Source organism: Paenibacillus sp. HGF5 (genome assembly GCF_000204455.1).
Lineage (GTDB): Bacteria > Bacillota > Bacilli > Paenibacillales > Paenibacillaceae > Paenibacillus_AQ > Paenibacillus_AQ lautus_A.
This window is the reverse complement of sequence record NZ_AEXS01000052.1, coordinates 1-57671: the sequence shown is the minus strand read 5'-3', so window position 1 is coordinate 57671 and position 57671 is coordinate 1. Positions and strand designations below refer to the sequence as shown.

At 52.0% G+C, this 57671-nt stretch carries 50 protein-coding genes and 1 other annotated feature (1 of these 51 running past the window's edge); of the genes, 38 read left to right on the top strand and 12 right to left on the bottom strand.

The genetic code is table 11. From position 1 onward, the window contains the following. From HMPREF9412_RS08525 to HMPREF9412_RS08515, 3 genes are all read left to right on the top strand, one after another. A protein-coding gene (locus HMPREF9412_RS08525) for an NAD-dependent epimerase/dehydratase family protein (RefSeq protein WP_009591025.1) crosses the window boundary here: on the top strand, positions 1-413 show its end. It extends 442 nt beyond the left edge of the window; 413 of the gene's 855 nt are visible here — the last part of the coding sequence; its start codon lies beyond the left edge, outside the window; the stop codon is at positions 411-413. A gap of 579 nt (positions 414-992) precedes the next feature. Next, positions 993-2294 (top strand): hypothetical protein, encoded by a 1302-nt coding sequence (locus HMPREF9412_RS08520; RefSeq protein ID WP_009591031.1) that lies wholly within the window; start codon positions 993-995, stop codon positions 2292-2294. 123 nt (positions 2295-2417) lie between these two features. After that, positions 2418-3899, top strand: coding sequence for a stalk domain-containing protein (locus tag HMPREF9412_RS08515; protein WP_009590985.1), 1482 nt, complete (start codon positions 2418-2420; stop codon positions 3897-3899). A gap of 197 nt (positions 3900-4096) precedes the next feature. Here the strand turns inward: HMPREF9412_RS08515 and HMPREF9412_RS08510 are convergent, their stop codons facing one another. Further along, on the bottom strand, positions 4097-5263 hold the full coding sequence (locus HMPREF9412_RS08510) for an MFS transporter (RefSeq protein ID WP_050802802.1): 1167 nt from the start codon (positions 5261-5263) through the stop codon (positions 4097-4099). A 385-nt stretch (positions 5264-5648) separates the two neighbouring features. Between HMPREF9412_RS08510 and HMPREF9412_RS08505 the strand changes: the two genes are divergently transcribed. From HMPREF9412_RS08505 to HMPREF9412_RS08490, 4 genes are all read left to right on the top strand, one after another. After that, positions 5649-6230 (top strand): TetR/AcrR family transcriptional regulator, encoded by a 582-nt coding sequence (locus HMPREF9412_RS08505; protein ID WP_009591005.1) that lies wholly within the window; start codon positions 5649-5651, stop codon positions 6228-6230. 91 nt (positions 6231-6321) lie between these two features. Next, on the top strand, positions 6322-6825 hold the full coding sequence (locus HMPREF9412_RS08500) for a GNAT family N-acetyltransferase (RefSeq protein ID WP_036671705.1): 504 nt from the start codon (positions 6322-6324) through the stop codon (positions 6823-6825). 227 nt (positions 6826-7052) lie between these two features. Then, entirely contained in the window at positions 7053-7337 is a 285-nt protein-coding gene (locus tag HMPREF9412_RS08495; RefSeq protein ID WP_009591002.1) for an autorepressor SdpR family transcription factor, read from the top strand. Then, positions 7321-7959: an SdpI family protein gene (locus HMPREF9412_RS08490; protein ID WP_036671690.1), complete on the top strand. Its 639-nt coding sequence runs from the start codon at positions 7321-7323 to the stop codon at positions 7957-7959. The genes HMPREF9412_RS08495 and HMPREF9412_RS08490 overlap by 17 nt, the downstream gene beginning before the upstream one ends. Positions 7960-8060: 101 nt before the next feature. Here the strand turns inward: HMPREF9412_RS08490 and HMPREF9412_RS08485 are convergent, their stop codons facing one another. Then, complete coding sequence (locus tag HMPREF9412_RS08485; RefSeq protein WP_009591027.1) at positions 8061-9044, bottom strand: glycoside hydrolase family 43 protein; 984 nt, start codon at positions 9042-9044, stop codon at positions 8061-8063. A gap of 168 nt (positions 9045-9212) precedes the next feature. Between HMPREF9412_RS08485 and HMPREF9412_RS08480 the strand changes: the two genes are divergently transcribed. Then, complete coding sequence (locus tag HMPREF9412_RS08480; RefSeq protein WP_009591003.1) at positions 9213-10562, top strand: aminotransferase-like domain-containing protein; 1350 nt, start codon at positions 9213-9215, stop codon at positions 10560-10562. 33 nt (positions 10563-10595) lie between these two features. Further along, a complete protein-coding gene (locus HMPREF9412_RS08475; protein ID WP_009591019.1) occupies positions 10596-10970 on the top strand; it encodes a winged helix-turn-helix transcriptional regulator in 375 nt (124 codons plus the stop codon). A gap of 66 nt (positions 10971-11036) precedes the next feature. On the opposite strand, the gene HMPREF9412_RS08470 is transcribed toward HMPREF9412_RS08475, so the two are convergent. The 3 genes from HMPREF9412_RS08470 to mgtE all read right to left on the bottom strand — a co-directional run bounded on the left by HMPREF9412_RS08470 (position 11037) and on the right by mgtE (position 14512). After that, the gene (locus HMPREF9412_RS08470) at positions 11037-12113 is read right to left on the bottom strand and encodes an SDR family oxidoreductase (protein ID WP_009591008.1); all 1077 of its coding nucleotides are present in this window, start codon (positions 12111-12113) and stop codon (positions 11037-11039) included. 270 nt (positions 12114-12383) lie between these two features. Continuing rightward, the gene (locus tag HMPREF9412_RS08465) at positions 12384-12980 is read right to left on the bottom strand and encodes a DUF1349 domain-containing protein (protein WP_009591020.1); all 597 of its coding nucleotides are present in this window, start codon (positions 12978-12980) and stop codon (positions 12384-12386) included. 176 nt (positions 12981-13156) lie between these two features. Then, the gene (gene mgtE / locus HMPREF9412_RS08460) at positions 13157-14512 is read right to left on the bottom strand and encodes a magnesium transporter (RefSeq protein ID WP_009590984.1); all 1356 of its coding nucleotides are present in this window, start codon (positions 14510-14512) and stop codon (positions 13157-13159) included. A gap of 211 nt (positions 14513-14723) precedes the next feature. On the opposite strand from mgtE, the gene HMPREF9412_RS08455 reads away from it, so the two are divergent. Continuing rightward, positions 14724-15644, top strand: a complete 921-nt coding sequence (locus HMPREF9412_RS08455) for an aldo/keto reductase (RefSeq protein WP_009590994.1) — start codon at positions 14724-14726, stop codon at positions 15642-15644. 211 nt (positions 15645-15855) lie between these two features. Then, positions 15856-16812, top strand: coding sequence for a 3'-5' exoribonuclease YhaM family protein (locus HMPREF9412_RS08450; RefSeq protein WP_009591032.1), 957 nt, complete (start codon positions 15856-15858; stop codon positions 16810-16812). A gap of 105 nt (positions 16813-16917) precedes the next feature. On the opposite strand, the gene HMPREF9412_RS08445 is transcribed toward HMPREF9412_RS08450, so the two are convergent. Further along, positions 16918-18771 carry an alpha/beta fold hydrolase gene (locus tag HMPREF9412_RS08445; RefSeq protein WP_254664018.1) on the bottom strand — a complete coding sequence of 618 codons (1854 nt, stop codon included), beginning with the start codon at positions 18769-18771 and terminating at the stop codon, positions 16918-16920. Between the two features lie 75 nt (positions 18772-18846). Beyond that, positions 18847-19425 (bottom strand): TetR/AcrR family transcriptional regulator, encoded by a 579-nt coding sequence (locus HMPREF9412_RS08440; RefSeq protein ID WP_009591001.1) that lies wholly within the window; start codon positions 19423-19425, stop codon positions 18847-18849. Positions 19426-19966: 541 nt separating this feature from the next. Here HMPREF9412_RS08440 and HMPREF9412_RS08435 point away from each other — a divergent pair. The 11 genes from HMPREF9412_RS08435 to HMPREF9412_RS08385 all read left to right on the top strand — a co-directional run bounded on the left by HMPREF9412_RS08435 (position 19967) and on the right by HMPREF9412_RS08385 (position 34842). Next, on the top strand, positions 19967-21037 hold the full coding sequence (locus tag HMPREF9412_RS08435; RefSeq protein WP_009590992.1) for a bifunctional 3-deoxy-7-phosphoheptulonate synthase/chorismate mutase: 1071 nt from the start codon (positions 19967-19969) through the stop codon (positions 21035-21037). 80 nt (positions 21038-21117) lie between these two features. After that, positions 21118-21347 (top strand) — a binding site (T-box leader). A gap of 103 nt (positions 21348-21450) precedes the next feature. Beyond that, positions 21451-23019 carry a 2-isopropylmalate synthase gene (locus HMPREF9412_RS08430; protein WP_009591029.1) on the top strand — a complete coding sequence of 523 codons (1569 nt, stop codon included), beginning with the start codon at positions 21451-21453 and terminating at the stop codon, positions 23017-23019. Between the two features lie 393 nt (positions 23020-23412). Beyond that, a complete protein-coding gene (locus tag HMPREF9412_RS08425) occupies positions 23413-24984 on the top strand; it encodes an extracellular solute-binding protein (RefSeq protein ID WP_009590982.1) in 1572 nt (523 codons plus the stop codon). Between the two features lie 29 nt (positions 24985-25013). Next, positions 25014-26225 carry a hypothetical protein gene (locus tag HMPREF9412_RS08420; protein ID WP_009590987.1) on the top strand — a complete coding sequence of 404 codons (1212 nt, stop codon included), beginning with the start codon at positions 25014-25016 and terminating at the stop codon, positions 26223-26225. Positions 26226-26342: 117 nt separating this feature from the next. Continuing rightward, positions 26343-26645, top strand: a complete 303-nt coding sequence (locus HMPREF9412_RS08415; RefSeq protein ID WP_009591021.1) for an ArsR/SmtB family transcription factor — start codon at positions 26343-26345, stop codon at positions 26643-26645. Positions 26646-26787: 142 nt separating this feature from the next. Then, positions 26788-27972: an MFS transporter gene (locus HMPREF9412_RS08410; RefSeq protein WP_009590988.1), complete on the top strand. Its 1185-nt coding sequence runs from the start codon at positions 26788-26790 to the stop codon at positions 27970-27972. Between the two features lie 265 nt (positions 27973-28237). Then, the gene (locus tag HMPREF9412_RS08405) at positions 28238-29278 is read left to right on the top strand and encodes a LacI family DNA-binding transcriptional regulator (RefSeq protein WP_009591038.1); all 1041 of its coding nucleotides are present in this window, start codon (positions 28238-28240) and stop codon (positions 29276-29278) included. Between the two features lie 731 nt (positions 29279-30009). Then, positions 30010-30969 (top strand): ABC transporter permease, encoded by a 960-nt coding sequence (locus HMPREF9412_RS08400; RefSeq protein WP_009591040.1) that lies wholly within the window; start codon positions 30010-30012, stop codon positions 30967-30969. 18 nt (positions 30970-30987) lie between these two features. After that, the gene (locus HMPREF9412_RS08395; protein WP_009590996.1) at positions 30988-31872 is read left to right on the top strand and encodes a carbohydrate ABC transporter permease; all 885 of its coding nucleotides are present in this window, start codon (positions 30988-30990) and stop codon (positions 31870-31872) included. Between the two features lie 50 nt (positions 31873-31922). Continuing rightward, positions 31923-33536: an extracellular solute-binding protein gene (locus HMPREF9412_RS08390; protein ID WP_009590986.1), complete on the top strand. Its 1614-nt coding sequence runs from the start codon at positions 31923-31925 to the stop codon at positions 33534-33536. Between the two features lie 34 nt (positions 33537-33570). Further along, entirely contained in the window at positions 33571-34842 is a 1272-nt protein-coding gene (locus tag HMPREF9412_RS08385) for a Gfo/Idh/MocA family protein (RefSeq protein ID WP_009590995.1), read from the top strand. A gap of 92 nt (positions 34843-34934) precedes the next feature. Here the strand turns inward: HMPREF9412_RS08385 and HMPREF9412_RS08380 are convergent, their stop codons facing one another. After that, on the bottom strand, positions 34935-35366 hold the full coding sequence (locus tag HMPREF9412_RS08380; RefSeq protein ID WP_009590993.1) for an Lrp/AsnC family transcriptional regulator: 432 nt from the start codon (positions 35364-35366) through the stop codon (positions 34935-34937). A 125-nt stretch (positions 35367-35491) separates the two neighbouring features. Between HMPREF9412_RS08380 and HMPREF9412_RS08375 the strand changes: the two genes are divergently transcribed. The 8 genes from HMPREF9412_RS08375 (at position 35492) to HMPREF9412_RS08340 (ending at position 46274) form a co-directional block, all read left to right on the top strand. Beyond that, on the top strand, positions 35492-36250 hold the full coding sequence (locus tag HMPREF9412_RS08375; RefSeq protein WP_036671686.1) for an MBL fold metallo-hydrolase: 759 nt from the start codon (positions 35492-35494) through the stop codon (positions 36248-36250). Between the two features lie 274 nt (positions 36251-36524). Next, positions 36525-37418 carry a helix-turn-helix transcriptional regulator gene (locus HMPREF9412_RS08370; protein WP_009590989.1) on the top strand — a complete coding sequence of 298 codons (894 nt, stop codon included), beginning with the start codon at positions 36525-36527 and terminating at the stop codon, positions 37416-37418. 50 nt (positions 37419-37468) lie between these two features. Beyond that, entirely contained in the window at positions 37469-38287 is an 819-nt protein-coding gene (locus HMPREF9412_RS08365) for an NAD(P)H-binding protein (RefSeq protein WP_009591009.1), read from the top strand. 62 nt (positions 38288-38349) lie between these two features. Further along, entirely contained in the window at positions 38350-39300 is a 951-nt protein-coding gene (locus HMPREF9412_RS08360) for a daunorubicin resistance protein DrrA family ABC transporter ATP-binding protein (protein ID WP_009591016.1), read from the top strand. Continuing rightward, the gene (locus tag HMPREF9412_RS08355) at positions 39297-40130 is read left to right on the top strand and encodes an ABC transporter permease (RefSeq protein ID WP_009591015.1); all 834 of its coding nucleotides are present in this window, start codon (positions 39297-39299) and stop codon (positions 40128-40130) included. Before HMPREF9412_RS08360 ends, HMPREF9412_RS08355 begins: the two co-directional genes overlap by 4 nt. Positions 40131-40331: 201 nt before the next feature. After that, positions 40332-42398 carry a HelD family protein gene (locus HMPREF9412_RS08350; protein WP_009591012.1) on the top strand — a complete coding sequence of 689 codons (2067 nt, stop codon included), beginning with the start codon at positions 40332-40334 and terminating at the stop codon, positions 42396-42398. A 263-nt stretch (positions 42399-42661) separates the two neighbouring features. Beyond that, positions 42662-44437 (top strand): ABC transporter ATP-binding protein, encoded by a 1776-nt coding sequence (locus tag HMPREF9412_RS08345; protein ID WP_009591000.1) that lies wholly within the window; start codon positions 42662-42664, stop codon positions 44435-44437. Beyond that, positions 44421-46274, top strand: coding sequence for an ABC transporter ATP-binding protein (locus tag HMPREF9412_RS08340; RefSeq protein ID WP_009590990.1), 1854 nt, complete (start codon positions 44421-44423; stop codon positions 46272-46274). Before HMPREF9412_RS08345 ends, HMPREF9412_RS08340 begins: the two co-directional genes overlap by 17 nt. Positions 46275-46353: 79 nt before the next feature. Here HMPREF9412_RS08340 and HMPREF9412_RS08335 read toward each other — a convergent pair whose 3' ends face one another. Next, positions 46354-47223 (bottom strand): LysR family transcriptional regulator, encoded by an 870-nt coding sequence (locus HMPREF9412_RS08335; protein ID WP_009590997.1) that lies wholly within the window; start codon positions 47221-47223, stop codon positions 46354-46356. A gap of 142 nt (positions 47224-47365) precedes the next feature. On the opposite strand from HMPREF9412_RS08335, the gene HMPREF9412_RS08330 reads away from it, so the two are divergent. After that, entirely contained in the window at positions 47366-48022 is a 657-nt protein-coding gene (locus HMPREF9412_RS08330; RefSeq protein WP_050802801.1) for an ankyrin repeat domain-containing protein, read from the top strand. Positions 48023-48071: 49 nt separating this feature from the next. After that, positions 48072-49298 carry an amidohydrolase gene (locus HMPREF9412_RS08325; protein ID WP_009591011.1) on the top strand — a complete coding sequence of 409 codons (1227 nt, stop codon included), beginning with the start codon at positions 48072-48074 and terminating at the stop codon, positions 49296-49298. 82 nt (positions 49299-49380) lie between these two features. Here the strand turns inward: HMPREF9412_RS08325 and HMPREF9412_RS08320 are convergent, their stop codons facing one another. Beyond that, positions 49381-50067 (bottom strand): G1 family glutamic endopeptidase, encoded by a 687-nt coding sequence (locus HMPREF9412_RS08320; RefSeq protein WP_036671683.1) that lies wholly within the window; start codon positions 50065-50067, stop codon positions 49381-49383. Between the two features lie 123 nt (positions 50068-50190). Further along, the gene (locus HMPREF9412_RS08315; RefSeq protein WP_009591007.1) at positions 50191-50676 is read right to left on the bottom strand and encodes an anthrone oxygenase family protein; all 486 of its coding nucleotides are present in this window, start codon (positions 50674-50676) and stop codon (positions 50191-50193) included. A gap of 282 nt (positions 50677-50958) precedes the next feature. Between HMPREF9412_RS08315 and HMPREF9412_RS08310 the strand changes: the two genes are divergently transcribed. The 3 genes from HMPREF9412_RS08310 to HMPREF9412_RS08300 all read left to right on the top strand — a co-directional run bounded on the left by HMPREF9412_RS08310 (position 50959) and on the right by HMPREF9412_RS08300 (position 54198). Beyond that, complete coding sequence (locus HMPREF9412_RS08310; protein WP_009591030.1) at positions 50959-52359, top strand: ABC transporter substrate-binding protein; 1401 nt, start codon at positions 50959-50961, stop codon at positions 52357-52359. A gap of 98 nt (positions 52360-52457) precedes the next feature. Next, complete coding sequence (locus HMPREF9412_RS08305) at positions 52458-53348, top strand: carbohydrate ABC transporter permease (RefSeq protein ID WP_009591023.1); 891 nt, start codon at positions 52458-52460, stop codon at positions 53346-53348. A 16-nt stretch (positions 53349-53364) separates the two neighbouring features. Then, a complete protein-coding gene (locus HMPREF9412_RS08300; protein WP_009591022.1) occupies positions 53365-54198 on the top strand; it encodes a carbohydrate ABC transporter permease in 834 nt (277 codons plus the stop codon). Between the two features lie 117 nt (positions 54199-54315). Here HMPREF9412_RS08300 and HMPREF9412_RS08295 read toward each other — a convergent pair whose 3' ends face one another. After that, positions 54316-55239, bottom strand: a complete 924-nt coding sequence (locus HMPREF9412_RS08295; protein ID WP_009591028.1) for an AraC family transcriptional regulator — start codon at positions 55237-55239, stop codon at positions 54316-54318. 197 nt (positions 55240-55436) lie between these two features. Between HMPREF9412_RS08295 and HMPREF9412_RS08290 the strand changes: the two genes are divergently transcribed. The 3 genes from HMPREF9412_RS08290 (at position 55437) to HMPREF9412_RS08280 (ending at position 57614) form a co-directional block, all read left to right on the top strand. Continuing rightward, positions 55437-55700, top strand: a complete 264-nt coding sequence (locus HMPREF9412_RS08290; protein ID WP_009591033.1) for an Atu4866 domain-containing protein — start codon at positions 55437-55439, stop codon at positions 55698-55700. A gap of 70 nt (positions 55701-55770) precedes the next feature. Continuing rightward, positions 55771-56511, top strand: coding sequence for an SDR family oxidoreductase (locus HMPREF9412_RS08285; RefSeq protein ID WP_009591037.1), 741 nt, complete (start codon positions 55771-55773; stop codon positions 56509-56511). A 302-nt stretch (positions 56512-56813) separates the two neighbouring features. After that, the gene (locus HMPREF9412_RS08280) at positions 56814-57614 is read left to right on the top strand and encodes a TetR/AcrR family transcriptional regulator (protein ID WP_036671699.1); all 801 of its coding nucleotides are present in this window, start codon (positions 56814-56816) and stop codon (positions 57612-57614) included. Positions 57615-57671: the final 57 nt, after the last annotated feature.

The following is a 57671-nucleotide window of genomic DNA, read 5'->3' as shown; positions in this document are numbered from 1 at the left end:
TGGAGCATGCCGTTGCCCAAATGCCAAGCCACGTCATTCTAAGGTATGGAATGTTCTACGGTCCCGGCACGTGGTACGACGCTAACGGAATCATGGCGGAAAGAGTACGAAGTCGAGCTCTGCCGGCAACGGATGGCGTTCAGTCCTTTCTCCATGTCGAGGATGCGGCAAATGCCGCTCTGCAGGCATTGGACTGGCCGTCAGGCCCGGTCAACATCGTGGACGATGAGCCTGCTGCGGGAACGGCATGGCTGCCGGTGTATGCCGATGCGCTGCAAGCGCCAGCTCCAGCCTATCAAGCAGGGAGCAAGCGCGGTGAGCGCGGCGCATCCAACGCCAAAGCTCGGAAGGAGTATGGCTGGCAGCCGCTCCATCCCACCTGGCGAACCGGGCTAGCGCAATCGCTGAGGTGAAAGAGCTTAATTGTCCGCCGACCGGCTAGCGTTAAGAGTCTATACGCTCGGAATATGCTATTCCCCTTTCTCGCGTTCATTTATCTGCGTGAGACCCTGATGTAACAGTTTTTTTGTACATCGTGCGCATCTCCCTGTGCGCACGATGCGTGGTTCGGGGCATGCTTGGATGGCTGGTCGGTCATATGCCTATCATGAAGCAACGCTATTTTCAGTAATACGCGTTTCCGTCGAATATGCGTATTCATAAATGCTAACGGATCTCGCCTTCTTTCTTGTAGTGATAGATCCCAAGGAGATAAGAGTGCTCCTTGTTGATATGGGAATGAAAAGAAAGCTATAGTTAATAGAGGAAATTCATGGCCATGAGAAAACAGGCCGGTCTCCAACTGAGGTGGACTTACCATAGAGTAGGGGCCGGTCTCCAGTTGAGTTGGACTTACCATAGAATCGGGACCGGTCTCCAGCTGAGGTGGACTTACCATAGAATAGGGGCCGGTCTCCAGTTGAGGTGGACTTACCATAGAATAGGAGCTAGGCTCCAACTGAGTAGACTTACTAGAATAAGGAGGGGAGCGCATGACAGAACGACTGCCATGCCGAAGCGAAGGATGTTCGGCAACGATATTGCCGGCAACCGCGGCCAAAACCGGCGGTTATTGCATGCCGTGCAAGCAGGAGATGGAGCGCGCAGAACGGCAGCGTTACATAGAACAGCACCGGAGAGATATCGACTTGTACGAGGGGATAACGGACCCGGTAGAGATCCTTAAGATCATGCATGCCCCGGTGAAGCGGGATCCATTCATCCGATATATTCCCTATCCTCTGAAAAGAGAAGAGGTATATTCCGCTTTATCTGCGGGTGATGCCGACCGCATGCTGAATGCAGCCCTTGAACTGCTGGAATCGGGCGATGAGGACACCTGCCAGGAGATTCTTGTGTCCTTGATTTGCTATCGGAACCGCTCGCTTGAAACCTGCATACCGATACTGCTGGAGCGGGGGATCTATTATCCCGGCATTTTGTTCAAAGATGCATCTGCCCATAGCCGCGACGAACTGCTTCAACAAGTGAAACAGGACAAGGATAACCGCAACCATCTGCTGTTGGCCTTGGCTTGGATCGGGGATGATCAGGTCGTGCGCCAATTTCAAGAATGGAGGTCCGATCCTCCATCTTGGGCGAAGGAGCTGTATGTCCCGCCTGAAGCTTATGCGCATGAGGGGGGCTGGGAGCTTGCGGAGAATAGGAGCAAACGCCGACTATTCTACCATGACAGCTACGCCATAGCGAAAATAGTGCCATCAGAAAGCACTTATGCAGCGGAACCCGAGCCCGCACAATTTTTGAAGGAGGATTCCACTTCCTGTCCATGGTGCGGAAACAGCCTGACCACTTTGGCGGATCTGGACATCAGCCATCCGAAGCTTCGATTCCTGGGGTTGTCCGGAGAGAGGCTTCGAGTGACCACCTGCGTGATCTGCAGTTGTTACGATACGATCTATATGGATGTAGATTTCCGCGGAAAATCCGAATGGAGCCAGACTAATATTAAACCGGAATATGTGCCTGAGCCTGATTCCGAGGAGGATGAGCGAAGCTTTGCGTCGGCGGGGCAATCCTTGCGGCTTGCGGACAACCCTCGCAGCAGCTATTATGCCGCCTATTGGGCGCTCGGGCCGGCGGTCTCGCAAATCGGCGGTTACCCGGCTTGGATCCAGGACGCCGTCTACCCTTCCTGCCCTTGCTGTTCCCGAAGCATGACATTCATCGGGCAGCTGGATTGGGAACAGGTCGAGGAGTACGGGGAAGGCATCTATTATATGTTCCTGTGCGCGGACTGCAAGGTCACGGCAACTTTATTCCAACAAACATAGGCTGAATCCAGCCATGTTTGAATAACGGCTTCCAGCTAAAAGCAGCGGGTATACTATTTTTTCCCTACCATCTATTGATATGGTATTATATACCATTATAGATCGAGAATGGAGGCCTCATTCGTGAAGAAATTCAATCGCAGGGTAGCTTATATGTTAGTGACGATCCTGTTAGCAGTTAATTGTACGGTGCTGGGCTCTGCAGGAGCAGCGGAAACAACGAATGGAGATTCCCACCCCATACCGGTAAGCGTGGCCGGGGGCAGCGGACATGGTGTTGCGGCATGGAGCGACGGCTCCGTGACCGCCTGGGGTTATAACAAGTCAGGTCAAGTAGGTGACGGGACCAGCATTCATCAATGGGTGCCCAAGCAAGTCGCGGGTCTGACTGATATTGTTCAGGTGGCGGCAGGCGATAATTCTTCAATTGCCTTGGACAAGAACGGGGACGTGTGGGCCTGGGGCGATTATTACTCGCCTTATATTAACGAGGATCCGTTGTTGCCTTTCCAAAAAAGGGGAGGGCTGATCAAGCTGGAAGGTCTTAAGGATGTAGCCAGCTTGTCTATTTCAAACCATGGTTCTGTCGCATTGCATAAGGATGGGTCTGCGACGATATGGAGTCCGACGTTTGGTCCGAATGATCATTTAAAGATGACGGTAAAATATTTCCCTATCAAGGGAGTCACGAATGCAAAAACAATAGTGGTCGCCGGACACGAGGCCCTGATTCTCGGTAAAGACGGCAGCGTCGATATGTTAACGGTATATAATAGCTTCTACGACCGGTTCCGCCTGGAACGCGAGTTTCGCGAAGTTAAACCGCTGGTTGCTTCCTCCATTACCGGAATCGCCGCGCATTGGTATGACGTGTTTCTGCTGCATGAGAACGGAACGGTGCTGCGGTGGAATGTGAATACGAAGCAGCAAGCGCCTGCTGCGGTGAAGGGATTAAACGATATCCAAGAGATAAGGACGGGGGCCAACCGTTTATTTATGCTTAAAAACGACGGCACGGTCTGGCAGTGGAATTACAACGATCCGACGGCAAAGCCTTTTCGAGTGAAAGGTCTGACAGGTATAACGGCACTTTGGGGAAGCAAGGGATATACCGGTTATGCAACCAATCAGGACGGCAAGGTGCTGGCTTGGGGAGAAGAGAAATATCAAGGCAGCGGCTCGCCTAACGAGAACGATGGGAATCCGGTCATGGTACAGCCTCCTTTATCTTGGACGGTAAACGGACAAACGGTTAGCTTCTACGGTTCTTCCGCCATGGTGAAAGGCAAGCTGTATGTACCGTATACTAGCGTATTTGAAGCCCTGGGGATCAAAGTGAAGCGCGGACAGTCCAATCCGGATCCGAAACACGGAAATCAGCGGTTTCCGGTATGGTCTTTCTCTTATGGCGGAAATACCGTATCCATTAAATCCAGTGATCCCGCCGTTGTATTGGTGAACGGGAAGGTGACGCGAGATGATGCAAGCGTTCCATTCCTGGCGAATTCGACCATGTTTCCGTTGGAGTTGATCACATCAAAGCTTAGCATTCCGATGTCCTGGAATAAGACGACAGGCGAAGTGATCCTGGGGAAAACGCCATAAGAATAGGATGAAGGCACGCCCAAACGGCGTGTCTTTCGTTATTTTGAGGAACTGCATCCATAGGAACTGTATCCATAACAATAAATAGAGAATTTTATATTGACGTATGGGCTGGAAGCTCGCCGCTGTTCGTGGATATTCTAAAAGATCGCCACCCCGTTTCCGAGGGAAGCGATCTTTAGTAGTTTGAATTACTATCAGTGGGCAGCACCTTTAGCGCCTTTGGTCACAGCCCAAAAAATGAGAGCAACAGTGCTGACGGAGGCCCCGAGCACGCATACCCCATGCCAGCCGAAGTGTGCGTAAATATGGGTTGAAGAAATGGAACCGGCAGCACTCCCGATGGAATAGAACATCATGTAGCCGCCAACAATCCGACTGCGCGCCTTCGGCCGCAATGCAAAAATCATGCTCTGATTCGTGACATGCACGGCCTGTACCGCCAAGTCCAACAGAATAATGCCAATGACCAAGGCGAACAGGGACCGTTCCGTGTAGCCGATGGGCAGCCATGACAGCAATAGCAGGAACAATGCAATTCCCGTCGTTCGCTGTCCATCACCTCGATCGGCCAGCTTACCGGCCTTTGCTGCAGCCAATGCCCCTACGACGCCCACGAGGCCGAACGCCCCGATAGCCGAGTGCGAAAGGGATAGCGGCGGCGAGCTAAGAGGCAGTACCAATGGGGTCCACAACATGCTGAAAGCCGTAAAAATCAGCATAGCCAACACAGCGCGGATGCGTAATAGCCGTTCTTGCAGGAACAACATCCATACCGATTTAAGCAGTTGAGCATAAGAAAGAGTCTTTACCTTGTGCGCAGCATTTGGCAGCACCTTATATAATGCGTAAACCATGAGCAGCATCAACGCAGCCGAAACCAAATAAACGAAGCGCCATCCTGCAAGATCCTTCAGGATACCGGAAACGGTTCGCGCAAGAAGGATCCCGATCACAATTCCGCTGGTTACCATGCCGACGACACGCCCTCTTTCGGCAGGGGCAGCCATAGCTGCCGCGAATGCCACGATGGTCTGCGTCACAACGGCAAGCAGTCCCACCAAAGCCAAGCCTGCGAAGAGCATCGCACCAGAGGAAGCAGTACCAACGATAACCAGAGCTGCTGCGGAGATCGTCATCTGACCGATAATCAATCGGCGCTGGTTCAGTAAATCTCCCAGAGGCACGAGCAGCAGCAGTCCGAATGCATAGAAAACCTGCGTGACAGTAATTACAATGCCGATGATGGAATAATCCATGTTGAACTCGTTTGACAGCTGATCGAGCAGCGGCTGTGCAAAGTAGATGTTAGCAACCGACATACCGCAGGCAATCGCAAACAATAGCGTCACGTAACGAGTCATTGGAGCAGCATTAACGCATTCAGACGAACTTGGCGCCCCCTGTGACGTAACAGCCCCCGTTTCGTTACGGGCCGCTTTTTTATCCAGCATCCTCTCCATTTTCATGCATCCAATCCTTTCGTTTTTTTGTGTACCGATCGGTATATTAAAATCATCGATAAATATATCCCACAATGACAATTCATGTCAATACGTTTATTGAAATGATTTAAAATTATGCTTAGAGGTGTTGATATAAATGTAAAAATCGGATGTTCGGTGTTTGACAAAAGCATTCGTAGATCTTAAAATTATTTTACTGATTGGTAATGAAATTAAACTATTTGCTTACCACCTGTGATCATCGAGCTTCCTTTAAATCTAAAGTAACGAGAGGTAATTAACGATGGGACGAGTCCGCGAATTTGATGAAGAGAAGGTATTGGATGCCGCCATGCAGCTGTTTTGGGAGAAGGGATATGAGGCTACTTCATTAACCGATTTGACCTCCAGAATGGGTATTCAGCGGCCCAGTATTTACGCTGCGTTCGGAGACAAAAAAGAACTGTTCGAAACCGCGCTGCGCAAATACACGAGAGGGCATGCTTCCGAGGTGCGAACCAGGCTGCAAAATCATCGATCGGTCAGGGAGGCGTTTCGAGCCTTTTTTGAGAATGTAGTGGATGAGGAATACGCCGAAAGCCGCAGCCGCGGATGTTTTTGCATTAATACGATGGTCGAGCTTGCGCCTCATGATGAGAAATTTGAAATTCTGACAAGGGAACATCAGATGTACCTGGCGGTCATCTTCCAGGAAACCATTGAGCGGGGCATACAATCGGGCGAGCTTGCGAAGGGCACGGACGCCAAAGCTTTATCGCAAGCGCTCATCGTATCCTTGATTGGGCTGACCGTGATGTTGAAATCCCGTCCGGAGCGCTCTTTCGTAAACAATACGATAGAGGTGACTCTTACATTGCTTAAATAGGATGCTTTCGAGGGTTATGCTTACGAGTTGTTGCTGCCGTCCAACCATAGTAAACTGTTCTAAAAAAACAATAGTAGGTGTTTCGATGCATATGAACATACGGACAGGACGGACAGAGGACCTTCAGGAAATCATGGCTTTGATTGCACGCTGCGTAACGGTCATGCAGGCTGGAGGCAGCGATCAATGGGATGATCAATATCCGAACCGGGAGGTAATCGGTGAGGATTTACAGCGCGAAACGTTGTTTGCGGCTGAAGGGGAAGGCCGCATTTTAGGGATCGTTGTTCTCGACGAATCGCAGGCAGAACAGTACCAAACCATTAGCTGGAAGCAGGACGAGGGACCGCATCTTATGATGCATCGCCTTGCCGTCGATCCGGAAGCATACGGGCAGGGCATCGCGCGAACATTGGTAGCTTTCTCCGAAGTGTATGGGGCGCGCCAGGGTTACCGAAGCCTACGACTGGACACCTATGCCAAGAATACGGCTGCGCTTAAGCTGTATCAAGGCTTAGGTTATGACCTGCGGGGAGAAGTGAATTTCCCGGATAGAGCGGCAAGCTTTCCGGTATTTGAGAAGGTGCTTGGATAAACAGGCCGTGGAGCAAGCCTGCTATGGATCAGCGCGTAACGCGGGTCCGTGGCGGGCTTTTGTTGTTTATAGGCAAACAATAATTACGTCCATGGCGATGGGGTTTGTCGGGATGCCCATTTTGCATTCTATTTAGAATTTTTTCAAAATAGGTATTGCAATTGGATGCAGGCATAAGCGATAATGTATTTAGATGAAATTCTAAATAGAAATATGGGTGATGCACATTGGGGTTTCCGGAAACATTCAAGGCGTTATCTGATCCGGTGAGACGGGACATCCTGGTTATGCTCAAACGCGGCAAAATGTCAGCCGGAGAGATCGGTCAGCATTTCAATATGACCGGGGCGACCATCTCGTATCATCTGTCGCAGCTGAAGAAGGCCGGACTGATATTTGAAACAAAATATAAAAATTATATTTACTATGAGATCAACGTATCCGTCTTCGAAGAAATCATGCTGTGGTTTTCACAATTTAACGGGGGGAAACAAGATGAGGAAAAAGAATAGTTCGATGCTGGTTATAACAACGCTGATATGCTTGCTGCCGATTATTTTATCGATGACGCTGTACAATCAATTGCCTGATCAGGTGGCGGTTCACTGGGACGCGGCGGGCAACCCGGATAATTATGTGCCTAAGGCGGTTGCGGCGTTTGTGCTTCCGTTGATTACGGCGGTTATTAACGTCATTGTCAATGTGGGGCTTAACAACGATCCTAAGAAAATGAACGCTGCCCCGGTTTTAAGAACAATGGGTCTATGGCTCATCCCCGCACTGTCTCTCATTCTCATGCCAATCACGCTGTTCAAGGCTATGGGGGCCGAGCTGCCGATCCAGACGATTGCACCGGCTCTAGTGGGCATGCTGCTCGTGATCACCGGCAATTATTTGCCGAAGAGCAAACAGAACTATACGGTGGGCATCAAGCTGCCTTGGACGCTGAACAGCCAGGATAATTGGAATAAAACGCATCGTTTTGCCGGGTACCTGTGGATGGCAGGCGGAGCGTTCATGATCCTGACGGCGTTTCTGAAGGTGAACCTTGCCATCGCCATCGTCCCTGTCATTATTCTGATCGCGGCGGCTCCGGCGATTTACTCTTTTTCTTTGTTTAAAAAGGGCGTGTAACGGACAGGGCTGCAACGCATGAATAATATCGCGAACGGCAACAAGCTGACTCCATAATGTGGGTCAGCTTGTTTATTTTACGGGATAGCGCTTGCGACGGCTTATTTGCCGTACGGGTCAATCGTCTGGATGGTGCCGTCCTCGTTGTAGGTCAGCTCGGTGAATTTGACGCTGCGTTTGTTGTCTGCACCGCCGGACAGGGAGCTGTCATGGTAGAAGAGATACCATTTATCCTGGAATTGAACGATGGAGTGATGGGTCGTCCAGCCGATAACGGGTGTCAGAACCGTGCCCTTGAACTCAAAAGGGCCCGTCGGACTTTCACTCGTGGCATAGACGATTTTGTGCGTTGATCCGGTGGAGTACGATAGATAGTAGATGCCTTTGTATTTATGGACCCAAGGACCTTCAAAATATCTTCGCTCCTCATCCCCTGCAACGATCGGGCTGCCCTTCTCATCAACGATGGAAATTTCCCGGGGCGCCTCTTTAAAAGTAAGCATGTCGTCGCTCAGCTCAGCGACCCGCGGTCCGATGGCAGGCGCATCTGCCGCAGGTCCCTCCGCATCCGGAATGTGCGAACCGGTCTGCCATTGTTCCAGCTGTCCGCCCCAGAGACCGCCGAAGTAAATATAAGCCCGGTTATCGTCGTCCACGAATACGGCAGGGTCGATGCTGTAGCTGCCCGGAATGTAATGGGGCTCCGGCTTGAATGGACCGGAAGGCGAAGAGCTTGTAGCTACGCCAAGACGGAAAATATCGTCATGATCCCTGGCGGGGAAATATAAATAGTAAGTGTCGTTCTTGAAGGCAGCATCCGGTGCCCACATTTGCTTCTTCGCCCATGGTACATCCTTCACATGAAGGGCTTCGCCATGGTCCACGCATGGAGCATTCACATCCTCCATCGAGAGAACGTGGTAGTCCTCCATGTCATATTGGTCGCCGTTATCATTGGACGTGTTCTCGTGATCCAGGTCATGGGATGGATAAATATAAATTTTGCCCTCGAATACGTGGGCGGAAGGGTCTGCGGTATAGATATGGGTTACGATCGGTTCGTTAGGCTGTACGGGCTTGGTCATCACATTTCCTCCTTGAATCATTGCATTGTAAGCGCTTGTATTTATTTTATCAGACGCTTTCCACTCAAAAAACCTAATAAAATTAGGTTTTTCACCTAAAAATATTAGATCTTTTGGGATAAAGGGGAGTCGGATATAATCAAGCATAGAAAAGACAGGAGGTGCATGATGCAAAAATACTTGTCCATTCTCTCGGAGCTGGAAACCAAAATTTCGGAAGGAGAGTATCGTCCGGGACAAAAGCTGCCTTCCGTGCGGCGTGCGGCAGCCATGTACGGATGCAGCATCAGCACCGTACTACGGGCATACGCCGAGCTGGAGAAACGGCATGCGATTTATTCCGTATCCCAGAGCGGGTATTATGTGGTGGACCGTCCGAAATCGGAGGAGGACGGGAGCGTATATACGATGATCGATTTTTCTTCGGCCTCCCCTGACGTGAATGTATTCCCGTATTTGGATTTTCAACATTGCCTGAACAAGGCGATTGATACCTATAAATATGAGCTGTTTACGTATGGCGATACGCAAGGGATGGAGAAGCTTCGCCATACCCTGGTCTCTCACCTGGCCGGAAATCAGGTGTTCACTACCGCTGAGAGAACCATGGTCACGGCAGGCGCTCAGCAGGCGCTCGAGATCTTGGCGAAAATGCCGTTCCCTGGCGGAAAGTCCATCATTCTGGTGGAACAGCCCAGCTACAATAACTACCTGAAGTTTCTGGAGAGCGAGGGATTCCCCGTTATCGGAATCGCGCGCACGGCAGCAGGCATCGATCTGCAGGCTTTAGAGGAGCAATTCCGAACCGGACGCATTAAATTTTTCTATACGATGCCGAGATATCATAACCCGCTGGGCACTTCCTACGGCACCGAGCAGAGGAAGGCCATTGCAAACCTGGCGACCCGATATCGCGTTTATATTGTGGAAGACGACTATATGGCCGAATTAGGCGAAGAACGGGGATACGATCCAATCTATGCTTACAACAGATCCTCGCACGTGGTGTATCTGAAGAGCTTCTCGAAGATCATTTTTCCCGGACTGCGATTAGGGGCCGTCGTCCTGCCGGAACGATTGCTCGAAACGTTCCATGCCTACAAAAGTTACGGGGATACGTCCCTGCTGTCCCAAGCGGCACTCGAAATTTATATCAGCAACGGGATGTACGAGCGGCATAAACAGAAAATTTACAGCCAGTACCACACACGTATGCAAGCTCTGAACGCTGCGGTGCGGAAGTTCGAGGGGACCGGGTTCATTGAAGCCGTGCCCGGCGACGGCGGTATATATCAGCTGTTTAAGCTGCCCCAGACCGTAAACCTGGAGCGGTTGATCAGGCGGCTGAAGGAACGGAACGTTCATGTGGTGTCCGGCAAGCTGTTTTATCTGTCCGACTATCTGATGCGCGAGAAGTTTATACGTATCAGCATTTCCAGAGCTCGATTGGACCAGATCGAGGAAGGGGTTCGTGTTATAGTGGAAGAAGTAAAGCGGGAGATCGGAAATCTGTGGTAATGCCATATCGTGTAACGAAGGAGCGAGGCTTGCATGGAGTCTAAAGAAAAAGTGTACAACACGGCGGTCGAAGCTACGCTGGAGGTCATTGGCGGAAAGTGGAAACCGGTCATTCTCTTTCATCTTACTTTCGGTAAAAGGCGAAATAGCGAATTTTTAAGCCTGATTCCCCAGATCACGCAGAAAATGCTGACACAGCATCTGCGGGAGCTGGAAGAGGAGGGCGTTATAGTACGCAAAACGTACAATCAGGTTCCACCCAAGGTGGAGTATGAACTGAGCGAGTATGGCTGGAGCCTGAAGGAGATTCTTCATCTGATGTGCCGATGGGGAGATGCGCATATCGAGCGAAAATACGGCGAGTCCGCAACCGTGCGGGAAAAGCCCGCGCTTGAAGAAACGTATTAACCTGCAGGAGAAGAGCCGGCTATTCCTCTTATAGTCGGCTCTTCGTCATGCAGGTTGCGCGTTCGCTTAGGGAATGACTTTACGCCGCCGGAGTTCGTCAAAGATGTTCATGAACATGGCCTCGGTATCGACATACTCATGAAACCCGAAGCGGCGGGCCTTCGAGCCGTCTGCAAAGAAATCATAATCCCAGGAGAACACGAAATCACCGAACTTCCAGGATGAAACCTCTTCATAATCGTGTTTCGCAAGCCCATGCTTATCAATCATGCGATTCCAAACCGGCTCTTTATCCGCCATGACCGTTTCCAGATTCATCTGCAGGGGCGGCGCGGTTTCCATCTCAAAATACGATGCGATCTTCGGCCACAATTCGTTCCAGCGGAACAGGTCCCCGTTCGTAATATTGAAGGCTTGATTGGCGCAGCGTTCATCGGTCGCTGCCCAAACGGTCGCCTTCGCGAGCAGATCGGCATCGGTCATCTCCAGCAGGCTGTGATAGGCTCCCGGCTTACCTGGAAAACGCAGAGGAATGCCGAGCTCTTTCGAAATCGAGGCATAGACGGCAATGACCATCGCCAGATTCATCGGGTTTCCAAGGGCGAATCCGCTGACAACGGAGGGGCGGAGCGCGGACCAGGTCCAGGCTTTGCCTTGCTGCCGTTCCTCCAGGAAGTTCTGCTGATCCACATTGAATTCCGGCGGCATATGATTCGCATCCGTCTCCCGGGCTGGCGTCTTGAATGGACCGAGATGTGCGCCGTATACCTTATAGCCCTGCATCAGGCTGACATGCTGCAGATTGTCGGCAATGGGCTCGATGGCTTCCACGACATGAACGAGCATGGCCAGATTCGGCGCGACGAGTTCGGCCCATGTTGGCCGGTCCTGATAGGCTGCGTAGAAGATATGCGTTACTTCGGTCAAGGAGCTTAATTTGGCGATCGTATCCTCCCGATCAAGCAGGTCGGCGGAGATATAACGTACGCGGTTCGTGGATTCCCCGCCTCGGCGCGATACGCCGATGATATCCCAGCCTTGAAGCGTCGCAAGGTACTCGATGAGGTTGCGGCCGATCACCCCGTTGGCCCCTACAACCAAAGCCGTTTTTTGCGAATGATGTGAACGTTGATCTGTATTCATATAAGTTCATCTCCTAACGTCATGTTCTTGATTAATGTCATTTTGCACGTTAGGATTCGGCTTGAGAAGTACGCACTTTGAAGTGATGTAATTACTTTTTGGTAACGTTTAAGCAGTACCCGCCCTTTTTAACTAAGGAAATATTCGAACTGCATTTATTGAGGACAAGAACTTGCAACTTGTGTCCTTATCAATAGCCGTATAATCTGCTAAGTGTAGGGCACGATTTACGTCCGTAAACCAAAAAAAGAAGCAGCTCATGAGCTGCTTCTAAAACCTGCTTTCCTCATCGGATTCTGATAATAACAAAGACAGAAATTGGACTCGGCAGCCTGCTCCCATCGGTGATTGAGCGACCACACCCGCAGTAAAAGGAACCGGGGCCTCCATTCCGAAGTATCGAATCAATTTCCAAACTTCACCGTCGGATGAGTAGTAAAAGGAGATCGTTTTGTCTTTCTTCGTCATTTTCAAATAAGGATTGCTGACGAATACACGCTCAGAATTACAGTCATCCGACACGCCGTTCCGAGTAACAACGGACACGATGGTAGCATGCTCACCATTGAATTCATAACATAGCTTGGCCCAATTGTTCTCGTCTGCCATCAACATCAAGCACCCGGAATCATATAAATGGTGCATGTCTACCTGAAGCTGCGTTATTAGCTGGAATGTTGAATCAACCTGAAGATGAAGATAGGGAGCAGAATGAGCAATATGTTTTCCTGCAGGGTCTTTGAAAAAATCAGCTTTCGATGGAGCATCCATGATGAGCCTGTCATCTGTCGTAAACTCCCAATGTCCAGGTTCATGAAGCCACATTAGTTTCTCTCTTGCTTCAGGATGAAATAAATTTTTACTCATCGCCATTTCTCCTCTTTTACGTATATGATAACCCGGATAACATCAATTGCAAACTTTTTCCTCATCATCCCATAAGACCCAGCCGGTTTCTCAACTGGCGGATCCCCAAAAAAAGACCTCCGGGAAATACCCGGAAGTCTTTTCAACGAAAAGGATTGATAATCTCAAGTGCTCCGCTAGATATAGGCAAGAAACAGGGTAGCGATGCCAAAGTAGATAACAAGCGAGAGAATATCGTTAATGGTTGTAATCAGTGGACCGGAAGCCACAGCCGGATCGATCTTGAATTTGAACAGAATGAGGGGGATGATGGTGCCGGCCATCGTGCCCACGATCAGCGTGGCAATCAACGAGCTTCCGACCACAAGCCCTAAATAGAGGTTGCCCTGCCAGAAATATGCGATCAGAGAAATCAGAATGCCGCACGTCACCCCGATCATCAGCCCGACCTTCAGCTCCCTGGCTAACAGCCGGAACACCAGCGATTTGGTCATTTCTTTGGTGGTCAAGCCTCTTACAATGACAGCAAGCGACTGCGTTCCGGTATTTCCGGTCATTCCTGCAATCATGGGCATGAAGAAGGCCAGCGCCACAACCTGTGCCAGCGTCTCTTCAAATCGGGAAATGATCGTTCCCGAGATCAGCCCGATGAATAAGAGGAGGATCAACCACGGCAATCTCCGGTAGGCGGCAACGGTTGCTTTGGTGTTGAAGTCGATGGTTTTGCCACCGGTAGCGTTCATTTTCCGAATGTCCTCATCGGCTTCCTTAATGACGACGTCCAGGATATCGTCAACCGTAATGATCCCTACAAGACGGTTGTCCTGTTCAACGACGGGGATGGCGACCAAATCGTATTTTTGGATCATGTACGCGACTTCCTCCTGATCGGCATCCACGGGCACGGACAGCACCCGGCTGTGCATGATGTCCACGATATATTCCTCCGGCTCGGCCAAGATGAGTCCCCGGTATGACACCACGCCCATCAGTTTCTTGTCATGATCAATGACGTACAGATAGTTGATGGTTTCCGAAATGGAGACGTAGGTTTTCAGCTTCTGGACCACCTCCGAGACGGTGTAATGCTGGGGGATCCACACATAACGGTTCGTCATGATTCGGCCGGCGGTTTCCGGCGGGTATTTCATCAGGTTCAGGACAAATTGGGATTCCTCGTCCCGCATTCCCTTGAGAAATTCGTCCTTCTGCTCGGGTGACAGCTCGTCCAGCAGAATGGCCAGGTCGTCGTTATCCATCAAGTCCAGGATGATGGCCGTTCTTTCTTTGCCCAGCCTGCCCAGAACTTCGATTTGCCGGTCATGCTCCATTTCCTGAATCATGTCGGCCAGTTGTTCCTCGTTCAGAAACTGCAGAAAGCGGGTTTGTTCCGTGTCGGTCAGGTGACTATGTATTTTTGCCAGGTCATAAGGAAGAAATTCGTCGATGATTCGCTGAAAATCATTTGACGTCTTTGCCTTTAGACTCTCTGTAATGTCAGGGATCCATTGCTCCAGTGTCCGGGAATTCACTCGGGGATTCCTCCTTTCTTGTTCCGATCCATTAACGAAATGATTACGTATTATAGGGTTCACCATAACGACTTGTTGTTAAACAGCATGGATACGGCGAGTGCATGAAAAAAGGATGGATGAACGAAAAAAGAATCCTCGGCAAGAGTTGCAAACGCTTGCATTTTACAATAAGATATAGGCGCACAAATTCATGAGTAGGGGTGAGTATATGAAATACAGACGTCTCGGGAAAACTAATCTGAAAGTATCGGTAGTCGGAGTGGGAACCTGGCAGTTTGGCGGTGATTGGGGGAAGGATTTCAACCAAAAGGAAGTCGATGCCATCTTGACGCATGCCAAGGAGCTGGGCATTAATTTGCTGGATACAGCCGAATGTTACGGGCCTCATCATATGTCCGAGAATTTCATCGGTGATTTCTTGGCGCGCGACCAGCGCGAGGATTGGGTCATTGCCTCCAAGTTTGGCCATCGATGGCATGAGCAATGGGAGAATGCTTGGGATGCGAAGCAGATCCGAATTCAGCTGGAGGAATCACTTAAAGCGCTTCGTACCGATTATATCGACCTGTATCAATTCCATTCCGGCTCGGATGACGTGTTCAACAATGATGAGATGTGGACGATGCTGGACAAGCAGGTTCAGGCGGGAACCATCCGAAATCTGGGCATATCCATCGGAAGCAATAGAAATATCTATCAAACCGACAAGGCGGCGGAGGTGAATGCCAAAGCCATCCAAGTCGTGTATAACCGTCTCGATCAGGCGCCGGAGGAAGAGGTTCTCCCTTCATGTTTGAAGCAGGATCTTGGCGTATTGGCGCGAGTTCCGCTTGCGAGCGGCTACTTAAGCGGAAAATACAAGCCTGGAACGGTGTTCAGCGACAATGTGCGCAAGAACCGTGACCAGGATGAGATCAACGCCAAGCTGAAGCTTGTGGAGGAGATCAAGCAGAATGAAGTGCCGGAGGGCGTGAATATGGCCGAGTGGGCCTTGGCCTGGTGCTTGAAGCATCCCGCCGTCAGCTGCGTCATTCCCGGCTGCAAGAGCGTGGAACAGGTGGAGATGAACGCGAAGGCCGTGGAGCTGGATTTGGTGCAGGACGACCATCCGGGAGCCTGGAAATCTTAATACCCGCCATGATTCGAATGCGAATAGGGCGATAGCAGAAAAAGCACCCGCGGGTGCTTTTTCTTGTGTCATCCCTATCCTGCCTGCGAGCCGGCAACCGTCCGCTTCGCAGGCAGGAATCTGCGATTTTACAGAGCTGGTATAGGGTAATAGACTCATTGTACGGGACTTTGTTATAGTAAACGTAACGGGATTTTTTGGGGAGGAACAGATGAAACCTATTAATAAACTCAGCATACAAGATGATTTTGTCGGTTTTTATTTGTTAAAAGAATTGAACATGAGACAGACCAACGGCACGCCGCCGAAAGACTATTTCGATATTGTTCTCGCGGATGCCAGCGGTCAAATATCGGCCAAGTACTGGGATGTGACAATACAGGATAAAGAAACGTTCCTGCCGATGCAATTGGTCAAAATCCAGGGAACCGTACTGAGCTACCGGGACCAGCCTCAAGTCAAGATCAGCCGTATCCGCAAGGCAACCGATGCGGATGGCGTCTCGTTAACGGATTTTGTGAGGGCGGCGCCCATTCGCCCCGTGGATCTGTTACATACGATCAAACTTACGATGAACGAGATTACGGAGCCGCAGGTGCGAAGCATCGTACAGTATTGCGTGTCGAAGGTAGAAGAGAAGCTGATGCATTATCCGGCTGCCAAAACCTATCATCATGCCTATTACGCCGGGCTGGCTTACCATATCGTCCGCATGCTGGAGATTGGCGATTTTATCTGCAAGCAGCGGCCGTTTCTGAATCCGGATTTGATCAGGGCAGGCATTATCCTGCATGATATCGCGAAGCCGGAAGAGATGATCGCACAAATGGGCATCGTAACGGATTACAGCAACCAGGGCAAGCTGATTGGGCATATTGCCCTGGCGTCCAACTGGATCGTGGAGGCGGCAATCGAGAGCGACATCGCGCTTGAATCCGAAGTGGTGTTGGGCTTGCAGCATCTGGTGCTTTCCCATCATAACCTCGGAGAGTGGGGCAGCCCGGTTCAGCCGCAAACCGCCGAGGCCGTCGCGCTGCATCATATCGACCTGCTGGACGCCAAGCTGCAGATGGTAGAGGACGCCCTGGATACGACGCTTGAAACGGAGCCATGGACGCCGATGATCCGCGGCCTGGATAATAAAGCGATTTATCGGTTGAAGGTATGAGTTACTGTGATTAAAAAAGGCAGCCCCAGGATCAGTCGATCTTGGGGTTGCCTTTGCAGCGGTTTTTCAGAGGACTGGGATCTAGGAGCGGCATTTTAGTGAGCCCTAAATGCCCAATTGACGTAGATATTTCGCTGTTTCTTCCGGATGCGAAATCGGGAAGTTGTGGGCGGCCGGAATCTCCAGCGTACGCATGGAGCGAAAAGACTCTGGCAGCCGGTACACCCGATCCTGGGTACCCCACAGGATCGAAATCCCATCCTTTCGCAGTGACATATTCTGCGAAAGGCGGAAGCTCTTTGCGCGCGACAATGCAGAGAAGGTCTCCGCAGTCGTCTTCCGCACACGCGGTGACTGCAGCTCTTCCAGCACATAAGTGACATACGCCGGCGGTATGTCACTTAAGTCTGTAAAGCAGCTCTGCGCCAACAGCTGCTTCTTGAGACCGGGTGCGCGCAGCCTGCGAAGCGCAGCCTCGGTCAGGAGTGGGCTCCGGTACATCTTCGGAGCGCGGTGCAGGACAGGTTGCAGCAGGTGCAGCCTGCGGATCCGTTCCGGTACGCGCGCGTAGACGTGGGCAGCCAGCAGGCCGCCCAGCGAATGGCCGATGAGCGTAACCGGGGTGTCGATAGAACGAATCGCCTCTACGAGCGATTCGATGTGGCCTTCGAGGACGTTCCGCCCATGGTGATAGGGCGAACGTCCGAAGCCTGGGAGATCGACCAGACAAACGGTCGATTCCAGGAACTGCTCGGCAAGCGGCAGCAGGCAATCTGCACTGCTTAACGTGCCATGCACGAAGACGATGGTATTCGCTGCGGCAGTACCATTATACCTGGTTCCGTTTCGCTCCAGGGTAGCCAAGGGACCTCTTTTCCCACGCACTAATCCATCTGTAACTACTTGTGAATGTACAAGACGAAAATCGAGATCTGCGATAGTGGCGGGCATGATCGAGGTATTCACGGTATGAGCCAGACCGTATCGATGTTGGACTTCACGAGCGGCGGCCAGGGGATATGCTTCATCCGTTTTGACAATAAAATCGAGAGACTCCTTCGGAATCCCCAGCTTCCGGCCGACGGGACTGTCAAGCACCTTGGATAGTATTCGAGGCGAGACGGAGCCCACCGGTTTACCCACACGAAGCTCTTTCGTAATGACTGTTACGAGCTCCGTCATCGACGGACTGCCATTCTTCTCATCCAGCAAATAGTAAGTCCCGTTAACCGGAAGAGCCTCACGGGCAAGGGCGCCTATGAAGGCGGCGACATGATCCACATGAACGAGCGGCAGCCAATGTGAGGATCCTCCAGGGACGATGCCCATCATTTTGCGCGCTGCAGATTTCACGAGAATGCCCAGCCCCCCGGTTTGCACAGTTTCGCCGTGCTTCGAGCTGCCAATGACGACACTTGGGTGGACGACGGAGAGTGAAAAGCCTGCCCGCTTGGCAACTTGACGAATGCGCAAATCGGCAAGGAACTTCATCCTCTCGTAAGGCGGCTGTTGTCCTAAGTGATCGATAATAGAATCCGGTGAATGGATGTTATCGTCGGTAAAGGGACTTTTGAATCCAACGAGATGAATAAAATGCCGTAACCCCTTGTATTTATGAATTTCTTCGGCTATGCCGAGCATTTCCTCCGCCGCCTGTAAGAAGACTGCACGTGCTTCGTCCTCGCCCAGCAAAATATCCATAGGCCCCCCTGCATGAATGATCACATCTGCCTTCTGCACCATAAGCCGGTCAGGCGCGCTCAATCCAAGGTGGGGTGCACTCAAGTCTCCGATGATGGGGGTTATTCGTCCCGCGTGTTCACGTCCTAACCCCATTTGCTTACACACTTGCTCCCACTTTGCATGGGATCGTACAAGTGCATGGATTATATGATTTTCTTTGGAAATCGCAAGCTCCTTTAATGCATACCTACCGATAAATCCTGTACTACCTGTCATAAAAATGTGTGCCATCAGCAGCACCTGCTTCCATTTAATCTTAGTACTGATCAGTACTAATCGAGGATAAAAAAATTACTTTAGCAATAACGCTAAAGTGGGAAGAGACTGCTCCAACAGGGTTGAGTCTTCACTCGCATGTTGCAGGAATAATCCGCCTTCAATCGCCGCGACGATGAATTGTGCAGTGGATCTGGCCGATAAATCGGCTTTGAATTCTTGTTTTTGTATCCCTTCAAGAATTAATTGTTCCATGATGTCGATTTGATCACGGAAAAACCGGCTGACCTTTTCGCGGATTATTGGAGCATCCTGCGGCATCTGTGTATATAGGGTGATAAAGGGGCACCCGCCTAAACATTCCAACTCTTGGTGTGTCAGCATACGAAGGATAGCCTTGAAACGTTCTTGCACAGTTAAACTCGACCGTTCGCAAATATCGTGAATCATTTCCGAATAGGATTGTATGAGTTGATCCATGATAGCGGACAACAGGTCTTCCTTGCTTTTGAAATAATAATAAATGTTCGTCTTGGACACTTTGCTCGACGTTACAATATCATCCATGCTGGTCGCGAGATAACCTTTTGACAGGAATAACGTGGTTGCGACTTGAAGGACAATATCACGGTTACTGGGTTTATATTTTATCATATTAGAACTATACGGTACTAAAAAACTTTGTCAAACCACGACTTTGATTTTGGAAATGATATTGCAGCGATTTGATTCAGTGCATCCCAATACAGAGGCCCGTAACACAAAGAAGCACAAATTCTCAACCTGATGAACAAGAGCATTCCACAAGTGTAAAAATAATAAAACTCTTGCAATTTCAATCCGGGGTGTAATACAATGCTTCTTAATTAACCAACACGATATGTTATAACAAGCGATGATGGAAAGAGTAAGCGAAAGAACGTTCCTGACAGGAAAGGGCAGCCACCGACTGAGAGCGCCCGGGTGAAGGTTCTCCGCCGAAGTTCATTCCGGAGCTGGTATTCTGATCGTTTGCATGTTTCGTGCAAGCCGTAGGTTTACCCGTAACCCTTGCGTTAAGAGGTTCAAGTGAGATGTGCTTGCTGTATTTTTCGCATATCTAATAAGGGTGGTACCACGACTCCTCGTCCCTTTCCGGGCGGGGGGTCTTTTTGTTTTATATATACCAGAAAAAAATGCGAGGGAGAGATTCTAGATGAGTCAAGGACGTTTGGAGCAATTGAGATCGGAGCTTGATACCGTCAATCTTCAGCTGCTGGAGCTGCTGTCGGAGCGGGCGCGGATCGCCAAGGAAATCGGTCAGGAGAAAGTGAAGCAGGGAGTGCCTGATTTCGATCCGGTACGCGAGAAAAAAATGCTGGATACTCTGGTGGAGCATAACCAAGGTCCTTTCGATAATGAGACGGTTCGTCATTTGTTTAAACAGATTTTCCAGGCATCCTTGAAGCTGCAGCAGGTCGATCACAAGAAGCATTTGCTGGTGAGCCGGAAGAAGAAGCAGGAGGATACGCTGATTCAGCTGGGCAGCACCATCATTGGCGGCGGCACGCCGGTCATGATCGCAGGACCATGTTCCGTTGAGAGTTATGAGCAAGTGCGCCAGGTTGCGGCTGCCCTTAAGGAAGCGGGCATAACCGTCATGCGCGGAGGAGCGTTCAAGCCGAGAACATCGCCTTACGATTTTCAGGGCTTGGGCGTGGAAGGCCTGAAAATTCTGAAGGAAGTGGCGTCCGAGTTCGGGCTGAAGACGATCAGCGAAATCGTGGATCCTGCCCATATCGAGCTTGCGTGCGAATACATTGACGTCATTCAGATCGGTGCGCGGAACATGCAGAACTTCGAGCTGTTGAAAGCGGCGGGGGATGTCCAAACGCCGGTGCTGCTGAAACGCGGTCTCGCGGCTACGATCGATGAGTTCGTGCACGCTGCGGAGTACATCGTGTCCCGCGGCAATACGCAGGTCATGCTCATTGAACGCGGCATTCGGACGTACGAGAAGGCAACGAGAAACACCTTGGACATCTCGGCGGTGCCGATCCTGAAACAAGAAACGCATCTGCCGGTGCTGGTGGACGTGACGCATTCCACGGGCCGCAAAGACATTCTGGCCCCTTGTGCCAGAGCGGCTCTCGCTGCAGGAGCGGACGGCGTGATGGTAGAAGTTCATCCCGATCCGGCTACGGCGTTATCCGATGCGGCGCAGCAGCTGAATATTCCGGAATTCCATGATTTCCTGGCGAATGTGAAAAAGTCCGGATTGCTGTAAACCATGCATTCTTTGCCTTTGGAAGATAAAGGGTTGACAAAACGCTAATCTTTCCTTAAGATAATTATCAAAATTCATATCGAAATGTTTTGATTAGAAATAGTAAAAGCGAAATGACTTTTCAGAGAGCCGTTGGCAGGTGTGAAACGGTAACGTCGTTCCCTTTGAACTCGTCTATGAACAGCTGCCTGATCATGTAGGGTTAGCCGGAGTTCCACCGTTACAGGGATAGATGGTGATGGCCATCGAAGAAGATCATTTTGCATAAAATGAATTAGAGTGGTACCGCGGGTTCAACCTCGCCTCTATACGTAGAGGCGGGGTTTTTTTGTTGGTTAAATTCCGGGTTTAACCAACCCCGCTTGATATAAATGAACGAAAATGAACAATCGATTATCGAGGAGGAATAGCAAATGGAACGCAACATTATCGTATTGGACACAACCTTGCGCGACGGAGAACAGGTTCCGGGCGCCAAATTGAACGTACAGCAAAAAATCGAGTTTGCGCAACAGCTGAAGCGGTTGAACGTCGATATTATCGAGGCGGGCTTTCCCGCGTCTTCGGCTGGGGATTTTCAAGCGGTTCAGGAAATCGCCCGAACCGTAGGCGATAGCGTCTCCATTACTGCGCTTGCACGCGCGGTGAAGAGCGATATCGATGCCGTATATGAAAGCATTAAGCTTGCACAAAATCCGCTGATTCATATCGTGCTTGGCACCTCGAACATTCATGTGGAGAAGAAATTCAACCGCTCCAAGGATGCGGTGCTCCAGATGGGCGTTGATGCGGTGAAGTATGCCAAAACGCTGCTGCCTAACGTCCAATATTCGACGGAAGATGCCTCCAGGTCCGATTTTGAATATCTGTGGAAAACGATCGAGGCCGTGGTAAAGGCCGGGGCAACGATGATTAACGTGCCGGACACGGTCGGTTATGCCGTGCCGGACGAATTCGGCGAATTGATCCGCAAAATCAACGAGCGCCTGAAGAATCTGAACGACCAGGTTATTCTCAGCGTTCACTGTCATAACGATCTCGGGCTTGCTACGGCGAATACGCTCAGCGCGGTGAGAAATGGTGCCCAGAAAGTAGAATGCACGATTAATGGTTTAGGGGAGCGCGCAGGAAACACATCGCTTGAAGAAGTGGTTATGGGACTCAAAGTCCGGGAGAATCACTTTAAGGCCTCCACCAATATCCGGCTCAAGGAGCTGATACGAACTTCCAGGCTGCTGACGCATTTGACGGGCCTGGATGTGCAGGTGAACAAGGCGATTACGGGCGAGAATGCATTCGCGCACTCTTCCGGCATTCACCAGGACGGATTGCTGAAGGATAAACAGGTCTATGAAATTATGTCGCCGGAGGAAGTCGGCGCCGACAGCATGGAGCTGATCCTGACGGCGCGTTCGGGACGGCATGCGTTCAAGAACGCGGTGGAGAAGCTGGGCTTCGAGACGGGCGAAGGCGAAGATTTTGAAGCGCTGTTCGCAAAATTCCTGCTGCTGGCCGATGCCAAGAAGGAAGTATATGACCATGACGTCTTTTATCTGGTAACCCAGCACCGCACCCATGAAGAAGTCAGCAGCCATCTGTACGAGCTGGACTCCTTCCAGGTTGTCACCAATGATCTGTATCCGACGGCAACCGTCAAGCTGAAGAAAGGCAGCGAGACGTTCAGGGACAGTATGGTGGGGGATGGTCCGATCGATGCGCTGTACAGTGCCATTAAAACATTGGTCGGTTTGGACGTGCAATTGAAGGATTACAAAATCAACAGTCTGTCGAGAGGAAAAGAAGCCATCGGCCGGGTGAACATCCGTATCGAATACCAGGGCAAAATCTATTCCGGGCGCGCGATGGATACGGATATTATCAAGGCCAGCGCGCTTGCATTTCTTAACGGGATCAACGCGGTATTGCTTGATGCCGGCCACGATTCGCAGGCGCGGGCGCAAGCGCCGGTGAGTGCACGATAATTATGCCATCGTAAAGTTCCAGATGGTTGGTTACGATCGGGCTGTCCGATAGCTTTAAAAGAAAGCCTCCGGCGGGAACATATATGAAGGAACCGACTTCGCAGGAAGTCGGTTCTTTTTGCGCGTTGGGGAAGGAGCGTTGATAACAGCGTTCCGATCCGGGCATATAACGGCCAGCATAGGAAAACACAGGCGAGCTGAAAAAAGTACATGTCAATCGACAGGATATGAGTGATATTATGAAAGCGTTTTATAACTGAAAGCGATACTCTTCGGGGGTGGCGGGCTTTCCGACTTCATTAAAAGCTGGGCAGACTCGAAATCCGGGCAGTCATGTAGAAGCAGAAGCAACTTGATAGGCAATCTGCGAGAATAGGGAAGGAAGCGATGTGGATGAGAAGAAAATGGAGTTTTATTTTGATGAGTGCGCTAATCGCCTTAACGGCAGTCGGCTGTAACGGTGCCAAGGAAGCGGATGGAGGGAAAGCCGGTACGTCCGGGGCCGCGGCCGATGACAGGCTGTCCTTTACGATGTCCATGGCAACCAGCGGAAACAAACACGCCGAGCGTTCGAAGGATGTGAACGAGGAGAGATGGGTGAAGGAGCTTGAGAAGCTGACCCATACGGACATTCATCTGACGATGCTTCCGCTGAAGGATTTCGATAGCAAAATGACGCTGATGTTCGCTTCCAATGATATTCCTGACGTTGTCCAGAACGTGGGAGGGGCCACGAGCAAGGGGATGTCCGGTTCCGTAGAGGCCGGCGTATTCATGCCGCTTGACGATTTGCTGAAGGAGCATGCGCCGAACCTGATGAAGAGCGTGCCGAAGGAAGCGTGGCAGGAGACCAGCTATGACGGCAAAATATACGGAATCCCGGCCTGGCTGTCCAATCCGTCCCGGCGGGCGTTGTTCATCCGTACCGATCTGCTGGAGAAAACCGGTCTTCCGTCGCCCAAGACGGTGGACGAGTTTTTGGACGTGATGCGTGCGATGAAGAAGGAAGGCGTGGAATTCCCGTATCAGATGCGCGAGAATTTTAAATATGCGGATACGATATTAGGCGCTTTTGATGTGCTGCCGTCCCAGTTTGAGCTGCAGAACGGGGAGGTCGTCCCCAAGTTCTTCGACGTGGAGAATATGACGAAGGCGCTGGAGACCTATAAGACCATGTACGACGAAGGCTTGATTCCGAAGGATTTTGCAACCCTGACGTCCAGTGACTACGGCAAAAACAACGAGAGCGGCAAATCGGGCATGTGGTCGGCCAACGCGCAGCTGCTCGCGGAATACCGCGGCAAGCTGAAGAACGCCGTGCCGGAGGCTAAGCTGGACATCATTCCTGCGCCGAAAGGACCTGAGAACGTCGGAGGCCATCTGCTATACTCCAGCATTAATACGTCTTACTACATTAACAGCAAGGTGTCGGAGGAAAAGGCGATCGGCATCATCAAGTTTTTCGATTGGATGCTGACGCCGGAGGCGGAAACGTACTTCTCGTTCGGGATTGAAGGCGAAACCTATACGAATGAGAACGGAACGATAAAGTTCACGGCGCCGACTACGCCGGAGGCCATGGATGAGGACCGCTTCCGCGCCATGTTCTGGTTTGTGCACGATATGGTGTATAACAAGGCAAGAGAAGAGCTGACGGATGACGGGCGGAATATGATCAAGTATATGGATACCGTGGTCTTTAAGGAAGGACTCGGATCGATACGCTTCTCGCCTGCGCTGGATGCGTATTCTAAATATCCGGATGCCGCGCCGCAGGGCGATGACGTGGGCCCGAAGCTGGTTCTCGATCATATGATCAAAATGATCTATGGCAGGGAACCGATCTCGGACTGGCCGAAAGTGATCGAGGAATATAAGAAAAAAGGCGGCCTTGAAATCATCAAGGAAGCGACCGACCGTTACAACGAAGGGAAGGGCGTCGTCGTTTCGGAAAATCGAAAGTAGGCGATTTTTGAAGCGAAGGAGATGTTGGCATGAGCCTGCAAGATAACGGCGGCAAACAAGCCGTGTTTTTTGAGCGAATCATGGGACTGCCGGTCTTTGATACCCATACCCACCTTGTCGGCGACCGGCTTGGCGCAAGGGATTTCTGGGAAATCGCGCACTACTTCTGGTTCTATCGGGAGCTCCAAGCCGGAGGCTATCCGGATGGAGCGGAGAAGCTGCCTGAGGAGGAACGCATAGCTGCATTTCTGAATGCCTACCGCTCGACGAGAAGCACGCTGATGAACTGGACATTCACTTCCATTATGCGCGAGTTATACGGGATCGGGATCAAGGATGAAGATTCGATCAGGGAAGCCATAACCGCAGTGCGGCATTCGGCCGCCGAAGAGGGATGGGCACAGGAAACGGCAGACCGGATGAATATCCGCCGGTTTGTCGTGAACCATCCGGAGCACGCTGCATTTCAAGGCATGCGGCATCCTGCGGTATGGATTCCCCGCATTGACGGAGCGCTGGGCCGCTGGGTCGATCGGATCGTCCAATCCGAAGAACCGGCCAGGACGTTTCACGCGGTACGGGACGAGATAAACCGGCAGCTTGACGGTTATAAAGATGCGGGCTGCCCGGGCATTATGACCACGCTGCCGCGGTATGAATCGAGCGCGAACATCCGCCGGGAGATCGGCTCGGCAAGCGGACGTGACGACATCATGATGGAGCTCCTGCACTTGATCTGTGCGGCAGCCGATCGCAACGGCTTGCTTGTCCAGCTGTTTCTGGGCGTCGAGAGGTCATGGTGCGGCACGGCGTTCCCTGCGAACGATACAGAGCGGATCCTGAAGCTCGCCGCTTTATTCGAGACGTACCGTTGTCCTTTTGAGCTTGTGCTTGCGTCGGAGCTGAACAATCTGGATGCGGTGCAGGCCGCCTGGAATTTTCCGAACGTTCATGTCGGGGGGATGTGGTGGTTCAACTTCCGGGCAAGCACGTACCGGGACAGCATGCAGTACCGTCTGGAAGCACTCCCGGCCAGTAAAAGCTCGGTGATCGTTTCGGATGCCCGCTGCATGGAATGGAGCTACGGCAAGATCCTGCTTGTCAAGAAGCTGGCTGCCGAGTTTCTGTGGGAGCGGGTCACGTCGGGCTGGATCGATGAAGAAACGGCGCTGCATACGGCAGAAGAATGGTTCTACGCGAGTGCCGTGAAACGCTACGGCATTTCGGCCGGAGGAGCTTGACGGACAATAAAAGTTTTTATGCAATAGTCGATCCTAACGGGATCGGCTATTGCTGGTTAAACAGAAACCGGAGGAATCAGGATTGACATATCGATAAATCCCGATATAATGATACGTATGAAACCAATCGAAGTGTTTAAAGCGTTGTCCAATGAATCAAGACTGGAAATATTGCAGTGGCTCAAGGAACCTGAACAGCATTTTACGCCCCACGAAGGGATTGATATGAGGGAAATCGGGGTATGCGTAAGCCAGGTGACCGAGAAATTGAACATGACGCAGTCCACCGCATCGCAGTATTTATCGATTCTGCATCGGGCAGGCCTGATCAAGACGGAACGCTTGGGGAAATTTACGTATTATAAGCGGGATGAAGAAGTGATCCGGGAAATCGGAGAGTATTTGAAGCAGGAGATATAGAACAGGAACTGAATGTTTCCTTAGAGTAAGGAATATTCAGTTTTGTTCCGCATTACATATCTATATATTGCGATATGTCTTTTTATTGGTTTAACATATCGAAATTACACGATATGTAAATATAAAATAAAGGAGTGGAATCATGACGGGTTCATGGAAAATTTATGTTTTGGCAATCGTCAGTTTTTTAGTAGGGACATCGGAGTATATCATATCGGGGGTATTGGATAAAATCGCGGATTCGTTAGGGATTACCATCACCGCTGCAGGCCAGCTGATCACGATTTTCTCGTTGGTATACGCAATCTTGACTCCCGTGCTTATGGCATTGACGGCTAAGGTGGAGAGACTGAAGCTGCTGGTCTACTCACTGGGCGTGTTTGTGGTTGCCAATCTTTTGTCATTCGCTCTGCCGGGGTATATCCCGTTTGTCATCGCCCGCGTTCTTATGGCGATGGGCGCTGGCATGGTGGTTGTCACGGCGCTTGGAATCGCCGCCAAAATCGCGCCGCCAGGCAAGCAGGCGAGCTCGATCGCCACGGTGGTCATGGGCTTCACGGCTTCGCTCATCATAGGCGTTCCGCTCGGGCGAGTCGCAGCCGCTGCTTTTGGATGGAAGTCGGTGTTCGGGTTGATTGCCGTCCTGGGGATTCTTTCGATGTTTGTCCTGCATAAGGCCATTCCCAAAACAACAGGCGATGCCCCGGTCCCGCTGCTCCAGCAGTTCGCCCTGCTCAAGAAACCCAAAGTGGCACTTGGTTTGGCGATTACGTTCTTCTGGCTGGGCGGGTATTCCGTCGCCTATACGTACCTGTCCCCTTATCTTCTGAACGTTAGCGGTTTGAACGAACAATGGATCAGTTCAGCCCTGTTTGCCTTCGGCATTGCCAGTCTCATCGGCTCCAAGTTCGGAGGGTTCAGCACGGACAGATGGGGAGTACCGCTTACCTTAATCGGCGGCATGCTTCTGCATATTATTGCTTTAATCGTCCTGTCTTTTACCAATGCGGGCGCATCCGTTATGCTGGTGTTTGCCGTACTTGTGATTTGGTCGCTGGCCGCTTGGTCATCCGGGCCCACGCAGCAGTATAATCTCGTCCAGCTGGAGCCGAATTCCTCGGGGGTCATGCTTGGCCTCAACCAGTCCATGATGCAGCTGTCCATGGCGGCAGGCGCGGGTATTGGTGGAATCGCGATCGAACGAATTTCGTTGTCGTCCATCGCATGGATCGGCGCTGCGGGCGTTGCGATAGCCGCGGTTGTGTCGCTTGTACTGTTTCAATCCATTAAGCAGGAGAGCACGGATCACGCGGCACTCGATGCTTGAAAGCATGACCGATGGTAACAGCCTGCTGCTTCGGGGCCTGCGATGCTCCGGCAGTATCGCTGCTAAGATAACAAGAGTATGTTCAAGAGGCCCGGCTTCGTTTCTAAAATTCGATAATGGAATAAAGCAGCAGCAACGGCTGAGGCCGCGGCTCCTCGTACAGCCAAATGGACATCCATTTGACGCCCTCCGACCGGAACGTTTATGCTATGATCAATGGATAGCGGAAAATTTGGTTCCAAATTTTGCAGGAGGAGGAGTTCGCTTGGCTAAGCTTAAAGATATCGCCGAAAGGGTCGGCGTATCCATATCCACGGTTTCGCGGGCCATCAGCAACGATGCTAACCGTCCGGTCAATGAAGAAACCAAGCAGAAAATTCGGGAAGCGGCGCTCGAACTCGGTTATAAACTACATGAACCATCCCGAAGCGTACATGCTTACAATACGGCCGACAAACGGGTTGTCTGTGTCGTTCCCCAACACCTGATGGACGATCACCCGTATTTTTCAACGGTTCTAGCCGGTTTTCATAAAAAAATGGAGGAGCTGGGCCAGCCCCCGGCTATCGTCCGCACATGCGAAGAGGTCGGCGATGCGGACCGGATACGGCTGATGCTGAGGGAGACGGGAGCGCAAGGGATCGTAGCCATAAGCTGGTACGACAAGGAGCTGTTTGAGCTGATGCAGCAGGCCGGGGTTGCCATCATGGGAGTAAGTTTGAATGATGACCGGCTGAACGTCCCGGTTGTAGACTGTGACCGGATCCTATCGGCGAGGGCAGCGGTACGCCACCTGATCGACCAAGGGCATTCGCGGATCGCTTATATCGGAGGCCCCGCCTATTCCAAGCAGATGGAAAGCGAGGAACGGTATGTCGGATACAAATTCGCTATGCTCGAGGCCAACTTGGAGGTGCGCGAGGAGTGGCAGATGAACACCGGATGGAACGTGGACCGAAGCTTCAGCAAGTTGTCCGAGCTATTGGGAGGGCTTCCCAAAGGGCAATGGCCGACGGCTGTTTTTTGTGCAAGCGACATGCTTGCCATTCCAGCCATGCGGGCCGTCGTCGAGAACGGCGGCCGCATCCCGGAGGATATCGCGATCGTAGGAATGGATAACATCGATGTGGCCCAGTATACAACGCCGCCGCTGTCCTCCGTATCCGTTCCCAAATACGAAATCGGCAGAGTAGCGGCCAAATCGATTGTGGATTATTTGGATGGTCATTTCCCGATGGCAACCAAGATATTGCTGCCATGCTCATTGATTGTGCGGGAATCCTCCAGATATACCCGAAACGAGTGAAATATAACTTCTCATGTTTAATTAACTGACATTTGAAGAAGAGAAAAAGATGATTAAACAGCCGTCGGCTTGAAAACCGGCGGCTTTTTTTGCTGTTACTCACCAAAAAATAAATCATTTTACGCCAAAAAGATCCAAAAAAGTGTTTGACTTTGCCAAATGCCTATATTATTATGAGTGAAAATCAATGAGGTGTTTGGCGCTGTATTTTCCTTTTTTGGAGTTGGGCAATCAACGCCTGCATCGTACTATTTATATATTTGATTGCGTTTTCATTCCCTTTATATAAACGTAATCTGGTGAAACGAAATATTCCCCGTAGAGAAGTTGAAGACCCTTCGATTTGCAAGTTTAAACTCATACAGGTATCGATAGTTATCCAAACCAAATCCAAATATAACATGATGTTATCCAAAAAGAATTCCAAATAACAGAATAACGTCCGACTCCATCGGATTTTATTTATAAACTCAGAAGGTGTCATTATTTATGACATGAAATTCCTGGAATGCCGCATTGAATAAATGAGCCTTAATGCGGTTGTCGCTTTGTCAGATGACGGATAACAGAGCAAAGGAGGGAAATCGTAAACCGAGTGTTTTACCAGCTGGATCCATAGGAAGTGAATACGATCTCCAGAAGGAATCCGGTTGAGCAGGGGTACTATGGAATGTGATTGTTTGTTTTGTTGGCGTATCTAGATTAACCAATACATACCGAGGTGATGCTCATTGGCAAATACGACCCTGCAGCCCGCAGCAAATGCGGTTTCCGAGACGAAGCGTAAGCGCTTCATGTGGAATCGCATCCTTCGCAATTGGCAGCTTTATGCTCTGATTTCACCGGTCATCGCCTATTACGTCCTGTTCCAGTACGTTCCGATGTACGGCATCCAGATCGCCTTCAAGGACTTTATAGCAACGCAAGGGATATGGGGCAGTCCGTGGGTCGGCTTCGAGCACTTTGACCGCTTTTTCAACAGCTATTATTTCTGGCGCTTGATCAAGAACACGCTTGGCATCGGCTTATACAGCCTTGCCGTCGGTTTTCCGATCCCGATTATACTGGCCTTGCTCATGAACGAGGTTCGGGCCGAACGTTTCAAGAAATTCGTGCAGACCATCACGTATGCGCCTCACTTTCTCTCTACCGTGGTCGTTGTCGGGATGATGATGATTTTCCTGTCGCCCCGTTACGGCATCATCAACCATTTCATTGAAATGTTTGGAGGCCAGCCGATCAATTTCATGACGGAGCCATCCTGGTTCAAGTCCCTGTACGTGCTGTCGGATGTATGGCAGACGATGGGCTGGAGCTCCATTATTTATTTGGCTGCGCTTGCCGGCATTGACAACCAGCTGCACGAAGCCGCGCGTGTCGACGGTGCGACAAGGCTTCAGCGCATCTGGCATATTAACATCCCGGGCATCATGCCTACGATCATCATCCTCCTGATCCTGAACATGGGCAGCATCATGGGCATCGGTTTCGAGAAAGTGCTTCTGATGCAGAACAACCTGAACATGGAGAGCTCCGACATTATTGCCACCTATGTCTACCGAATGGGGATCCAGAACGCCGAGTACAGCTTCTCCGCGGCGATCGGATTGTTCAATTCCGTCATCAATTTCATTCTGCTGGTGGTGGTGAACTTTATTTCGAAGCGGGTCAGCGAAACAAGTCTTTGGTAAAGAGGGGAGCATCGAACCATGCAAATTGAATCCAGAGGGGACCGTATTTTTAATGTCATCAACTATGCGATCCTGATCCTGGTCACCGTCATCGTCATGTACCCGCTGCTTTTTGTGCTCAGCGCATCGTTTAGCGACCCGCAGGCGGTTCTCCGGGGCGAGATGCTGCTGTGGCCAAAGGGAGTCAACCTGAATTCCTACGCGAAAATTTTTCAGAACCAGGATATCATCAGCGGCTTTACCAACACCCTGGTTTATACATCGCTGGGCACGTTCATCAACCTCACGATGACCATTCTTGCGGCCTATCCGCTGTCGCGGAAGGATTTTGTCGGGCGAAATGCCATCATGGCACTATTGGTTTTTACGATGTTTTTCAGCGGAGGGCTCATTCCGACGTATTTGCTGATCAAGAACCTCGGTATGCTGAACACGCTCTGGGTCATGATTATCCCGAATGCCGTATCCATCTGGAACATCATCATCATGCGCACCTTCTTCCAGCAGTCCATTCCCGGCGAGCTGCAGGAGGCCGCGACCATCGACGGCTGCTCGAACATTAAAATATTGACCCGGATCATACTGCCGCTGTCCATGCCGATTATCGCGGTGACGATTCTGTTCTATGCGGTCGGTCATTGGAATGCGTTCTTCAATGCACTGTTGTATCTGTCGGACAAAGATAAATTTCCGCTGCAGCTCATTCTGCGCGAAATCCTGATTCAGGGACAAACGAACGACATGGTCAAAATGTCGACCGAATCGGCGATTAAGCAGCAAAGGGAAGTGGAGGGCATCAAGTACGCGGTGCTGGTCGTTGCCAATATCCCGGTGCTGGCGCTCTATCCGTTCCTGCAGCGATATTTTGTCAAAGGCGTGATGATCGGGGCCATCAAAGGATAAATTCCTTGCATGGATAAATGGATGGAACACGAAAAAGGGGAGGATTACGGATGAAGCTGAAGCAATGGGGAAGTCTTCTGTTGACCTGCATGTTGTCGGTATCGCTGGCGGTGGGCTGCAGCCCGAAGGGTTCGGGCGGAACGGACTCGGCGGATGAAGGGAAAGCCGCGATTAATGAAACGGGATTTCCGATTGTCGACGACAAGATGACGGTGACCGGCTTTGCCGGAAAGTTCTTTGCCAACGCCGACTGGAACAACATCAAGCTGTGGCAGGAATATGAGAAAATGACCAATATCAAGGTGCAATGGGACACGGTGCATAAAGACAATTTGGCCGAAAAACGCAACCTGCTGCTTGCCGGCGGCGATTATCCGGAGATGTTCTATGCTTCCGCATTCCCGAGGGCGGATTTGTTGAAGTACGGCAAGCAGGGCGCTTTTATCCCGTTGAATGACCTGATAAATCAATACGCGCCGAATTTTAAAGCATTGATGGAGAAATATCCGGTCATCGAGAAGGGGATTACGATGCCGGACGGCAACATTTACGGGCTGCCGACGCTGTATGACCCCGAATTCCGGTCCGTGCTGTACGGAACGCCGTGGGTGAAGACAGAGTGGTTGACCAAGCTGGGCCTTCAAGAGCCGCAGACGCTGGATGAATTCTACGATATGTTGAAGGCGTTCAAGGAGAAGGATCCGAACGGCAACGGCCAGAAGGATGAATATGCTTGGGGTGGCGTAGGAACCGCCGGCATCGTCAACTATTTGCGGGGGTCGTTCGGCCTTAATTATCACGGAACATCGAACATTAACGTGGATACCGACCCGGCAAGCGGGAAGGTCCGGTTCATTCCGACGGATCCAAGATACAAGGAACTGCTTCAATTCGTGAACAAGCTGTATAAGGACGGCCTGTTGGAGCAGGATATCATGTCCGTGAAGAGCACGGAGGTGGACGCCAAAGGCGTTGAAGGCCTTCTCGGCGTTGTCGATAACGTGGACCCGGTCGCCATCTACAACCAGGAGGGTTATGTGGGGCTTCCGGTATTGAAGGGGCCGCACGGCGATCAGATGTTCAGCGCTACAGGCTCCCCGCTGGGGAACATCGGGATGTTTGTCCTGACCGATAAAGCGAAGAATCCGGCCGCGCTGATCCGCTGGATGGATTATTTCTACAGCGACGAAGGCATCCGCATGTTCTTCATGGGCTGGAAAGATGAAACGTATAAGGAAGATACGGATGGCAATGTGGATTATGTGGACGAAATCAAGAACAATCCGGAGGGTCTCAACCTGGACCAAGCGGTCGGGCAGTATCTGATATGGCCCGGCGGATATTATCCGGGCTTCGTGACGCAGAAATATTTCAAGGGAGCGGAAGGCCTGCCGACGTCCGTAGAGAACGCAAAGAAAGCCGAGCCGTACGTCATCCCTCAAGACAAGGTCTGGCCGCCGTTTAACTTTACGGCCGATGAGCAGTCCGAGCTTACCGGAATCCAGACCGACATTCACACGTACGTGGATGAGATGAGGGATAAATTCATAGCCGGCAACGAGTCTTTTGATAACTGGGACCAGTATGTCGCTAACCTGCAAAAGATGGGGTCGGAGCGCTATCTGTCCATTTATCAATCCGCGGCCAACCGATATACCGAATAAGACAAGTACCAGAACATTAAAGGAGCGACATGAGATGACACAATTAAAAGCCATATTGATCGGGGCAGGCGCACGCGGCGCCAGGGGGTACGCCCCCTATGCCCTGGACTACCCGCATGAACTGGCCTTCGTGGCCGTAGCCGAGGCCGATCCGGCGAGGCGCACCCGATTTGCCGAGGAGCATGGCATCCCGCCGGAGCGGTGTTACGAAACCTGGGAACCGCTGCTGGCCGAGGCCCGGCTTGCCGATATCGCCGTCATTTGTACGCAGGACCGTATGCACTATGGCCCAACCATGCAGGCTTTGGAGAAACAGTATCACGTGCTTCTGGAGAAGCCGATGTCTCCGGAGCCGAAGGAATGCCTGGAGATGGAGCAGGCTGCTATCCGTAACAACAGGCTTTTGACCATATGCCATGTGCTGAGGTATACCCCTTTTTGGAGTGCCATTAAACGCGTGCTTCAGGAAGGGACCATCGGCGAGGTGGCTTCGATCCAGCTGAACGAGAATGTGGGATATTGGCATATGGCCCACAGCTTTGTGCGGGGGAATTGGAATAACTCCGACAAGGCAAGCCCGATGATTCTGGCCAAATCCTGCCATGACATGGATGTGCTGTCCTGGTTGATGGACCGTCCTTGCACGCAGGTCACTTCGTTTGGCTCCCTGATCCATTTCCGCGAGGATCAGGCACCCGAAGGCTCGGCGGACCGCTGCCTTGATTGCAAAGTGGAACCGACCTGTCCTTATTCCGCCCCAAGGTTTTATTTGAGCGATGAGTACAAGGGTTGGGCGAGGCATTTTACCCAGGAGCTGACCAAGCCGAACATTATTCAGGGGCTTCGCGAGACGGACTATGGCCGCTGCGTATATCGGAGCGATAACAACGTCGTTGATCATCAGGTCGTCAATATGGAGTTTGAGGGCGGCGCCACCGCGATGTTCAGCATGTGCGGATTTACGCATGAACAGGAGCGCAGAATCCAGATCATGGGGACCCGCGGCGAGCTTCGGGGAGAGGAAGGCAGGATCACGGTTTACGATTTCCTGACCGGTCAGAAGACGGAGATTACGATTCCGTCGCAATCCAGCGGACATGGCGGGGGTGACAGCGGGATCGTGGCCAGCTTCCTGAGAGAGGTGCGGAGCTATAATGGGCAGGAGAGCCTGACGTCGGCAAGCGCCTCCGTGCGGAGCCATCTGATCGCGTTCGCAGCGGAGAAATCGAGGCTGAATCAAGGCCGATCCATCAATCTGAACGAATATGCGCGGGAAGTGATGGCGGAAGAAAACGCGGTAAAATAACGGAATTATATTAAAATTACATTATATGAAAAATTCACAACAAATTAATAAGAAGAAGCGGGCTGATCCTGGGGACAGCCCGCTTCTTCTATTTATTTCACCTGATCAATGGACAGGCTGACTTTATAATTCCCGTACTTCAGAAGCTCTTCCAAAAAATCGTTCAATTCCTTAGGCGAGCCCGCCCGTACCCTGAGCCAATAACAGCCCTCACCGCTGACGCGGTGGGTTTCGGCGACCATGTCGTGCGACTGAATAAAGGACAGGAAGGGAGAATGAGCCGTATTTAGCGCCAAGAACATGGTGACAAAAGCGTGTACGGTCAGACCGATTTTGTCCGGATTCCAACGAAGCGTAAAGCCTTCGATGACACCCAGGTCCTGCAGCTTGCGAACGCGGGCCCCGACGGCTTGTCCCGTCAAATGCACCCGCTGTCCGATCGCTTTGTGAGACAGGCTTGCATCCTCGAGCAGGTGCTGCAATATGCGAAGATCGACTTCGTCGAATTCATGAGCGCTTGGCATGCGAAATTTCCTTTCACGATGAAAGTGAGTTCCCCTAATTCCTTTCACGAAGCCGTAGGCAGGAATTATAGCGTTATCTATAATGGGGTCAGAACCATATTAAATGAAACAAAGGGGAAATGAAAGTGAAACTTCAGCTTATACGTAATGCTACGTTAAGGATACAGTACGCCCATCTTGAACTGCTGGTCGATCCGATGTTGAGCCAGGCCAAGGCGAACCCGCCGGTCATCAACTCCGCGAACGACAGACGGAATCCGCTTGTCCCGCTGCCGTTCTCCATGGCTGACAAGCTCCGTCCGAACGCGGTTCTGGTCACACACCTGCATCCGGATCACTGGGATCAAGCCGCGATCGACGCACTGCCGAAGTCAACGCCGATCCTGTGTCAACCGGGGGACGAGGATACCTTGGCTTCGCAGGGCTTTACGTCCGTGACGGCCATCCAGGAAAGCCTGGAACATGATGGGGTTACGATCATCCGAACCGGTGGTCATCATGGCACAGGTGAGATCGGTCAGATGATGGGACAGGTATCCGGTTTTATTTTGAAAGCAGAAGGACACCCGGCGCTGTATATCGCGGGCGATACCATCTGGTGCGATGAAGTGAAAGAAGCACTCGATGTTCACAAGCCCGATATGACGGTTGTCAATGCCGGGGGCGCTCGGTTTATCACGGGGGACCCGATCATCATGAATGAGGACGATGTGATCGAACTGCTGCGTTATGCTCCTTATACGAGGGCGGTTGCGGTCCATATGGAAGCCATCAACCACTGCCTAGTGACAAGAGAAGCGCTGTCCGGTCGTCTGGCAGCTGAAGGCCTTGGCTCGCGAATCGAAATTCCGCAGGATGGCCAATGGGTCGAGTGGAAAGCGTAAACCTACAACACGCAGCCGCTCGCGATAGCACCGGGAAAAGCTTGCTGCCTTCCGATGGCTTCAGCAGCAGTGAGACCGTCTGAATATGATATAATCTATGCCGAAAGCTCCGTATCACGGAGCTTTTTTGTTGTCCTGCCTAAATTACTTATCATAAAAAAAATCCCTATTTCAACGGAAACGTTATTTAATCCTGACATGCTAGATGTCAGGATTTATGGTTTAACATTCGATTCAGAAGTCAAAAAGGACGAAAACGCAAGGAGTGTAAACGATGAAGCTGGACCGGCTGCTTGGCATTACGATGGAGTTGTTGACCAAAAAAAGAGTGACCGCCACGGCGCTGGCGGCCCGGTATGAGGTTTCCGTCCGCACGATTTACCGCGATGTGGACATCATCAACCAAGCCGGCATTCCGATCGCTTCCTACCCCGGTGCGGATGGCGGGTTTGAACTAATGAGCGGGTTCTACCTGACGAGGCAGCACTTCTCCGTGGATGACTTTTTGGCTATCTATAATCTCTTAAAGGGCATCGAGGGGACTGTGCAGGGGAGATATACAGCGATCATGAATAAGCTCGGAACCCTGCAGCCTGCCTTGTTGAACGGAGGATGTCATGAACAAATCATAATCGAGATGAGCGCGTCGAAACATGAGCGGGCATGGGTCAGGCAAATGTTGAAAGCCATTGAAGGCTCGAACCTGATAACCCTTCATTATACCAGCGCATCCGGCACCCGCTCAGAGCGGCAAGTGGAGCCGCTGCAGCTGTACTGGGAACAAGGCGTCTGGTATTTGGAGGCTTACTGCTTGTTCCAACAGGCAAAGCGAATTTTCAGGGTATCTCGCATATCCAGTCTTGAAGTATCCGAGAACACATTCCTCCGAAGAGGGGGACTGGAGCGGGAGGAGCAAGAGGAAGTGCAGGGAATTGAGGCGCATCTTCGTTTCGATCCGTCCGCCGGTCCGCGGGTGATCGAGCAGTTTCCGGATGCATGGGCCTCCAGCGAGGGATGCTTGGATGTCCAAACCATCTTCTACACCAAAGCGTATGCTGTCTCGGTGATCCTAAGCTACGGTGCCAAGGTGGAGATCCTCTCGCCGCCGGAGCTAAAGGAAGATTTGCTGAAAGAGCTGGAGGACATACGTAAACGTTACGAACCATGACGCGACAAATATACGCGTACCTTTAATCAACGCACAAGGAGGATTTCCATATGACCATTTTAATAACAGGCGCTACCGGAACCGTTGGAAAACACATCGTGCAGCAGCTTGTTCTGCAAGGAAACGAAGTGAGAGCGATCTCACGCAATCCGCAGCAGGCGAAAGTGCCCGAGGGCGTTCAGATGTTTGCCGGCAATCTCAATGACCCGGATAGTCTGATCCCCGCCCTGCAAGGCGTGACGACGATGCATTTGATCATTTCCAGCGACGAGGCTTACGGAACCCTTCAGACGGATCCGCGGATTATCGAGCTGGCCGAGAAGGCGGGCGTAAAGCGGGTAACGGTATTGGTGGGCTATGAAGAGGGTCCAGTCGAAGCGGCCCTTCGAAACAGCAGAATGGAATGGACCCTGCTCAAGCCCGGCGAATTTATGGCGAATATTCTGGCCGATTGGCAGGAATCGATCCGCATTGAGGGAGTCGTCCGCGAGCCGTTCGGCCATGCGCTGAGCGCGAGAATCCATGAATCCGATATCGCCCGCGTGGCCGTTGCCGCACTTCTGGAGGAAGGTCACCATGGCCAAGAATATTTCCTTACGGGACCGGAAGCCCTTTCGCGAACGGAAGCGGTTCGAATTATAAGCGAGGTAACCGGCAAGGACATCCGCTTTGTCGAGCTGACCGAGGAACAGGCGAGAGATCGATGGAGAGAGCAGGGCTATGACGAGGAGTCGATTGAGTTCTTTGTGCAAATGGGAAAAAATCCGCCCGAGATCGGTTATACGGTACTGCCGACGGTGGAGGAGGTCACGGGGCGGCCGGCAGCAACGCTTGCCGATTGGGTCCGTGATCATCTGGACGATTTTTAAGAGATGGCCTTCTTAAGATGATGGAGACCGCGATGATATAGGAAGAGAAGGGAATGTGATACTTGTCTTACGCCATTGAAACGAAAGGGCTTCGTAAATCCTATAACGGAACGGAGGTCGTTCGAGGCATCGATCTGCGAGTCGAACAAGGAGAGCTCTTTGCCTTGTTAGGTCCGAACGGCGCCGGAAAAACAACCACCATCCATATGTTAACCACCTTGATTCAGCCGGATGGCGGGTACGCCAGCGTAGCCGGATTTGATATTGTGGGCAATGCCCGGAACGTTCGGAGAAGGATTAGCCTGACAGGCCAGTTTGCGGCACTGGATGAAGGACTCTCCGGTCTTCAGAATTTAAAGCTGATCTCCAGGCTTTACGGTCATTCGGCAAAAGCGGCCCGGTCCGTAAGCGAGGAGCTGATCGAAGCCTTCGGTCTCAGCGAAGCGAAGGATCGCGCGGTTCAGCATTACTCCGGCGGGATGCGGAGGCGGCTGGATATTGCCGCCAGTATCGTTACCGAGCCCGATGTTATTTTTCTGGATGAGCCGACGACGGGACTGGACCCGCAAAGCCGTGTTCAAGTTTGGGATGTTGTAAGGTCGCTCTTGAAACGGGGGACCACGGTGCTGCTCACAACCCAATACTTGGAGGAAGCTGATCAGCTGGCGGACCGGATTGCCGTGATGGATAAGGGGAATTTGATAGCGGAAGGGACGCCCCGGCAATTAAAGGCTTCGATTGGCGACAGGACGTTAACCGTCCAATTCAACGAGCAGGCCGATCGGGATAAACTGGGTACGTTGTTATACGAGGCGCATGCCTTGACCTTATTGCAGGACGATCATCCGTTGGTACATAAGATCCCGGTGAAGGATGCGTTTGCAGCCCATCAGGCCATCCATTCGCTGATGGAGAACGGGTTCGCCATTGACTATTTTGCCTTAAGCGAGCCGAGTCTGGATGAGGTCTTTCTGTCACTGACCGACGCAAAGTCGAAAGGAGGCGCTCCATGAGTACAAGCCAGCATACAGCGAATAAGGACGGCTTGCCGACGGTTCGGCAAGCAATCATCGATCCTCCCTCTATCCTGACGTCGATCCGAATCTTTATGTGGAGAACCTGGCAGCATACCAAGCATGACGGGTTTGGTCTGGTGATGGATGCGGTTCTGTCGCCGGTTCTGCTGCTGCTCATCTTCAGTTACCTGTTCGGCGGTGCCATGGCCGGGTCAACCGGGGCTTATATTCAATTCCTCTTGCCCGGCATCCTGATCCTGACGGTCGTTCCCATGACCGTGTACAGCGGAACCACGATATGCTCGGATATTACCAAAGGGGTGTACAATCGTTTCCGAACGCTGCCTTTCTGGCAGCCCGCATCCGTGATTGGCTCCATCCTTACGGATGGGCTGCGTTATGCGGCCGGCGTTATTGCTGCCCTCGGTACGGGCGTGGCGCTGGGTTTCCGTCCCGAAGGCAGCGCCATTCAGGTCTTATGCGCCATAGCCTACATCCTGTTGTTTGCCTTTAGCGTCAGCTGGATATTTGCGCTGGTCGGCGTCGTGGCCAAACGGCCGGAGACGGTGTCGGGGTCCAGCATGATCGCGATATATCCGCTGCTGTTCGCCAGCAGCATTCTGGTGGATTCGTCGACGATGCCGAAATGGACAGCGACCCTTATTGATCTGAATCCCGTCAGTATGGCGGCTACCACCGTCAGGGCGCTGATGAGCGGTACGGCAGGAACGGCCGAGATCATGACCGGAATCGGAGTCTGCGTGCTGTTTATGGGGATATTTGCCCCGCTTACGCTGTATCTGTACCAGACGAAAAACGAGCGGTAACCAGCACAAAAAAACCAGGCCTGCATGAGCATGCAGCCTGGTTTTTATCTATGGTACGTCATTTGCAGTTTATGTCAATCGTACCGCTATTTTTGGACCCACGATAAATACACAATACTACAACGGAAAGTATAAGTCTATATTTTTTTCGGGAAACCCCTATACTTAGAGCTATTCTTTAGCAAAGAGGGGGAAATCGGAGTGCTGAATCCAAACGAAAACGCAGAGCGGGAATATCTTGCATTGGTATTAAAGGAGCTTCAACGGGCATCGGAGGAGTTAGAGGGAAAGGTGTCCGATTCGTATAAGGATATCATTGAAGCCAAGAAATACCTGTGGGTCAACATGGCCCAATTGGATGCGGCGGAGCGTGCGGCCAACCGGGTTGATATTTCTTTGTCGATCGATACCGGAGAGAAACAGGCGGCCAGGCTGCAGAGGATGCGCAAGCTGCTTGCCTCGCCTTATTTTGGGAGGGTGGATTTCCGTACGAACGAACCGAAGGAAGAAGAAGGCGCCTACTATATCGGCATCCATTCGTTCACGAACCCGGAGAGTCAGGAGCATCTCATCTATGATTGGCGCTCGCCGGTAGCCAGCCTGTTTTATGATTACAATGCCGGTCCTGCGTCTTATGAAGCGCCCATGGGGAGGCTGAATGGCGAAATTACCGTCAAAAGGCAGTACAAAATCAGAGACGGTCAAATGGAATATATGATCGAGAGCTCCATGAACATCCATGACGACGTGCTGCAGAAGGAGCTCAGCAGCACGTCGGACGAGAAGATGAAGAATATCGTGGCTACCATCCAGCAGGAGCAAAATGCCATCATCCGAAACGAAACCGCGCATGAGCTGATCATACAGGGGGCGGCAGGCTCGGGCAAAACCTCGGTGGCCCTGCACAGGGTGGCCTTTCTCCTGTATCGCCATAAGGAAACCTTGACTTCCAGCAACGTGCTGATCATATCCCCCCATAAAGTGTTCTCCGATTATATATCGAGCGTGCTGCCGGAGCTTGGCGAAGAGAAAATCATGGAGGTCACGATGGAGGAGCTTGCTGCCAAAAAGCTCCGAGGATTATGCCGGTTCCAGACCTTCTCCGAACAGGTGGACGAAATCGTACACGCCCATGACGAGCAGGCCATCGAACGGATCCGGTACAAGGCCGGTTTGGATTTTGTGTTTGAGCTGGATGCTTATATGGAATATGGTGATCAGCAGTTTTTCCAGCCAACGGATATTCAGATGAAGGGGTTGTTCATACCGGCCTCGGAGGTCATGGATAAATACCTTGGAACCATGAGTTTGCCGGTCAGGCAGCGATTAGAGAAGACCGCCTCGGTCCTGTCGAACCAGGCCCGTACGGAGGACGGCCTGAGGCTGACTTCGGCGGAAGCTAATACTGTCAAAGCCGCGATCCGAAAAATGTTCAAATATCAAAATGCGTTAAGCCTGTACAAGGCATTCTTCTCGTACAGGAACCAACCGGACATGTTCATCATGAAAAACAGGAAAACGATTGAATACGCTGACGTTTTTCCGCTGATTTACCTCAAGATGCATCTGGAGGGGAGTTCCCCCTACGATAGGGTAAAGCATCTGCTGGTCGATGAAATGCAGGATTATACTCCGATTCAGTATGCCGTCATCTCCAAATGGTTTGCTTGCAAAAAAACGATTCTCGGCGACAGCAACCAATCGGTCAACGTGTATACTTCAACCTCGCTGCCCGATATCCAGCGCGTGTTTCCTCAAGCCGATACGATCGAGCTGGTAAAAAGCTACCGTTCCACGCTGGAAATCATGAAGCTTGCAAAGCGGATCCATCCGCGCAGCACCATGATTCCCGTGGAGCGGCATGGTGAAGAACCGCTGCTGATCCGGTGTCATGATGCGGAGCAGGAGCTGGCGTTCATCCAAGATCTCACCCGAGACTTTCCGAATTCCGGGATGCAGACGATGGGGATCATATGCAAAACGTCATCGCAAGCCCGGCAGGTGTACGAGTCGGTCAGGGGGTTAACGGACAACGTGAGCCTGCTCGATTTTAGCAGCGACCGCTTTCAGGAGGGAATCACGATTACCTTCGCCCATATGGCCAAAGGGCTGGAATTCGACCAGGTTATCGTTCCTTTTGCGGGCGCCGCAAACTATCGTACCGAGATGGATCGAAGTTTGCTCTATATTGCCTGTACCCGGGCCATGCATAGGCTGCTGCTGACCTATTCCGGCGAGCCCGCGGCGTGGTTGGCCGGCTCGGCGTAAACCGGATCAGGACCGTGCCATGCGTCAGAATATACGTTATCCAGAGCCGCGGCCCATGTGCGCGGCTTTTTCTTTAGATTATTGGACTCAAATGACCTTGATTGACGTTATGTCTAAATTTAAATAAAACATCAGGCGGTTTAGGAAGGAGGACTCCTTTATATCTAGAAACTATTAATATGGGAGCATCACAGCAAACGTATGGAAGGAGGAACGTAACGGACTGAATAATCCAATAACAGGACAGGAAGTGATATGGGACATTGGACTCTCATCGAATACTTGGAGACTTTTTCAGGAAGACGTGGCCATTTTATGTATTGTCGATTTGCTGTCACTTGGTAGCCAATATCATCCACGTGAATTTCCCGAGGGTGCTGGGCAATTTCACGGATGAATTGAAGGATGGTTTATTGTCGGTCGGCGGTGTTGTGCAGTACAGCTGGACGCTGCTGGGTATCGGCGTCGGCTTTGCCGTCATCGGCGGGATCGGCCAGTTTCTGGTCATGTACACGGGACGTTATTTCGAATTTATGAATCGGCGCCGCCTGTTTGTCCATTTTACGGGGCTCAGCGAGCGGTTTTATTCCAAGAACGGCGTCGGCAAGCTGCTAAGTTATTTCATGAACGACGTGACGACGGTAAGGGAAGCGATCTCGATGGGGATCAATCAGACGGCAAACGCCTCGATCCTGCTGGTCTCCACGATTGTCATGCTGCTGATAACGAATGTTCCGCTGTATCTGGTGGCCGCAAGCATCGTTCCTTTGCTGCTGATACCGATCATCGTCGTCTGGCTCGGGCCGATCATCAGGAGAAGATCGCTCCAGGTTCAGGAAGCGCTCGGCGTGATGACGGAGTCGGCGGAGGAGCAGTTTGGCGGGATTCGCGTCACGAAGAAGTTTGCGGTGGAAGAGACGATGAAACGGCGCTTCGGGGCGACGGTGGACAGTATTCGGGACAAGCAGCTGCGGCTGGTGCGCGTGTCGTCGCTCTTTCAATCGATCATTCCGTTTCTAGGCGCATCCTCCCTTATTATCGCCCTCTCATTCGGCGGTTACTTAACGATCATGGGACGCATCTCGGTCGGTAACTTTGTCGCATTGACGCTTTACATTCGCATGCTGATGAACCCGCTGCAGCAGATCGGGAATGTTATTAATGTTGTCCAGAGAGCGAGGGCCTCGCTTGACCGCTTGAACGATCTGCTTGATAAGCAGGCCGACATTAAGGAACTGCCTGGCGCCAAGAAGCTGAATCTGGAGTATCCAGGCATTGAGGTGCGGGATTTATCTTTTTCCTACGATGCTTTGGACGGCCATGAGGGAGGTTCCAGGCAGGTGCTGCGCGGCATTCGGCTGAGCGTTCCGCCCGGCGCGACGCTGGGCATCATCGGCCGTACGGGAAGCGGCAAAACCACGCTGATGAAGCTGCTGCTGCGCACCTACGACCCGCCTCCGGGGAAGGTGCTGATCGGCGGCGAGGACATTCGGAAGCTTACATTAAAAAGCCTCCGCGAAGGAATCGCTTACGTTCCCCAGGACGGCTTCCTGTTCAGCTCGACCATCCGCGAGAATATTGCCTTCTATAAAAGGGACACGAAACCGACCGTCGTTGAGGAAGCGGCACGAAAGGCACGGGTGTATGACAACATTGCGGAGTTTCCGGACAAGTTCGAGACCCGCTTAGGGGAGCGCGGCATTACCCTTTCCGGCGGACAGCGGCAGCGGACAAGCCTGGCGCGGGGAATCATCAAGGATGCGCCCGTCCTCATTCTGGATGACAGCGTAAGCGCCGTCGATGCGGTGACGGAGACGGAAATCATGGAGACGATTCGCGACATCCGGGAGGGGAAGACCACGATCATCATTGCCCACCGGATTAGTGCATTGAAGTTTGCCGATGAGATCATCGTCCTGGATCAGGGAGAGATTGTCCAGCGGGGTACGCATGAAGAACTGCTGTCTACGGACGGGCTGTACCGGACGCTGCATGACATTCAGGAAGAGGGGATGAAGCATCATGGCACAGGCCATTAACAATTGGCAGCTGGATCAGAAGGCGGATTTGAACGCCCCTCAGTCCAAGCCAAAGTATATTTCCACGTTCCGGGCTTTGTCGGGTTATATGAAGGAACACCGGCTGACCTTTGCCGGGTTTATCGGCTGCACCTTGATTGCCATCTCGGCAGAGCTGCTGCAGCCGTACCTGATGAAAATCGCGATCGACGATAATCTGATGGTCGGCAAGAACGATTACCGGAGCCTGATGATCATCTGCGGGATCTATTTTTCGTTATCGCTGCTCAGCATGATGTTTACCTATCTGCAAAATAATTTGCTGCAAAAAGCGGGGCAGAGCATTGTGGCGAGCATTCGCAAACGGCTGTTTGCCCATATCTCGAGGCTGTCGATGTCGTATTTCGACAAGGTGCCGAGCGGCAGCTTGATTACGCATGTATCCAGCGATACCGAAGCGATCAACCAGTTTTTTAACCAGGTGCTGCTCAGCCTGTTTCGTGACGGCTTCACGCTGATCTTCATCCTGGTGATGATGTTCCAGCTGGACGTCACGCTGACCTTATACTGCCTCATCCTGCTGCCGATCATTGCAGGGATCGCGATTGCGTTCCGGCGGTATATGCGCCACACCTACCAGATGGCGAGAACGCGGTTATCCCGACTGGTGGCTTTCGTGGCGGAGAATCTCTCAGGCATGAACCTGATCCAAGTGTTCCATCAGCAGAAGGAGCAGGAGAAGCAGTTCGAGGAGCGGAATGACTCTTATTTCAAAGCCAACATCCGGGAGATCCGGACCAATGTGCTGTTTAACCGCTCCTACGAAATATTGAACAACCTGGCGATTGCGTTCGTGACGTGGCTCGGCGGGCAAGCCGTTCTGGGGACGACGCTGGAGTTCGGCGTGCTGTATGCTTTTATTACGTATATCCGTTTATTCTTCCAGCCGATCAATACGATCACCCAGCAGTGGAATACGCTGCAATCGGCGACGGTGGCGATTAACCGGATATGGAGCCTGCTCGCGATTCAGCCTGAGGTTACGGATCTACGCATGCCGGCGGCCATGGAGAAGGCGAAGGTTCAGGGCCGCGTCGACTTTGACCGGGTCACGTTCGGTTACGAAGGCGGGGCTCCGGTCATTCAGGATTTGGATCTTCATATCCAACCCGGGGAAATGATCGGGATCGTCGGAACCACCGGCGCGGGAAAAAGCTCGCTCATTAGCCTGCTGTGCCGTTTCTACGACGTGAACGAAGGGAGCATTCGGATTGACGGGATCGACATCCGAGAGCTGGCACAGTCCGATCTGCATCGGATCGTGGGCCTTGTGCAGCAGGAGCCCTATCTCTACTCCGGAACGGTGCTGGACAATGTGCGGCTGTTCGATGAGGACATATCCAGGGAGCGGGTGATCGAGGCTTGCCGCTTTATCGGTGCGGATTCAATCATCAGGAGGATGAAGGAAGGATATGACACCCGGCTGTCGGAGCGGGGCAGCGGCTTGTCCGCCGGCGAGCGGCAGCTGATCTCCTTCGCGCGAATCATCGTGTTCCAGCCCAAAATTCTCATTCTGGACGAAGCGACCGCCAACCTGGATTCGCACACGGAGCAGCTCATCCAGAATGCGCTGCAGCTCGTTGCCGAGGGGCGGACGACCCTTGTCATTGCCCACCGCTTATCCACCATCATGGGGGCGGACCGAATCCTGGTCATGAGCAGAGGCCGAATCGTGGAGCAAGGAACCCATGAGGAACTGCTGGATTCCCATGGGTATTACGAAGAGCTGTATCTTCACTCCCAAGGACAGAAGCAGGAGCGGGAGGGGGTCGCAGGCTCGTTGTATCGCACGAAATAAACGGCGACTTATTCGAGGACGGAGCTTCATTAGCTCTGTCCTCTTTTTGCTGCTTGGACATCCGATGAGGTTCGCAAATCTATAAGGTGCTAGCCAACAGGTCAATGAAGTTCAGCGCCGTTCTGGAGACATGGTGATCCTTCAGCCAGATTAAGGCCGTGGAGGCCGCAGCCGGGGTGTCCTTGATTTTGAAGGCATGCACCGCTGCGGGCAGCTGCTGTTTGATCAGGGTCTCGGGAACGATCGCCACGCCGAACCCCGAAGAGACCAAGCGCAGCAGCAGCGAAATGTCGGAGCATTCGGCTACGATGTTCGGCTGCAGCTTCTGCTCCGAGAAAGCCATCTGGATCGTATAATACACGCCCAGCCCTTCCGTGCTTGGCAGAATAAGCGGATGCTGCGTGATATAGGGGAGGGTCGTCTCCTGTTCGATAGATGGCTCCGAGGTGAGCATGTAAAAGGGCTCCGTCTGCAGATGAAGGATCGAGAAATCGTCCAATTCAAGGGGCAGGCGTACGATCGCTACTTCGAGCGACCGGTTTCGCACGAGCTCACAGAGCTGATACGACTCGTTTTGCTGGATTTTATACGAGACTTGGGGATATTTTACCCTGAACTCATGGAGCCATGACGGCAGCTCTACCGAAGACAGGGTATTGATACCAAGGCTCAGCGTTCCTTTATCTCCGTTCCCGACCTCTTTCACTTCGGCTTTAGCCTCTTCCATGAGCTGGGTCATTTGGAGCGCGTATTTGTACAGCGCTTTCCCCGATTCGGTGATTTCCAGCCGCTTTCCTCTTCGATATACCAAGACCGACCCGAGTTCTTCCTCCATGGCTTTCAGCTGTTGACTGAGCGGCGGCTGGGATATATGAAGCCGGTTGGCGGCCAGCGAGATGGTGCCTTCCTCCACGATGGCAATAAAATAGCGGAGCTGCCTGATATCCATATGCTTATGCAAACCTCCTTGTATATGAAAAACCTTCATAAATTCAATTTTTTAAGTATTTTTCATATGGTTCTGTCTCATGGTAGCATACCCATATATACGATAGAAAGAGGGGGAGTATCGGGTGCTGCGTATAACAGCTATGCTATTGATCCTTTTCCTGTCGGCCTGTCAACCAAATTCGGAGAAACACGAGGTGAAGAAGGATATGGATCGTCAACTCATTGAATCCGCCGAGCAAGGGAATAAGGAGCAAGTGCGACAGCTTCTTCAATTCGGCGCTAACATCGATGCGACGGATGACCAGGGAAGAACGGCCGTGATGGCGGCAACCTACCGCAATCATGTCGATACGGTAGACGCCTTGATTCAGGCTGGCGCCGATATCAATATTCGGGATCATCAACTGAATAATGTGTTTTTGTATGCCGGCGCTGAAGGCATGCTGGACATCCTGAGGCTGGCCATTGATGCCGATGCGGATGTGACGCTCACGAACCGTTTTGGCGGTACGGCTCTCATTCCGGCCTCCGACCGCGGTCATGTGGAGATTGTGCAGGAGCTCCTGACCCGGACCAGCGTCGATGTGAACCATATTAATAATTTGAACTGGACCGCGCTGCTGGAGGCTGTCATTCTCGGTGACGGCAGCGAGAACTATCAGCGTATCGTGAAGCTGCTGCTGGATCATGGGGCAGACCCTGAGCTTCCGGACGGGAACGGCGTAACTCCCCTGCAGCACGCCCGGGAGCGGGGATATCAAGAAATCGAACGCATCTTAATGGAGGCTGCGAACTAAGGGGCATCGAAAAGAAGGCGGATATAAGCGAGAAGGGGATGAAGGTTATATGAACGAACAAAGCAAGGCATACTGGCTGCTGCATGTCCGGCTGGAAACGGGTTACCGCTACGAGGAGGACGTCGTGACCGGAACCGAAACGGGATTTTTCCATGTGAAGATAGAGAATGGGGCTTTTTCTGAGATTCGTCCCGCGGAGGCTTTGCCGGATACGCTGCTGCCAACATGGGATATGAAGGGGAATCTGATGCTACCCTGCTTTAGAGATATGCATATCCACCTGGACAAAACCTATTATGGAGGCCCATGGAAGGCACCGCTTCGTCCGGCTCACGGAATTTTCAGCCGGATCGAGGAGGAAGAGAGGCTGCTTCCCGAGCTTCTTCCCACCGCCAAGGAGCGAGCGGAGGGACTGCTGGATCTGCTGCTGCGTTACGGTTCTACCCATGTCCGCTCCCACTGCAATGTGGATCCCGTCGTCGGTCTGAAAAATTTGGAAGCCACCTTGCAGGCGGCTGAAGGATATAAGGAAAAAGCATTTGTGGAGATCGTTGCCTTTCCTCAGCACGGCTTGCTTCGCAGCCAGTCCGTATCCCTGGTCAGGGAAGCGCTCCGGAACGGAGCCGCGCTGGTAGGCGGACTGGATCCCACGACGGTGGACGAGGATATGGAGAAATCGCTGAACACCGTGATGGAGCTGGCGGTGGAAGCCAACGCCGGCATTGACCTGCACCTGCATGAGTCGTCCCAGATCGGATTGAATGCCTTTAAACGGGTAGCTGATCTCACGGAAGAGGCGGGTTGGAACGGAAGAGTCACGCTCAGCCATGCCCTCGCTTTCGCGGACGTCTCACCAAGCGAGGTGGATGAAGTGGCGATTCGGTTAGCGGACTTGGGTATTTCCATCACCTCCTCCGTACCGCTTGGCCGAACCATCCCGATCCCGCAGCTGCACCGCCGCGGCGTGAACATCTCGCTTGGGCAAGACAGCATTATGGACCATTGGTCCCCGTTCGGCAAAGGGGATAATCTGGACAAGGCGGGCACGCTGGCCGAACGCTTCCATATGAGCGATGAGCGTTCGCTCGGACAGGCCCTAGGGTTTATTACGGGAGGCGTGACGCCGCTAGACCAGGACGGCCGTTATGCGTGGCCAAACGTCGGGGATACGGCGGATGCGGTGATTGTGGAAGCCAGCTGCTCGGCGGAAGCCGTTGCCAGGCGGTCCCGCCGCCATGCCGTGCTGTTCAAGGGAAACCCGGTTTACGGAATATGATAAAGGGGCAGCCGCTGCACGCCGGACAATTCCGGCGTGCAGCGGCTGTTGTTGGTTGATGGGCAATAATGCGCCAAGCCCCTTATTGATGAACGCCTTTGACAACGAAACCGTCTCCCGCCCGGTTCGGATTGGAGGGAATGGAGGTAACGGTTGAATTCTGAAGCATAATGCCCCCATCATCCACCGTGAGTTTGGGGCGTTTCCCATTGACACGGCAGCAGGAGAAGACAACGGGGGACAAACGTGCCATCGTGGCAAGCGCCCCATTGATTTGCGGCGCTTCGACGATCCATTCCGCCGAGGTCTGCGGACCGCCGTACCGCTGCAATGTTCGAAAGGTCCAGTTCCGGGATACGTTGCGAAGGCAGATCAGCCAGTTCGACCCGCTGCACTTGATGATGCTGGCATGCATGCGGTCACCCGGCTGAATGGGCAGCGGAATGATCGTAACCGAGGCGGGGAGAATCTCCCACCAAGCATAATAATAAGCCTTGCCGTCTATCCAATCATGACCCGTTCCGGTCTGTATCAAATTGCTGTTGCTGAATCCGTCAATGCCGATCCAGGCCGAGGAGTAGGACGCCCCGCGGCTTGGCCGAACAAACGGCACATTCCATTTGGCGGAGACCCGTTTGAAAGCCCCTTTTTTTCCAGTGATAGCGTATCCGCTCCAATTGCTTGATATCCATCCGATGTTACGACGCGGCTTGGCTGAAGAGTCAAGTTGGCATGTGTGATTCCACTGACCTATCGTGGAAATCCCCATAATCTCCACCGCCTTTACTAGATTGATAGTATATCTAATGAAGAATCGGTAGAGTTGGTATGGGTTATGTGTTAGAAAGTTTGAACGGCGGCTTTTGAATCTAGTTTTCAGGTTAATCCAGTCTTAAGGGATATGCCGTAAGGCAAAAACAAACAGGATCATGGCCCCTATGGAGGTGACCGTCCGTACATGGTTCCAGGCCGTCCATTTACTTAGGTAGGCACTCCAGACCTCGCTTCCTGCGCTGCTCGCAGGATCAACGGCAGCCAGCGCGTCATTGAGCGGGACATTGAAGGCCATCGTTACGATGAATCCCGTCAGATACAGCAGACCGGCGGCCAGCAAGTAGACGGATCCCGGTTCTCCCCAGCGGAGGACGGATAGGACCGCAAGAACGATACTGGTTAGGGCGGTACCTGTAAACAGTGCACCGAACGTGGGGTTGAGTATGGTTGCATTGATGGACTGCATGGCGTTAATCCCCTGTTCGTTCGGAATCCGCGATAAAGCGGTCACCATGAAGGATGAGAAGGCGAAGAACAGGCCGGCTATAAGACCCGAGCCTGTCACTGAAAATAGAGCCAGCAAAAAAATCAAGCGATCACTCATGGGTAGGTTACCTCCAGTTTTAGCTGTGTTTCTGACATTTGATTCCATATATATCCACTTTATAATTGTTTGTACATACAAATATATTAGCGTTTTCGTCAAAAGTAAAGACCTAAAATTGAAGGTATGAAGATATAGAGGGATCTGTATACTTGTTTTTACTATATATGGTAATTAGCATATATACGCTATTTACTAAATAGAGTTGAATATACGCTCTCGTAAGCGTATCCAAAATTTGGATCATATATTCAATGTGTTCAGCCAAAAGGAGGGATCCGTATGAAGTCAGGCAAGAGGGGGATTTGGCTAGTAACGACGGCTTTATTAAGCGTTTCTTTGTTATTCGGTTGTACCGGTGGCAAGGGAACGCCGGCCGATACCGGCGATCCGGAGCCGGGAAAGGACGGAGAGACGGCCAAGAAAATCATTACCGTTACGTTTCGGGATGACGGGATCGGCGAGAACGGAGCGTTCTATAAATGGCTTAAGGAAGTGTCGGCCAGTTACCCTGACAAAAGCGTAGAGATTAAGCCGACACCGATTCAGGCATCGGAAGGCGATTATTTTGCCAAGGTGGCCCTGGCGCTGAAATCCAAAGATACGGCGCCCGATATCGTGACGGAAGATACCTTCATCTTGAACTCGGATGCCAGCGCCGGCTATTTGGAGCCGCTCGATGATAAATTGGCGGGATGGGAAGACTGGGGCAACGGCTCCTTCATCGAAGCGATGAAGAAGGGGGTCACTGCCAGCGATGGCAAGGTATATGGCGTGCCGTACAACACGGATTCCAGGGGCCTTTGGTATAACAAGGATATTTTCAAACAAGCGGGTCTTCCGGAGGATTGGCAGCCTAAGAATTGGGAGGAGGTCTTAAACGCTGCGCGAACGATCAAGGAGAAGGCGCCTGACGTTGTACCGATCTGGATGAACATGGGCAAGGCTACAGGCGAAGCAACCTCCATGCAAACCTACGAGATGCTGCTCTACGGAACGGGTGAAAGGCTGTATGACGATGCCAGCAGCAAATGGATTACGAAAAGCCAGGGCATTCTGGACGCGCTGACTTTTGTGGAAACGGTCAACAAAGAGAAGCTGGGACCGCCGCTCTCCAAAGTATTGAACGGCCAGGCAGGCAACACGGCTTCCCGCGAATACCTGCCGCAGGGCAAACTGGCGATTTCGCTGGACGGTTCCTGGATCACGGGCAACTATATGGAAACAGGCGCGGCGCCATGGCCTGAATACAAAGACGTGCTCGGCTTTGCGCCGATGCCGACCAGCCAAGGGCAGGAGCCCGGCTCGATCACGCTGGCCGGAGGCTGGGCGCTGTCGATTCCAAGCAATTCCAAGAACAAAGACGAGGCATGGGAATTTATCAAGTTTGCGCTCGGCAAGGAAAATACCCAGAAGCTCGTCATGTCCTCCGGCAATATTACGGTGCGTGCCGATGTTGCCAAGGATCCGGAATATACGAAAATGCCGTTTAACGAAATCGCGACCGAATACCTGCAGAACGCAGAGTTCAGACCGGCACAGGAGAAGTATCCGGAAGTGTCGACGCAGATCCAGACGATGGTGGAATCCGTAGCAACGGGAACGTCGCCTGCGGATGCCATGAATAAATATGCGCAGGATGTTACCCGCATTGTTGGTGCGGATCATATCGTGGAGAAATAACCTGCTATAAGCAAAACCGGCTTGCTCAAGCGCTCCCGTCATCGCGGAGACTTGGGCAAGCGGTTTTTCAGATCATCCGTATGGAAGGAGAACCACACATGAGCAGTCTGTCCGTGGACGTTTACCCGAAACGAAGAAAAACGTATACCTGGCTCTTTTTTTTGCTGCCTTCAATCGCGATTATGCTCGTGTTTTTTATATATCCCATCCTGTTAACATTCTTCTATTCCTTCACCAATTTGGCCTTGACCGGGGAAGCGGCGAGGGAGCTCAAATTTATCGGCCTCGACAACTATACCCGGATGTTCCAGGATCCCACGGTTCGGATCAGTATCTGGAACACGCTGGTTTTTCTTATCGGTTCGGCGGTGATCGGGCAGCAGGTGCTGGGATTTCTGATTGCGCTGCTGATGAAGCAGAGGAACAAGACGTTTCGGCGAGTGATTGGAACGATTGTGCTTGCGGGCTGGGTAACGCCCGAGATCGTGTGCGCCCTTTGTCTGTACAGCTTCTTCGGGGATGAAGGCACGCTGAATGCGATTATCACATTTTTCGGATTTTCGGAAGTGACCTGGTTGTTTACCGTACCGATGCTGACGATCATTCTTGCGAATATTTGGCACGGCACGGCCTTCTCGATGCTGGTATTTCAAGCCGCGCTGGATGACGTGCCAAACGAAATCGAGGAAGCGGCGGTAGTGGATGGAGCCTCGAAGTGGAAAATTTTCACGCGCATCATCATCCCTTACATCAAAAGCACCATTACCACGAATATGATGCTGGTTACTTTGCAGACGCTCGGGGTGTTCGGGCTCATCTATGCGATGACCGGAGGCGGTCCGGGCAACTCCACGACGACCCTGCCGATCTTTATGTACAATCAGGCGTTTGTGAACTATCAATTAGGCTATGGAACCGCTATTTCGCTGCTGCTGCTGCTGATCGGGATTGTGTTAAGCCTCCTGTATATCAGGTCGATGAAAGAGTAACCAGGGGTGAAATCATATGAATGCCAAACAACGTAAATTAGTCTATCGAATTCTGCCGTATGCGATCCTTGCGGGGATCGGCATTTGCTTTGTGCTGCCGCTGCTCTGGGTGCTTGTGGCTTCCGTCGATCCGAATGCAATGCAATCCCTCAAAGTGCCCAGCAAGATTACCGGCGCCAATTACGTAGAGGTGATTACCAGCAGCGAGAACCAGCGCGCTTATCTGATCGGCCTGGTGATGTCGCTTGGCCAAGCCGTATTGGTCGTCCTGCTGGCGCTGCTAGCGGCTTACCCGTTATCCCGTTATCAGATGAAATATAAGAAGCCCTTCATGCTGACCATTCTGTTCATGACCTCGCTGCCGATTACGGCCGTTATGGTCCCTGTCTACCAGCTGTTCCTGGGATTAAAGCTGTATGACAACATTTTTGGCGTCATCTTGTTCTATGTAGCGTCGTCCATGCCGTACGGGATATGGATGATGAAGAATTTCATGGATTCCGTGCCGAGCGATCTGGAGGAAGCCGCCTGGGTGGACGGGGCCTCGGTGTTTACGGGGATCCGCAAGGTGGTTGCGCCGCTGATGGTCCCGGGGATATGCACGGTGGCCATCTTTACGTTCTCGGGCAGCTGGGGTAATTTTTTCGTTCCGTATATCTTGCTGCAATCGCCCGAGAAGTTCCCGGCTTCCCTGAAGCTGTACCAGTTCTTCGGTCAGTACGGCATGGTCGACTACGGCAGCCTGGCGGCCTTCTCGGTGCTGTACGCCATCCCGGCGATCATCATGTATATTCTATCCCAGCAGTTTATGTCCAAGGGCTTCGGGCTGCAGGGCGGAACGAAAGGATAGGCATGCGAAAAAAAAGGCAGGGCGTTTGATGCCCGACATAAAAAACGGCAGAAATGCCGTTTTTTTGTGTTTAACTGGCGAATTCCTTCCGTTTCGCTGTTCGTTTCCCGATCGGGTTCAGGTTCCGTGTGTGCCGAAATCCAATGAGTCGCGAAGACGTTTGATATCCCGGATCGGAGGCAATCCGAACATGCGGGCATATTCCCTGTTGAACTGGGTGGGGCTCTCATAGCCGACCTGAAATCCGGCATCGGCCGCCGCGGAGGTTTCCGAGAGAAGGAGACGCCTGGCCTCTTGCAGTCGGATTTGCTTTTGATACTGAAGCGGGCTCATCGCGGTGATTTCCTTGAAGTGATGATGAAGCGAAGAAGGGCTCATATTGACGGCCGCGGACAGTTTGGCGATGTGCAAGGGCTGATTATAATCACGCTCGATCAACTGGGCAGCCGCCGAGATACGCTGCGCATGACTGCCGCTGACGGCAAACTGCTTCAGGGATTGCCCTTGCTCGGCTTGAAGGATTCGATAAAGAATTTCCTTTGTGAACAGGGGGGCCAGGACGGGAATATCCTCCGGCGTATCCAGAAGGCGCACGAGGCGGACGACGGCATCCAGCAGCGCTTGATTCATCGGGCTGACAAACAGGGCTTTTGGGGAGCCGGATTTCTTGGTAGGGGTCTCTTGGCCGGATTTGATTAGCTCGAAAATCTGATGCTTGTCAAAGTCCAGCCGGAGACACAGATAAGGCCGCTCCGGCGCCGCCTGGATTACTTGGCCGGATATGGGCAGCTGCAGCGAGACGACAAGATAGCTGGACGGGTCGTAAACATAGCATTCTTGTGCCAGCATGATTAATTTACGCCCTTGGACCACGATGCATAGCGCGGGTTCATGAATCGTGTGGACCAATTCCGTCTCGCTGGATGCCCGTATAAAATGTAGAGCGGGTATCGGCGTACCATATGTACCGTCCATGCCCGTGTATTTTTCTATGTATCCTGCAAGTTCGTTCTGCAGATGGCTTCCTTCATGGTTGTACATTCAGGGTCGTTTTCCTCCTCCGATAGAATATGGTTCAATCTTAATCAATCGTGCAGGAATAGGCAAGAATCATGGTGGATTCGGCTACCGGATGAATGCGGTATGAACGCATAATAGAACTATCCTCAATGGTTAAAGGCGGGCAGCTATAAATGAAACTCAAGAGGATTAGATAAGAACGAAGAGGAGGGGATGGAATGAATACAGCTCTTGATGCGAATGGGTCGAAGCATCCCTATGCAGGCATGTGGGTTACGAAGGACGGATATATCCGCCACGAGCTGCTCCCGAACGGGCGTTACGATGAAGCAAGAGGACTGCGGCAAAGCGCCTATCAAGGCCGCTATTTCATGGAAGGCGATCACATCGAATATGTGGATGATACCGGGTTCACGGCCGACGGCGATTTTCGGGACGGCGTTCTCTATCATGCCGGAATGGTATTGTATCGGGAAATCTAACGTTATGTCATGGCAAGCATGCGGAATTGGTTTCGAAATACAGGATTAGGATCAGGAGGAGCGTTGTTGCATGTCTAGCGTAAAAGGAAAAGTCGTGGCCATTACAGGCGCGAGCAGCGGGATCGGCGAAGCGGCGGCCCGGCTGCTCGCTCAGCATGGCGCACATGTGGTGCTCGGGGCGAGAAGAACGGACAGGCTGGAGACGCTGGCTGCTGCATTGAATAGGGAAGGCGGCTCAGCCGTTTACCAATCGCTGAATGTCGTTCATCTCGATCAGATGGAATCCTTCATCGACTTGGCGGTGAGCCGATTCGGACGGGTGGATGTCATCCTCAACAATGCAGGCATCATGCCTCTATCTCCCTTGGAAGCCTTGAAGGTGGACGAATGGAACCGGATGATCGACGTGAACGTCCGCGGCGTCCTGCACGGCATAGCGGCAGGGCTGCCGGTGATGCAGAAGCAGGGCTTTGGTCAATTTATCAATATCGCTTCGATCGGTGCGTATGAGGTATCGCCTACCGCTGCCGTTTATTGTGCCACCAAGCATGCGGTTCGCGCAATCTCGGAGGGCCTGCGCCAGGAGGTCGGCAGCAGCGGTATCCGGGTTACGCAAATATCGCCGGGCGTAACGGAGTCGGAGCTGGCCGACGGCATTTCCGATGGTACGGCCAGACAAGTCATGAAGGAGTATCGAAGAATATCGATCCCGGCGATATCGATTGCGCAAGCGATTGTGTATGCCATCGAGCAGCCGCCGGAAGTCGATGTGAATGAAATCATCATTAGGCCAACTGCATCAGGGAGCTAACGAATCAGCTGTTGAGTTCAATCTCAACAGCTTTTTTTTGTTGGAAGGATTTGTTATACATTTTATCAAGAGGTGTTGGGACTGGATATGATCATGGATCACGACTGGATCACCAGTTATGGCTCGCAGGAGAAGATGAGCATTCAGATCAGCTTTCCTTCCGAGGGGGGGCGAAGCCGGCAGCTCTCTGCAAAGACTCTGATTCGCCCTCTATACCTATGGATGATGAGATATGTTATACTGTTTATAATATAAACAATTATTTAATATCAGATGCAAGGATGCAGAAAGGAAACATGATCATGTCTAACGATGAGAAGATAGATCCGGATATTGGATCTAAACTGCCCAGAGGGGCGGCTCTTAGCTGGGGATTGGTAAAGCCGCCGCAGCGGGGACCGAAACGGGAGATGAGCCTTTCGCAGATTGTGGAGACGGCCATCGACATCGCCGATAAAGAAGGGCTTTCAGCTGTCTCCATGAATCGAATTGCGTCCACTTTGGGTTTTACCGCCATGTCGCTGTACAGGTACATATCCAGCAAGGACGACCTTTTGGTGCTGATGCAGAACGCCGCGTGCGATATTCCCATTCCGCCGGAAGATTCTGCTGACTGGCGCGAGAATATGCGGGTCTACGTCAAATTGACGATGCAGGTATTCCGGAATCACCCGTGGTTCGGAGACATTCCAATTACGGGTATTCCCATTACGCCGAACAATCTGCGATTTATCGATTGGGGTCTGCGGTTCATGAAGGATCTCCCGCTGAATGATTATGAGCGGATGTCTTTGATACTCTTGTTAAGCAATTACGCTAGATCAAGCGGCATGATGCAGCGGGATATGGACCGCGCCATACAGGCAGGCTCCACCCCGGAACAGTTTAGTGGACTTGATTATACGGCAGCGCTGAAACAGCTTATGAAGCCGGATCGGTTTCCGTTCCTGTATCCGGTAGTGATGTCGGGGGTCTATACGGAAGACAGCGAGGAAGTGAATCCGATAGGCAATGACATTGATTTCGGGTTAGAACGCATTTTGGATGGCATCGAGCAATATTTTCAAGCCAAGAAACAACAGGAACCCTCGGACAAGCCATGATGTCGGCCAAGTTACGGGTCGTGGCCGATCCAAAGAGGGGCAGCAACAGCCGAGCAA

Excerpts from the sequence above, each read along its gene's own strand:
- HMPREF9412_RS08415 (WP_009591021.1), top strand. The coding sequence starts at position 26,343 with ATGAAACCAATCGAAGTGTTTAAAGCGTTGTCCAATGAATCAAGACTG.
- HMPREF9412_RS08295 (WP_009591028.1), bottom strand. The coding sequence starts at position 55,239 with ATGTACAACCATGAAGGAAGCCATCTGCAGAACGAACTTGCAGGATAC.
- HMPREF9412_RS08290 (WP_009591033.1), top strand. The coding sequence starts at position 55,437 with ATGAATACAGCTCTTGATGCGAATGGGTCGAAGCATCCCTATGCAGGC.
- HMPREF9412_RS08435 (WP_009590992.1), top strand. The coding sequence starts at position 19,967 with ATGAGTCAAGGACGTTTGGAGCAATTGAGATCGGAGCTTGATACCGTC.
- HMPREF9412_RS08505 (WP_009591005.1), top strand. The coding sequence starts at position 5,649 with ATGGGACGAGTCCGCGAATTTGATGAAGAGAAGGTATTGGATGCCGCC.
- HMPREF9412_RS08300 (WP_009591022.1), top strand. The coding sequence starts at position 53,365 with ATGAATGCCAAACAACGTAAATTAGTCTATCGAATTCTGCCGTATGCG.
- HMPREF9412_RS08445 (WP_254664018.1), bottom strand. The coding sequence starts at position 18,771 with ATGACAGGTAGTACAGGATTTATCGGTAGGTATGCATTAAAGGAGCTT.
- HMPREF9412_RS08385 (WP_009590995.1), top strand. The coding sequence starts at position 33,571 with ATGACACAATTAAAAGCCATATTGATCGGGGCAGGCGCACGCGGCGCC.
- HMPREF9412_RS08410 (WP_009590988.1), top strand. The coding sequence starts at position 26,788 with ATGACGGGTTCATGGAAAATTTATGTTTTGGCAATCGTCAGTTTTTTA.
- HMPREF9412_RS08325 (WP_009591011.1), top strand. The coding sequence starts at position 48,072 with ATGAACGAACAAAGCAAGGCATACTGGCTGCTGCATGTCCGGCTGGAA.
- HMPREF9412_RS08315 (WP_009591007.1), bottom strand. The coding sequence starts at position 50,676 with ATGAGTGATCGCTTGATTTTTTTGCTGGCTCTATTTTCAGTGACAGGC.
- HMPREF9412_RS08455 (WP_009590994.1), top strand. The coding sequence starts at position 14,724 with ATGAAATACAGACGTCTCGGGAAAACTAATCTGAAAGTATCGGTAGTC.
- HMPREF9412_RS08520 (WP_009591031.1), top strand. The coding sequence starts at position 993 with ATGACAGAACGACTGCCATGCCGAAGCGAAGGATGTTCGGCAACGATA.
- HMPREF9412_RS08285 (WP_009591037.1), top strand. The coding sequence starts at position 55,771 with ATGTCTAGCGTAAAAGGAAAAGTCGTGGCCATTACAGGCGCGAGCAGC.
- HMPREF9412_RS08430 (WP_009591029.1), top strand. The coding sequence starts at position 21,451 with ATGGAACGCAACATTATCGTATTGGACACAACCTTGCGCGACGGAGAA.
- HMPREF9412_RS08355 (WP_009591015.1), top strand. The coding sequence starts at position 39,297 with ATGAGTACAAGCCAGCATACAGCGAATAAGGACGGCTTGCCGACGGTT.
- HMPREF9412_RS08370 (WP_009590989.1), top strand. The coding sequence starts at position 36,525 with ATGAAGCTGGACCGGCTGCTTGGCATTACGATGGAGTTGTTGACCAAA.
- HMPREF9412_RS08425 (WP_009590982.1), top strand. The coding sequence starts at position 23,413 with ATGAGAAGAAAATGGAGTTTTATTTTGATGAGTGCGCTAATCGCCTTA.
- HMPREF9412_RS08450 (WP_009591032.1), top strand. The coding sequence starts at position 15,856 with ATGAAACCTATTAATAAACTCAGCATACAAGATGATTTTGTCGGTTTT.
- HMPREF9412_RS08365 (WP_009591009.1), top strand. The coding sequence starts at position 37,469 with ATGACCATTTTAATAACAGGCGCTACCGGAACCGTTGGAAAACACATC.
- HMPREF9412_RS08340 (WP_009590990.1), top strand. The coding sequence starts at position 44,421 with ATGGCACAGGCCATTAACAATTGGCAGCTGGATCAGAAGGCGGATTTG.
- HMPREF9412_RS08470 (WP_009591008.1), bottom strand. The coding sequence starts at position 12,113 with ATGAATACAGATCAACGTTCACATCATTCGCAAAAAACGGCTTTGGTT.
- HMPREF9412_RS08330 (WP_050802801.1), top strand. The coding sequence starts at position 47,366 with ATGCTATTGATCCTTTTCCTGTCGGCCTGTCAACCAAATTCGGAGAAA.
- HMPREF9412_RS08380 (WP_009590993.1), bottom strand. The coding sequence starts at position 35,366 with ATGCCAAGCGCTCATGAATTCGACGAAGTCGATCTTCGCATATTGCAG.
- HMPREF9412_RS08440 (WP_009591001.1), bottom strand. The coding sequence starts at position 19,425 with ATGATAAAATATAAACCCAGTAACCGTGATATTGTCCTTCAAGTCGCA.
- HMPREF9412_RS08395 (WP_009590996.1), top strand. The coding sequence starts at position 30,988 with ATGCAAATTGAATCCAGAGGGGACCGTATTTTTAATGTCATCAACTAT.
- HMPREF9412_RS08420 (WP_009590987.1), top strand. The coding sequence starts at position 25,014 with ATGAGCCTGCAAGATAACGGCGGCAAACAAGCCGTGTTTTTTGAGCGA.
- HMPREF9412_RS08320 (WP_036671683.1), bottom strand. The coding sequence starts at position 50,067 with ATGGGGATTTCCACGATAGGTCAGTGGAATCACACATGCCAACTTGAC.
- HMPREF9412_RS08510 (WP_050802802.1), bottom strand. The coding sequence starts at position 5,263 with ATGACTCGTTACGTGACGCTATTGTTTGCGATTGCCTGCGGTATGTCG.
- HMPREF9412_RS08490 (WP_036671690.1), top strand. The coding sequence starts at position 7,321 with ATGAGGAAAAAGAATAGTTCGATGCTGGTTATAACAACGCTGATATGC.
- HMPREF9412_RS08280 (WP_036671699.1), top strand. The coding sequence starts at position 56,814 with ATGTCTAACGATGAGAAGATAGATCCGGATATTGGATCTAAACTGCCC.
- HMPREF9412_RS08335 (WP_009590997.1), bottom strand. The coding sequence starts at position 47,223 with ATGGATATCAGGCAGCTCCGCTATTTTATTGCCATCGTGGAGGAAGGC.
- HMPREF9412_RS08500 (WP_036671705.1), top strand. The coding sequence starts at position 6,322 with ATGAACATACGGACAGGACGGACAGAGGACCTTCAGGAAATCATGGCT.
- HMPREF9412_RS08390 (WP_009590986.1), top strand. The coding sequence starts at position 31,923 with ATGAAGCTGAAGCAATGGGGAAGTCTTCTGTTGACCTGCATGTTGTCG.
- HMPREF9412_RS08465 (WP_009591020.1), bottom strand. The coding sequence starts at position 12,980 with ATGAGTAAAAATTTATTTCATCCTGAAGCAAGAGAGAAACTAATGTGG.
- HMPREF9412_RS08310 (WP_009591030.1), top strand. The coding sequence starts at position 50,959 with ATGAAGTCAGGCAAGAGGGGGATTTGGCTAGTAACGACGGCTTTATTA.
- HMPREF9412_RS08475 (WP_009591019.1), top strand. The coding sequence starts at position 10,596 with ATGGAGTCTAAAGAAAAAGTGTACAACACGGCGGTCGAAGCTACGCTG.
- HMPREF9412_RS08480 (WP_009591003.1), top strand. The coding sequence starts at position 9,213 with ATGCAAAAATACTTGTCCATTCTCTCGGAGCTGGAAACCAAAATTTCG.
- HMPREF9412_RS08305 (WP_009591023.1), top strand. The coding sequence starts at position 52,458 with ATGAGCAGTCTGTCCGTGGACGTTTACCCGAAACGAAGAAAAACGTAT.
- HMPREF9412_RS08485 (WP_009591027.1), bottom strand. The coding sequence starts at position 9,044 with ATGACCAAGCCCGTACAGCCTAACGAACCGATCGTAACCCATATCTAT.